Consider the following 57,671-nt stretch of genomic DNA (forward strand, 5'->3'; position numbering starts at 1 on the left):
GATTAATCTATCGGAATTAACTGGTTTTACCTTTTTCTCTGTTTAATTTTCAAAGACCATTTGGTTTATCGCTTACTATTAACGACTTTTTTAGTTTACTATATAAACTTCATCTTGTCAACAACTTTTTAAAAACTTTTAATTTTAATTTGATGTTTAACTGTCATTGCATCTCTCAGCGACAAAACATATGTTATCATGATTATTTAGTTAAATAGTTATATTTAAATCTAATTAATTAAAATTATAACTATATTACTTTAAAATTCATTACCTTTCTTCATTATTCATAGATTGATACACTTGGATATGTGTTTGTATTACTTTAATTAATAATAGTATACATAGCATATTTTAGTTATATTTAAATTAATAATATATCAATTTACGCATTACAAAGGAAAAGGATTTTCTCAAAATAGATAATTCCATTTTAAGAAAATCCTTTTCTTTTTGATAATAAATTAATTAATTTACTCTAAAGCCTTATCATTACTTTCTTCAAGTTCATTACGCTCTTCTAAATCATCACTTTCACCTAAGTCTTCTGATAAGTTATTTTCATTGTCTACAATTTCATCTATAGACACTTGTTTATCTTCATTCTTTTCTTCTTCACTATTATAGTTAATTTTTGCGACAGCTACTATATTTACATCCTCTCCAGTTTTCATAAGTGTAACACCCATGGCGTTTCTACTAGTTGTAGATATATCGCTTACATTAATTCTTATTATTATGCCATTATTATTTATTAGCATAATCTCATCTATATCTCTAACTACCCTAGCACTAATAACGTTACCTGTTTTTTCTGAGATTTTATAGGTCTTTATACCTTTTCCACCTCTTCTTTGAAGTGTGTAGTTTTCTATAGCAGTTCTCTTTCCAAAACCTTTTTCACTGATTACAAGAAGTTCTTCGTCTGGTTTTGCTATTATCATAGATACAGCAATATCGCCTTCTCTTAGGGTTATAGCTCTAACCCCTGTAGTAGTCCTTCCCATATTTCTGACTTCTTTTTCACTAAATCTTATAGAGTATCCATCCTTAGTGACGAATAATACTTCATCATCACCTTTAGTTATTCTAACTCCGACAATCTCATCATCTTCTTTTAGATTTATAGCATTAAGTCCATTCTTTCTAATATTCTCAAACTTATCTAAAGATGTCTTTTTGACCATTCCTGATTTAGTTCCCATTAATAGATAATTATCACTGTCAAAAGTTCTTATAGACATAACTGCTTGTATATTCTCATCTGAGTCTAATGGTAGCATGTTAATTATGTTAGTTCCTTTAGCAGTTCTACCGCCTTCTGGTATTTCATAAGCCTTTAATTTATATACTTTACCCTTGTTAGTGAAAAATAGTATATTATTTAAAGTTGGAGTTATTAAGAAATGTTCTACAAAGTCATCTTCTTTTGTAGTAATACCTTGTATACCTCTTCCACCTCTCTTTTGAGCATTGTAGGTATCTGCTGGTAAACGCTTAATATATCCTCCATGAGTTAGAGTTATTACTATATCCTCATCATCTATTAAATCTTCATCTTCAAAGCTATAAGGGTTCTTTTCTATAGCAGTTCTTCTATCATCCCCATACTTTGTTTTTATCTCAATTAATTCATCTTTTATTATATTAAGTAATATCTCTTCACTATTAAGTATTGATTGTAAATAAGCTATTGTTTTCATTAACTCATTATACTCATCTTCAATTTTATCTCTTTCTAGACCTGTTAATCTCTGTAATCTTAGGTCTAAAATAGCTTGAGCTTGCTTTTCCGAAAGATTAAACTTTTCAATCAATCCATCTTTAGCTTCTTGAGTTGTCTTAGATGCTCTAATTAAAGATATAACTGCATCAATGTGATCAAGGGCAATTCTTAAACCTTCAAGTATATGAGCTCTTGCATTAGCTTTATCTAAATCAAAAATAGTTCTTCTTGTAACTACATCTCTTTGATGGTTTAAGTAATGAACTAAAATTTGTTTTAAATTGAGCACCTTAGGTTCATTATCAACTAATGCAAGCATGATTACTCCAAAGGTATCTTGCATTTTTGTATGTTTATAAAGTCTATTTAAAACAACATTTGCATTTGCATCTCTTTTTAATTCTATAACAATTCTCATACCGTCTCTATCTGATTCATCTCTTAAATCAGATATACCATCTATTTTCTTTTCCTTAACTAGATTTGCTATAGATTCTATAAGATTTGCTTTGTTAACCATATATGGTATCTCTGAAACTATTATTCTATTTCTACCATTATGTTCTTCTATTTCAGCTTTTGATCTAACTAGAATCCTTCCTCTACCTGTTTCATAAGCACTTCTAATACCACTTCTACCTAGTATTATTCCGCCTGTAGGGAAGTCCGGACCCTTAATCTCAGACATTAAGTCATCAACCGTAGCTTCTTGATTATCAATAAGCATTATTACAGCATTTATAACTTCAGTAAGATTATGTGGTGGTACATTAGTGGCCATACCAACTGCTATACCTGAAGATCCATTTACAAGTAACGTTGGAAATCTTGCTGGTAAGACTTCTGGTTCTTTTTCTTCACCATCAAAGTTTGGTATAAAGTCTACAGTTTCTTTATTGATATCACGAAGCATTTGACTAGCAATTTTACTCATCTTAGCTTCTGTATATCTCATTGCAGCTGCACCGTCACCATCTACAGATCCAAAGTTTCCGTGACCATCTACTAGCATATATCTTATCGAGAAATCTTGTGCCATCCTAACTAACGCATCATATACTGAGCTATCACCATGTGGGTGATATTTACCAAGTACATCTCCGACTATTCTCGCACATTTTCTATAACCTTTTTCATAAGTTATTCCTAATTCATGCATAGAGTATAAAATTCTTCTATGAACAGGTTTTAATCCATCCCTAACATCCGGTAGTGCCCTTCCAACAATAACACTCATAGCGTAATCTATATAGGACTTTTTCATTTCATATTTTATATCTATTGGTATTATCTTATCCATAGTATCCATATTTACACCTACCTTTACTATAGTCTAATACTATATATCTAAGTTGCTAACTTTTTTAGCATTCTCTTGTATAAACTCTCTACGTGGCTCTACCTTATCTCCCATTAGAATGGTAAATATCTCATCTGCCGCCATAGCATCTTCAACATTTACTTGCAATAGAGTTCTTGTTGATGGATCCATTGTAGTACTCCACAATTGATCTGGATTCATCTCTCCAAGACCTTTATATCTTTGAATGTCTGTACTATTGTCTTTTCCACCTAATTCTTCAATTACTATATCTAATTCATAATCACTATATGTGTATTTCTCAAATTTACCCTTTTTAATTTTATAAAGAGGAGGTTGCGCAATAAATACATGCCCATTATCTATTAGCTCTCTCATGTATCTATAGAAGAATGTAAGTAAAAGCGTCCTTATATGTGCTCCATCTACATCAGCATCTGTCATTATAATTATTTTATTATACCTAATCTTAGATACATCAAAATCCTTACCAACACCTGCACCAAAGGCTGTTATCATAGATCTTATAGAGTCAGATGCCAATATCTTATCAAGTCTCTGTTTCTCTATATTCATTATTTTTCCTCTAAGCGGAAGTATGGCTTGGAATCTTCTATCTCTTCCTTGCTTAGCAGAACCACCCGCAGAATCTCCCTCAACTATATAAATTTCACATTCTGATGGATCTTTAGAAGAACAATCAGCAAGCTTACCTGGCAAACTTGTACTCTCAAGCACTGATTTTCTTCTAGTAAGTTCACGTGCTTTTTTAGCTGCTTCCCTAGCTCTAGCTGCATTTAAACCCTTCTCTATAATACTTTTACCTACAGCAGGATTTTCTTCTAAGAATGAACCTACAACCTCTCCTACTATTGATTCTACTATTCCTCTTACTTCACTATTACCAAGTTTAGTTTTAGTTTGCCCTTCAAATTGAGGATCTGTAAGCTTAACAGATATAACTGCAGTTAATCCTTCTCTAACATCTTCTCCACTTAGATTTTTATCATTTTCTTTTAAAAATCCAAATTTTTTAGCATAATCATTAAGAACTCTAGTTAATGCTGTCTTAAAACCAACTAAGTGAGTTCCACCTTCCACTGTATCTATATTATTTGCAAAGGAAAATAAATTCTCATTATATGTGTCATTGTACTGAAATGCTAATTCTACTGAAGTTGTATTTTTTATTCCTTCTATATAGACTGGTTCATTATGAATTTTTCCTTTATTTCTATTTAAATATTCAACAAAGGATTTTATCCCACCTTCATAATGGAACTGATTTACTTTCTCATATCTCTCATCTGTAATTTTAATATTTATACCTTTATTAAGAAATGCTAACTCTCTTAATCTTTGAGACAATGTATCATATTCAAATTCAATAGTTTCAAATATTTCTTCATCTGGCATAAAGTGAATTATTGTTCCATGCTCATCAGTATTTCCAATTTTATCAAAAGATGTAACAGTCTTACCTCTTGAAAAACTTTGATACCATATGTGCCCTTCTCTTTTTACTGTAACTTCACAAAGCTCTGACAGTGCATTAACAACAGAAGCTCCAACCCCGTGAAGTCCTCCTGATACCTTGTATCCTCCACCACCAAACTTTCCACCAGCATGAAGTACTGTCATTATAACTTCAATTGTAGGTATATGCATTTTGGGATGTATGCCTACTGGCATTCCTCTTCCATCATCTATTACTGTAACTGAGTTATCTTTATGAATAATAACTTGTATACTTTCACAGAAACCCGCTAATGCTTCATCTATACTATTATCAACAATCTCATAAACCAAGTGGTGTAGGCCTCTGATGCTAGTACTTCCAATATACATTCCTGGTCTTTTTCTAACCGCCTCAAGTCCTTCAAGGACTTGTATCTGATTTTCATCATATTTTTCATTATTAACCATAGCTATCCTCCTAACTTAACCTAAAGTTCACAGTATGACACATTAGTCCTTTTACACAAAGTAGATGATGATATAGGTGACAAATAAATCTTACTCTTTTTGTTTACTTCAGCTATAATAAATGATTTAGGTTTGTCACTAGTTATACGTTCTACAAACCCATCTTCTTCTGCTAGCCTTATGAATTGGCTAGTGTCTGGACTATACATAGTAGATTCTATGTCAAAAATACCTATTATATCTTTAATTGGTACAACTATACTTTCGCCTAAGTGTAAAAACATAGTATTTCCCCCTAACTCCATCACATTATTTCTTGTACGCTTCCTTTTTCAACATTGAATATTTTCATGTTATTACCTTTTAAATATTTTTTTATTCCTGTAATTCCTGTACATGTTATTAAGGTTTGAATTCCATTTATGGATCTTAATATATATTCTTGCCTTTTTGTATCTAATTCAGACAATACATCATCAAGTAATAACAATGGGTATTCTCCTATTAATTCTTTTATTATGCGTAATGATGCAAATTTTATTGTCAAAACAGAAGTTCTCTGCTGACCTTGTGATCCAAATACCTTCACATCTATATCATTTATAAATATAGAAAAATCATCTCTATGTGGTCCTACAGATGTAATTTTTTTCTCTAAGTCTTTTTTTCTATTACTTTTAAGTAGGTTATATAACTCTTCTTTCAGACTATCAATATCCTTAAGCTGCATTATATAATTAAATCTAATAGACTCATTTCCCTGAGTTATATCACTGTGAATTTTTTTAGAGAATTCATTTAATTTTTCTATATACCTAATTCTTTGAGCTATTATGTAACTCCCAAATTCAGCTAATCTAATATCATATATATCTATCATATCTATGTCAGCACTAAATTTCTTTAATATAACGTTTCTTTCATTTAAAATTTTTTTATAAGAAGATAGACAATGGTAGTATTTTTTGTCCAGTTTACAAAGTTCAATATCTAAAAATCGCCTTCTAAATGATGGCGAATTCTTAACAATATCTAAATCTTCCGGTGAAAATATAACTACATTAACAACACCTACCATATCTTGTAGCTTAGATATCTTTATTGAGTTTATATTTATGGCTTTTTTCCCATCTTTAAAAATTTTAATATTAATTTTTTTATCTAAACGTTCTTTTACTACATAAGCACTAATATATGCCTCGTTACTATCCCAATATATAAGCTCTTTATCTTTATTAGTTCTATGTGATTTTCCAACACTCGAATAGTATAAAGATTCAAGTATATTAGTTTTTCCTTGAGCATTATCACCTTGAAAAACATTAGTTCCATCACATAATTCTAAGGTAACATTTTTATAATTTCTAAAATTTATTAAATTCAAATATCTAACATACATAAAAACACCCACCTAAAATTATATCATAATATATATTCTAAGTGTGAAAATTACTGTAAAAATATAAATATAGCTAAATCTCCTAATTATAATAACTATAAAACTCAAAAGGCTGAAATATTTATCAGCCTTATGTTTTACACAATACTATACTCTTCTTCTTGAAATTCTATTTTATCACCTATATATAGCTTTCTTCCTCTTCTTACTTCTACTTCACCATTAACCTTAACATCTTCGTTTTGTATATAAAATTTAGCTTCTGACCCTAAGGTAGTAGCTCCAGTAAACTTCAAAAATGAGTCTAGCTTTATAAATTCTGTATCTATTTTTATTTCTACCATATATTTCTCACATCCTAATTATTATTAGCAACTCTTACTGGAAGTAATAAATAAACACTGTTATCACTATCTTGATTTCTTATTACACAAGGAGAAACAGTAGACGTAAATTCCATGGTTACATTTTCCTCTTCCATTATTTTAAACACATCAATTAGATATTTAGAATTAAATGCAATTTTAATTCCTCCACCTTGCAATATTATTTGAACCTCTTCCCTCGCCTTTCCCAATTGAGAATTTGATGTTACAACTAAGGTTTCATCTGAAATATCAAATTTTACAAGATTAGTGTTTCCATCCTTCGCCATAAGAGAGGCTCTTTCTATACATCCTAAAATTTCATTTCTATTAACAGTAACTTTTAGATTATGTTCCTTAGGAATAATAGATTCATATTTAATAAAATCTCCTTCTAATAATCTAGAGATAACCTTAGTATTTCCAAAATTAAATAATATGTGGTTCTTTGTAAATGTAATTTGAACAACATCATCAGTATCTTTAAGAATTTTAGAAACCTCATTAAGAGTCTTTCCTGGTATAACTGATTCCTTATTAGATTTACAAGCCATAGATTCACTCTTTAATGCTACTCTAAATCCATCTAGTGCAACCATATTTAGTTTATTTTCTTTAACTTGAAGTAATACCCCAGTTAATATAGGTCTTGTATCATCTTGAGCAATAGCAAAAATGGTTGATTTTATCATATTTTTTAAAGTTTTTTGAGATACAGATAGTACCACATCTTCTTCTATACTTGGTAACGTTGGATATTCTTTTGGATTTAGGTATACTAATTGAACGTTAGATTTTTGGCACTTTAATTCTACTTCATTACTATTAATTTCAGTTACTTCAACTATATCGTTAGGTAGCTTTCTTATAATTTCTCCAAATATTCTAGAGTCAAGAACTACTTCGCCCTCCTCTATAATATTCGCTGGTATCTTTGTTTCTATGCTAACTTCTATATCAGATCCAATTAAAGTTAATAACCCATCTTTTGCATATATATATATACCTTGAAGTATAGGTAATGTTGATTTACCTGTAATAGCTTTTTGAACATCTGAAATTGCTTCTTGTAATAAGCTTTTTTCTATTAAGAATTTCATATAAAAATCCTCCTCCTTATACACATAAAAAATTACTATAAATAGCTTAGATAATTAAATAATATTTAGTAGTAGTAGTAGTAGGGGCTGTTGATTTGTTGATAAGTACCTATAGGCTAATGATATCAACAATTTTTGTGTAAAATAAATTGTGGATAAACTAATTTTGAATTTCAGTAGTTATCCACAGTATTAAGAATATATTTTTTTTGAGAAATAATCCACAATAAATCTTTCAAATATTAATAACAAGTGTTATTAATTACTTTTGATTTATTCTTTTAGTTAATTCTGCTATAGCTGATTGCAGGCTTTCGTCTTTCTTTAGGTTCTGAGATATTTTTTCATATGCATGAATTACTGTAGTATGATCTCTACCGCCAAATTCTTCACCTATCTTTGGAAGAGAAGTATCTGTAAGCTTTCTTGAAAGGTACATAGCAATTTGTCTTGGAAAAGCAACATTTCTAGTTCTTCTTGCTGATTTAAAGTCATCTACCTTTAAGTTATAGTAGCTAGAAACGATATCTTGAATTAATTCAATAGTAACTTGTCTTGAATTTCTATTTGATATTATATCTTTTAAAGCTTCAGATGCTAAATCTACACTTATATCTTTATTTGTTAAAGAAGAATAGGCAACTATTCTTATAAGAGCACCTTCTAGCTCTCTTATGTTAGATTTAATTTGCGTAGCTATATATACCATAACTTCATTAGGAATATTTAAATTTTCTACATCCGCCTTCTTTTTTAAAATAGCAATTCTAGTTTCAAAGTCAGGTGGTTGGATATCAGCTATAAGTCCCCATTCGAATCTAGACCTTAACCTATCTTCTAATGTAGGAATTTCTTTTGGCGGTCTATCGCTTGATAAAATTATTTGTTTATTAGCATCATGTAGAGCATTAAAGGTATGGAAGAATTCTTCTTGAGTAGATTCCTTACCTGCAATAAATTGAATATCGTCAATAAGAAGTACATCTACATTTCTGTATTTGTTCCTAAATTCAACATTTTTATCATCTTTAATAGAATTAATAAGCTCATTTGTAAATTTTTCTGATGAAACATAAACTACCTTAGACTTTGAATTAACTGTTTGTATGTAACTCCCAATAGCATGCATTAAGTGTGTTTTTCCAAGTCCAACTCCTCCATAAATAAATAGCGGGTTGTAGGCTTTAGCTGGTGACTCTGCTACAGCTAAAGAAGCTGCATGAGCAAACCTGTTGCTATTTCCTATGACAAAAGAATCAAAGGTATACTTAGGATTTAGTATTGCTGACATTTCATCATTTACAACTAAATTTTGTTTATTATTTGTACGCTTAGAAGTTGATGTATCTAAATCAGAAGCTTCCTCAGAGCTTATAACAAAATTTATAGAGTATGATTTATTGCATGCTGCTTGAATAGAATTTTTTATTAAGTCTTTATATCTATTCACTAGGATATCCTTAGTGAAGTCATTACGAACACCAAGAGTTATAGTTGAATCAGTCATTTTTAGTGGGTCAATACTTTTAATCCAAGTATTAAAACTTACTTCGGTGAGTTCAGCTTTAAGTATTTCTAAGGCTTTTTCCCAAATTTCATTTACATAGGTGTTCATGTTATATCCTCCTCTTAAAATATTTATATCTATAATTAACAATAGAAAAGAGATAAAAATCCACAAGAGTATCAACAGAATAATAGATACATATAAAGTTGTTTACCATTGTTAAAATTTTTATTCACATGTTTATAATTTGTGTTCTAATAAATAATAAATTATACTTACTAACAATATATAATTATAAGTTATACACAGGTAAAAGTGGTGAAAAACGTTAAAAATTCATGTAAAAACACAAAAAAAAGAGAAAAAATAAGAGTTATTCACAGAATAATCAACAGATTGTGTATAACTTGTTCGAAAAATAACTTATCAACATCCATACATAATGATATCAAAAGATTGCAAGCTATTCAATAAGTTATCCACAAAAAATATAGTTTTGTGGAATTTTTATTAACAAGAGTGTTTAAAAACATAAAAAAATGACATATTAATAATGTTAGAAAATGTTCTAAATAGTTATCTTGACATAAGGGTTACTTACATTTATAATCTAATAGTGAAACTTAAAAAGTAGTGATAATTTAATTGCTATAAATGACATATAAGATGAAGGGGGTGCAAGCGCATGTTCATGACTTACCAACCTAAAAAAAGACACAGAAAGAAAGAGCATGGATTCAGAAAGAGAATGAGTACTGCTTCTGGAAGAACTGTTCTTAAGAGAAGAAGACAAAAAGGAAGAAAAAAATTGACAGCATAAGGGCCGCTAATGTGGCCTTTTTCTGTAATTAAGAAAGAGAGCAACATAGAAATATGAAAGAAGAAAGGCTAAGAAAAAACCCTGAGTTTAGATTAGTATATAGAAGAGGAAAATCTTTATCTACATCTTTATTAGTGTTATACGTATTCAAGAACAATAAAGGAATTAATCGGGTAGGAATATCTGTAAGTAAAAAAGTAGGAAAGAGTGTAGTTCGTAGTAGAGTAAAGAGGCTTATAAGTGAAAGTGTTAGATTAAATAAACAAGGATTAAAGCAGGGGTATGATCTAGTCTTTGTTGCAAGAAGTGCTTCAAAGGACAAGAGTTATAAAGAAGTTGAAAACTCAGTTAAATATTTATTTAAGAAATCAGGGCTTAATAATGTTGAAAAAAATATTACTAATAGTAATTAAATGTTATAGAAAATATATATCTCCCATGAAAGCACCATGTTGCATATACGAGCCAAGCTGTTCCTTATATGCAATTCAGGCTATCGAAAAATATGGTGCAATCAAAGGCGGTTTTATGGCTATTAAGAGAATTTTACGGTGTCATCCTTACCACAAGGGAGGATATGATCCGGTTAAATAGAAAGTATTAGGAGGGGTTAATTTGAATTACTTATCTGGTATCTTTGAACAAGTATTTTATTCGGTTCATAATTTTGTTCAATTAATTACAACAAATCCAGACATATCATTCGGTGTTGCAATAATAATATTTACATTTCTTGCAAGAATATGTTTGTTGCCATTATCTCTAAAACAAACTAAATCTACAGCAAAAATGAGTGCAATTCAGCCTGAAATTAAAAAGGTTCAAGAAAAATATAAAAACGATCCTCAAAGACAACAGACTGAAATAATGAAAGTATATAAAGAAAATAATGTATCCATGTTTGGTGGATGTTTACCAATGCTTATTCAGTTTCCTATTATGATAGCATTGTTTTATGTATTTAAAGCAATAGATTATCAAGGAGCTGGATTTTTATGGGTGCCAGATTTAGCACAAAAGGATCCAACAATGATATTACCAATAGTTTCTGGACTAACAACATATTTTTCAAGTAAGGCTATGCAACCAGCAACTGGAGATGCAGCTAAGCAAACTAATATGATGAATATTGGTATGTCAATTTTCTTTGGATTTATGTCATTACAATTTCCAGGAGCATTAGTACTTTACTGGACAGTAGGTAACTTAATCCAAATGGCACAATCTTTAATATTAAATAAAATTTATAAAAAGCCTAATACTAAATCGGCATAATAAAATCATTTTATTATTGGAAGGGCGGTATCTAAAGCATGAAGAGTATTGAAATAATTGGTAGAACTGCTGAAGAAGCTATACAAAATGCCTTAAAAGAATTAAATGTTACAGAAGAAAAAGTTACTATAGAAGTATTAGAAGAAGGTAGTAAAGGATTTTTAAATATAATAGGGGTTAAGCCGGCAAAGGTTAAGGTGACATTAAAGAGAGATCAGCTAGGTGATGCTAAAAAGTTCTTAAGAGAGATTCTTAATGCTATGAATGTAAAAGCTGAGATTCATATAAAAGAAGAGAATAATGAAATAAATATTAATTTAGTAGGTCCTAATATGGGTGTATTAATAGGGTATAGAGGAGAAACTTTAGACTCTCTTCAATACTTAGTGAGCTTAGTAGTAAATAAGAATCATGATGAAGCATACAAGAGAGTAATTCTCGATACTGTTAATTACAGACAAAACAGACAGGAAACACTTAAAAAATTGGCATTTAAAATGGGAGAAAAGGTAAGAATTAATGGAAAAACTTTAAAATTAGAACCTATGAACCCATATGAAAGAAGAGTTATTCATTCAACTCTGCAAAACAATGCATATGTAACTACCCATAGTGAGGGTGATGAGCCTTATAGAAGAGTAGTTATTGAATTAAAGAAAGCCTAGCGGCTTTCTTTTTATATTTTCAAATAGTGTGATACAATAGTGATTTGTGGATACAATTTATATTAAGTTATGTTGTAATATTAAAAAGGAGGGACTAACATGAAGGATTTTGATACAATAGGTGCTATATCAACAAGTATAGGGGAAGGTGGAATTGCCATTGTAAGAATTTCCGGTGATAAGGCTAAAGATGTTGTTGAGAAAATATTTCAAGCTAAGAATGGTAGGTTAATTAAAGATATGAAAAGTTATACCATGAAATATGGTTACATAATAGATGAAAATAATAATCACATAGATGAAGTTATAGTCTCATTTATGAAGGGACCTAGAAGTTTCACAGCTGAAGATACTATAGAAATAAACTGCCATGGTGGAGTAGTTGCTACAAATAAGGTTTTAGAGCAAGTTATAAAGCAAGGGGTTAGGCTTGCTGAACCAGGAGAATTTACTAAAAGAGCATTTTTAAATGGAAGAATAGATTTATCACAAGCTGAAGCTGTAATAGATATGATTAATGCTAAAACCGATTTAAGTATGAAATCAGCATTAATGCAAAGTGAAGGAGCAATTTCCAAGGAAATACAAGGATTAAGAGGGAAATTATTATCAACTATTGCACATATAGAGGCTACGGTAGATTATCCAGAGGATGATTTAGAAGAAGTTACAGCTGAAATGGCTATAAAAGATTTAGAAGCAATAAAAAAAGAAATAAAAGAATTTATAGAAACAGCAGAGGAAGGCAAGATACTAAGAGAAGGGTTAAGTACAGTAATTGTAGGGAAGCCTAATGTAGGAAAATCATCTCTTTTAAATGCTTTAACTAGAGAAAATAGAGCTATAGTTACAGATATTCCTGGTACTACAAGAGATGTTATAGAAGAATATATAAATATATCAGGAATTCCTATAAAAATAATTGATACTGCAGGAATAAGGAAAACAGATGATGTAGTAGAAAAGATAGGAGTAGAAAGATCAAGAGCTAAAATTAACGATGCTGATTTAATTATTCTTATATTAGATTCCAGCAATGACTTAAGTGAGGAAGATAAGGAAATTATTAATCATATAAGTAATAAAAAATATATGATATTATTAAACAAGAGTGATTTAAATAGTAAAATTACTCAAGTCAATTTAGAAAATATTAATTGCAAAAATATATATAGTATATCAGCTAAAACTGGTGAAGGTATAGATAAAGTTAGATCAGCTATTAAAGATATGTTCTTTAAAGGTGAGATTAGTACTAATAATATTATAATAACTAATACAAGGCATAAAGAAGCTCTTTTAAGAGCGTATGAATGTGTTGAGAGTGCTATAAATACTTTAAATCATACTTTTGCCATTGACCTTGCATCTATTGATGTAAGAAATGCATGGACCTTTTTAGGTGAGATAACAGGAGACTCTTTAGAAGAGAATATTATAGACAAAATATTTAAGGATTTTTGTCTAGGTAAATAGAGGTGAAACAATGAAATACTTAGCAGGAGATTATGATGTAGTTGTAGTAGGAGCTGGCCATGCTGGGTGTGAGGCAGCTTTAGCCACGGCGAGAATGGGATTAAAAACTTTAATGTGTACACTTAATCTTGATAGTATAGCTCTTATGCCATGTAATCCCAATATTGGGGGTACTGCAAAGGGACATTTAGTTAGAGAAGTGGATGCACTAGGTGGAGAGATGGGAAGAAATATAGATGATACTTACATTCAGTCTAGAATGCTTAATATATCTAAAGGCCCAGCAGTGCATTCACTTAGAGCTCAAGCAGATAAAAAGAGATATTCTGAAAGAATGAAACATGTAATAGAGACAGAACATAATTTAGATTTAAAACAACTTGAGGTTGTAAGTATTGATGCACCAAACAATGTGGTTAAAGGTATACTTACTAAGTATGGAGCTTACTTTAATTGTAAAGCAGTTATCTTAACAAGTGGTACTTATTTGAAATCACAGGTAATAATAGGTGAAGTAGTAGTAAATGAAGGACCAAGTGGATTATTTCCAGCTAATGAATTATCTAAATCATTAATAGATTTGGGCATTTCATTAAGAAGATTTAAGACAGGAACACCAGCAAGAATTAATGCTAGATCGGTAGATTTTTCAAAAATGGAAGAGCAAAAGGGCGATAGAGATGTGGTTCCATTTTCATTTATGAGTGGAGATATACAAAGATCACAGGTATCTTGTTATCTAACTTATACAAATAGTAAAACTCATAATGTAATATTAAAAAATATAGATAGATCACCACTTTATAATGGATCTATAAAAAGTACAGGGCCTAGATATTGTCCATCCATTGAAGATAAAGTGATGAGATTTAGAGATAAAGAAAGACATCAATTGTTTATAGAACCAGAAGGAGAAAGTACTGAAGAAATGTATGTTCAAGGAATGAGTAGTTCGCTTCCAGAGGATGTACAATTAGAGTTTTTAAAGACAATAGAAGGACTTGAAAATGTGGAGGTAATGAGAACTGGATATGCAATAGAATATGATTGTATAGATCCTACACAATTAAAATTATCACTAGAGTTTAAGAATATAGATGGATTATTCTCAGCAGGTCAGGTAAATGGAAGTTCTGGTTATGAAGAAGCAGCAGGTCAAGGAATTCTTGCAGGAATAAATGCGTCTCTTAAAATTAAAGGAAAGGAACCTTTAATTTTAAAAAGGTCAGATGCTTATATAGGTGTTTTAGTAGATGATTTAGTTACAAAAGGAACTAATGAGCCTTATAGAATGATGACCTCAAGGTCTGAATACAGACTTTTACTAAGGCAAGATAACGCTGATCTAAGATTAACAGAAGTGGGTTATAAAGTTGGACTAGTTAAAGAGGAAAGATATAATGCATTTATTAAGAAAAAAGAAGAGATAAATGCTGAAATAGAAAGACTAAAGAATCTTCAAATAACAGGTAAAAAAGAAGTAAATGAATTTTTAATAAATATGGGCTCTGCTGAACTTAAAAAACCGACTTCATTATATGAATTAATTAAACGTTCAGAACTAGATTATTACAACATTAAGGATCTAGATCCGGACAGAAAAGAACTTAGTAGACAAGTTACAGAGCAAGTTAATATAGTATCTAAGTATGAAGGTTATATAACAAAGCAATTAGAACAAATTAGTCAATTTAAAAAATATGAAAATAAATTTATACCAGAAGATTTAAATTATAATGAAGTTAAAGGGTTAAGAACAGAGGCTATTCAAAAATTAGATTCTATAAGACCAGTGAATATAGGTCAAGCATCTAGAATATCTGGAGTATCTCCAGCAGATATAAATGTTCTATTAATATTCCTTGAGCAAAGAAGAAGAGGCTTAAACATAGATAATTAATAAATATAGTATTTAAAACTATAAAGAAATATATAATTATTAATACCTACTAATTATTTATGTTTATAATTAGTAGGTATTAGTTTAAAATAGAAATATATACTTAAAATTATATTAACACATATAAAACTTAATTATGCGGAGGATTAAAATGGAGTATTTTGATATGTTGAAAGAAGCTTGTGAAAATGAAGGATTAATCTTTGATGCCACAATGTATGATAATTTTATTCAATATAAGGCTTTAATTAAAGAGTGGAATGAAAAAATTAATTTAACAGCGATAATAGAAGATGAGGAAATTATAAAAAAGCACTTTATTGATTCTATTAAAGTATTTGAATTTCCATATGTAAGAGAAGCTAAGAAAATTATAGATATAGGAACTGGGGGAGGGTTTCCAGGAATTCCTATGAAAATAGTAAAGCCTGATTCTTATATCGTGCTTTTAGATTCTTTAAATAAAAGAATAAATTTTTTAAATGAAGTTATTGATAAATTAGAGTTAAAAGATATTAAAACGATTCATGGTAGAGCTGAAGATTTTGCACAAAAGACAGAATACAGAGAAGAATTTGATTTGGCTGTATCTAGAGCTGTTGCTAATTTAACTGTTTTATTAGAGTTATGTTTACCATACGTAAAGGTTGGAGGATATTTTATAGCATTAAAGGGACCAGCTATAGAAGATGAAATAAAGGATTCTAAAGTTGCGCTTAAAGTATTAGGAGGAGCTATTGAAGAAATATTAGAGGTTAATATAGCAGGTAGTGATCTTAAACATAACTTATTAGTTATAAAAAAGGTTAAAGATACACCTAAAAAATATCCAAGAAAAGCTGGAATAGTAAATAAAAGTCCTATAAAATAAATTTCTAGAAATATTTATATTAATTGTTAAATATAAAGAGGAATTTTGAGATTAATATAGAATTTTAATTAAAGATAAGGAATTTCATAAAAGGATGGTATAAAATGGAAAATACTATTAATTATATAGAGGTTGATTCAATATGTCCTAACCTTTATCAGCCAAGAAAAGTATTTGATGAAGAATCAATACAAGAGCTTGCACAATCAATAAAGGTTTATGGAATAATTCAACCATTATCGGTTAGAAAAATAGATGAAAATAATTATGAGCTAATTGCAGGTGAAAGAAGATTAAGAGCAGCTAAAGAAGCTGGATTATCAAAAGTACCAGTTATAATATCTAATATTAATGATAAGGATTCTGCGGCAATTGCATTATTAGAAAATTTGCAAAGAGAGGATTTAAACTTCTATGAAGAATCATTAGCATATCATAATTTAATTAAAGTACATTCTTACACTCAAGAGCAATTATCAGAGGTTATAGGTAAGAAGCAATCTACAATAGCAAATAAACTTAGAATTTTAAAGTTAGATGAAAAAATAATTAGTACAATAATCGACAACAAGTTGACAGAGAGACATGCTAGAGCATTATTAAAAGTTCCCAATGATGAATTACGTAATGAGGTATTAGAAACTGTAATAAAAAATGGATTAAATGTAAAAAAAACTGAAGAACTTATAGATAGAGAATTACTTAAATTAGCGCATACTGAAGTTGCATCAGATGGTAAAAAGAGAATAAAAGGAGCATTTAGTCCAGCTATATATATTAACACTGTAAAGCAAGTTTTTGATAAATATGGCGTAGAAGCTAAATATAGATCCAAAGAATTAGATGACAGTATACAAGTTACTATAACAATAAAAAAGAAATAATATTTATATATTACTTTTTTTAAAGACTACAAAATGTTTCACGTGAAACATTTTGTAGTCTTTTATCGAATAATCAATTTTATATAAAGGGTAAAGTATAACTTAGATAAATAAAGATTAAGTAAATATATTATCAGAAATATAAAATTAATGTATACAATTGTATTATTAAAGAGTATGAAAATAATTATTTTTATCTAAATATATTGATAAAAAAATAAATACTTATTAATTTGTGTAATAATTACTTTAAATAAAATCTATATCAATATATAATATAAATACATAGAAAAAATAAACTTATACTGATTAAAATTATTATGGAGATAAAATTATTATGGAGATAAAATTTTTAATATATAGTAATTTTAAATAAAGTCTACTATAGATAAGGGGGGGGAGAATATGAAGGTAATATGTATTTTCAATCAAAAAGGAGGAGTTGGAAAAACAACTACTAATATAAATTTATGCTCGTATTTAGCGATGAATGGATACAAAGTTCTGTCTATAGACATAGATCCTCAAGGAAATACAACTAGTGGTATAGGATTAGATAAAAGAAAAATACATTGTTCTATGTATGATGTCTTAACAAGTAATGTTTCATTGAAAGAAATTATCAAAAAAAGTGAAATAGTAGATAACTTTTATATTGCGCCTTCAACTATGACTCTAGCAGCAGCAGAAGTTGAAGTTATAAGTCAAGATCAGAGGGAGAAAGTTTTAAAAAATAAAATTGATGAAATAAGAGATGATTATGATTATATATTTATAGATTGTCCACCATCGTTAGGTGTATTAACTATTAATGCTTTAACAGCATCTGACTCAGTTTTAATACCAATACAATGTGAGTTTTATGCTCTTGAAGGTGTTGGTCAATTGATGAGTACCATACAGTTAATTAAGAGATATTTAAATACTGGTCTTGAAATTGAAGGTGTAATCATGAGTATGTATGATAGTAGAACTAGATTATGTAATGAAGTAGTTGAAGAAATTAAAAAGTACTTTAATAATAAGGTATATGATACTTTCATACCAAGAAATGTTAAATTAGCAGAATCACCTAGTTTTGGACTTCCTATCATGCTATATGATGATAAATGTAAGGGGTCAGAAGCATTTGAAGCTTTAACGGAGGAGTTTATTAGTAGACAAGGAGGAAAATAGCATGAAGAAAACAGGAGTTTTAGGAAAAGGATTATCTTCATTAATTCCAGAGAATGACTTTCAAGACAGTAATAATGAACAGGTTATAAGTATAGATATAAATTTAATTAAGCCTAACAAAGATCAGCCGAGAAAACATTTTGATAATGAAAAGTTAATAGAATTAGCGAACTCTATTAAAGAACATGGAATAATACAACCCGTTATAGTGAGAAAAGAAAACCAAGTTTATGTAATAATTGCAGGTGAACGTAGATGGAGAGCAGCAAAACTATTAAATTTAAAAGAATTACCAGTAATAATTAAGGATTTATCTGATGTAGAGGTTGTACAAATTTCTTTAATAGAAAATATAATAAGAGAAGATTTAAATCCTATAGAGGAAGCTACAGCATATAAGAAATTATTAAATGATTTTAATTTGACTCAAGAAGAAATAAGTAAACAAGTTTCAAAATCTAGAAGTGCTATAGCCAATTCATTGAGATTATTAAATCTTGATGAAAGAATACAAGGATATTTAATTGAAGGTGTTTTATCAGAAGGACATGGTAGAACAGTATTAGCTCTGGAAAATAAAGATGATCAATATATAGTTGCTCAGAAGGTTATTGATGAAAACTTAAATGTTAGACAAACTGAATTATTAGTAAGAAATTATTATATAAGTGATGATAATAATAAGTATAAGAGAGTAAATAATAAATCGGAAAATGATATATATTATAAAGATATAAAATCAAAATTAGAAAATCATTTTAACACAAAAGTAAGTATAAGTAATAACTCTAAAAATAAAGGTAAGATAGAAATAGAGTATTACTCTCCAGAAGATTTACAAAGGATAATAGAAATTTTAAATATATAATGTTTCACGTGAAACACTTTTAGAAAGGATGAATGCTTTTGGAACAAATTATAGAATTTCTCAATCAATATAATGTATTTATAACTATAGGGTTAATAATATTAGTATTTGTATTAATCATTATTGTGATAACATCACTAATATCAACAAGCAAGATGAAAGATAAATATAGAAAAATGATGAAGGGAACTAATAATAAAAATTTAGAAGAATTAATAATAAATTCATTAGATAAAATCGAGAATGTAGAAGAAATAACAGATGAAGTTAAAGATATGTGTAATAAAACATCAAATATAGTTGCATCTTGTGTCCAAAGGGTTGCAATGCAAAGATATAAAGCTTTTGAGGATATTGGAAGTGATTTAAGCTATTCTATTGCTCTTTTAGATGGAAGAAATAATGGTGTAATAATAACTAGTATTTATTCAAGAAATGAAAGCATTACATATGCAAAACCTATTGATAATGGAATATCCAGATATGATTTATCACAAGAAGAAAATAATGTTCTTCATCAAGCTGTAAATACTAATAAAGAATAAATTTAATAAAGTAGAGGAACTAGAATATTCTAGTTCCTCTATTTTATTAAATTTATGTTCAAAATTTAGTTTTAGAAATATGAGATAGTATATTGTAGTAATTACGCATATAGTGGTAAACATGAAATAACTAAATTACTATTAAATGTATAGAGACTTGAGATGAAGGTATTATATATAAAAAAATATATAGTTATTCTATTTATGCTGGCTTAAAGTATTTATAGCTTAGACAATTGAATTGCAGGTATTTTAAAATATAAATAATTCTCATTATTATAATAAGTTGATTTTATTTAAAAGGGATTTTTAGAAAATTTTACAGAATATAAAAGTGTTTTCATTTAATATAAAACGAAGTATTGATATGGATTATACAAGTAAAAAAGAAATAATAGGTGTTTCACGTGAAACACCTATTATTTCTTTTTTGCTTATACTACTAGTCTGCATCTAAAACTTTAGGAACATCTTTATTGTTAACCTTAGAGTAAGATTTTCGCCCACCTATAGTTTTTATTATAGAATGGTATATTCCTGAAGAGATTACTTCAGCTAATTTCATTACAATATACAATCGAGTATTTTGAAGCACCATAAATTCTAAAGAGCCAGATATATTAACAATGCCAACAATACTTAAATCACCAACTGAAGGCAAATTTTTATTCAGAGCAGCTCCAGGATAAAGGGGCTTGGATTCTATTATAACTTTACCTACATTTTGAAGAACTCCTAGAGAAGCATCTACAGCTATTATATATGGATTATCATGATCCTTAAGTATTAAATCATTGGTTTCAGAAATATTTTTTGCATGTACAGGGTTTTCTAAATTTCCATATATAAATACCTTATCTCTAACTAAAAATTTAAGTTTATCACCTACAAGTGGACCTAAACTATCACCTGTAGATCTATCTGTACCTATACATAAAATAACAATATCTCTATTATCTTTAATTACTTTAGTTAGTTCTTCTGAAAGAATTTCTCTTATGTCATATATAGAATTATCAGACAAAGCATCGAAAATAACTTTTTCCACCATGAGTAACACCCTCCTATATTAGAAAGTATTACCATAAAGTTAAATTTAATACATATATTCTTAAATCATTACAATCTTTTAATCAATGAATTTATACTGCTTAAGATATAATTTATATCTTTTTCATCATTGAAATATCCAAAGCTGAAACGTAAACTTCCATTGGGGTATGTTCCTATAGTTTGATGGGCTAATGGAGCACAATGAAGACCGGTTCTAGTTATAATATTATATTCAGAGTCAAGAATAAATCCAAGTTCACTATTATCAATTTTAGTTGAATTTACAGATATAGTTGAAGTTCTATTTTCAGTATTTAGATGGCCATAAACTTTCATGCTAGAAATATTTAATATGCCATCAATGAATTTTTGCGTTAGATAGTCCTCATGATCTTTAATTGTAGATAATCCTTCATTTTGAATAAATGTTATTCCAGAAAGAAGCCCTGCAACACCAGGTGCATTAATAGTACCACTTTCAAATTTATCAGGTAAGAAATTAGGTTGAATTATATCAGAAGAAACACTTCCTGTACCTCCAACAATTAAAGAAGAACAAACATCACTCATTACATCATCTATGATAAAGCCACCTATACCTTGAGGTCCTAATAAGCTTTTGTGTCCAGTAAAGGCTAGAGCATTGCAGTTTAAATTTTGAAAATTCAAATCAAGTACACCAGCAGTTTGAGCAGTATCTATAATGAAAAATATATTATTTTTCTTGCAGATTTGTCCGATTTTTTCAAGAGGTTGAATAGTACCAATTATGTTAGAACCATGAGAAAGAGTCACAAGTCTAGTGTTATGTTTGATTTTACTTTTAAAATCCTCTACATTAATTTCGCCTAATTCATTACATGGAATTATATCTAATTCTATTATACCTTTAGATTTTAATTCGTTTAATGTTCGAAGAGTACTGTTGTGGTCCATAGAAGATGTTATAACATGCCATCCTGGTTTAACTACACCTTTAATTAAAATATTTAAAGACATAGTAATATTAGATGTAAAAACTACATTTTTAGTATCTGGAAAATTAAAAAAATCGCATAAAGCATTTCGACATTGAAATACAACCTTATTACCTTTTAGAGATGAAGTAGATGCTCCTCTTCCGGGGTTACCACCTATATTTCTCATATAATTTAGTATATCATTATAAACACAATCGGGTTTGGGAAAAGATGTAGCTGCATTATCTACATAAATTTGCATAGTATTACCTCCTAGTTTAAATTTATCATATTTAGATATTTAATAAGTAAAGTTTATATATTCTAAATTTAGATATGATATATCCTATAGATTTGATATAATTAATATGTTAATTAAAACTTTTATTTAATAAGTCATTACAACACAATAATACAACATTATAATTAATATATACAACACCATAGTAATATATTAAATTGAGCATATTAATTAATAGGCATTAACTATACATTATCATCTAATATTATTTAATAGGGAGAGAAGGATTATGGAAAATATTGATAACAAAATTGACTGTAGAGGGTTAAATTGCCCAATTCCTGTGGTAAATACAAAAAAATATTTTGATACTTTAGAAAATGGTATAGGAGTAACTATTGTAGATAACGAAGTTGCAAAAAATAATATAGTTAAATTTGCCCAAGGAAGTGGATTTAAATATGAAGTAAAAGAAGAAGGAAGCAATATATTTTATATAACAATTACAAAGGGAAAAGCTATACCAGAAGAATTAAATGTAGAGAGTTCTAAAGAAAAAGAAGAGACTTTTACTATTGTTATAGGATCAGATAAGTTGGGAAATGGAAATGATGAATTAGGGGTAGCTCTTATAAAGAGTTATTTATTTGCACTTTCAGAGGCTGAAGTTATTCCAAACAATATAGTATTTTTAAATGCAGGAGTAAAGTTAGTGGTTGAAGGAGCCCTTACGCTTGATAGTGTAAAAAGGCTAGTAGAAAGAGGCGTAAATGTACAAAGCTGTGGCCTCTGTTTAGATTTTTATGGATTAAAGGATAATCTTGCTATTGGAGAAATTAGTAATATGTATGCAATAATTGAAATGATGAATAAAGGAAAAACTATAAAGCTATAAGAAATAGTGCTGGGAGATTAAGAAATGAAAGAATTTTTAATTGTAACTTTTAATAATACTCATGAAGCTATGAAAGCAGAATCAGTATGTATTAATGAAAAAATTAAGGTTACTATGATGCCAACACCAACATATATAACAAAAAGTTGTGGAATAAGTTTAAAGGCTGATATTGGTATTGTAAATAACCTAAAAGGAATAATAAAAGATAAAAAGATGGAATTTAAAACAATTTACCAATTTACTGATAACAAGTTGGTAGAGTTAAATATTGACTAGTATAATACAAAATAGTTAAAAGTAATTATAAAGCAATATAGTTTACAGATGTTGACATTTGGAAACACTGATATATAGGAGAAGAATATGAAAGAATTTGATTTAAATGATATTGTAGAAACTAAAAAAACACATCCGTGTGGTAGTAATAAGTGGGAAATAATTAGGATGGGTGCAGATATAAAAATTAGATGCACCGGATGTGATAGAATTGTTATGATTCCTAGAAGTAAATTTGAAAAAAGTGTAAAGAAAGTTATTAAGGATGATGAAAGTTAAGATAACAATATTGACTTGATAGTTATACTATGATATAATTTGATGATGTAATCCCTGCTGTGAAAATCACAGCCGTTAGTCCGGGGGGAGGAGGTGAAACTAATGAGAACATATGAAACTATATTCATATTACACCCATCATTAGACGAGGAGGCTGTTAAAGCTAACGTTGAAAAGTTTAAAGGTGTAATAGAGAACAATGGTGGAGAAGTTGAAAGCGTTGACGCTTGGGGTAGAAGAAAGCTAGCTTACGAAATCGCTAAAGTTAACGAAGGTGTATACACATTAATCAACTTCAAAGCTGACGCTGAATTACCTAAAGAATTAGATAGAGTATTCAGAATTACAGATGGTGTTATAAGACATATTATAATCAATCCAGAAAGCAAGTAGGTGGTATTAATGAATAAGGTTGTTTTAATCGGAAGATTAACCAAAGACCCAGAGTTAAAGTTTACTCCAGGTACAGGTACAGCTGTAGCCACATTTACAATTGCAGTCAATAGAAGATTTAAGAAAGAAGGGCAACCGGATGCAGACTTTATACCTGTAGTAGTATGGGGTAAACAAGCTGAAAGTACTGCTAACTACATGAGTAAAGGTAAACTTTTAAGTGTAGCTGGTAGAATTGAAACTCGTTCTTATGAAGCTAAAGACGGTGGAAGAAGATATGTTACTGAAGTAGTAGCTGATGAAGTAAGTTTCCTTGAATGGGGTGGCAATAAAACATCAGGAATGAATACTGGAGCTGCTTCTCACAATGATTCATCAATACCAACAGATTACTTTGGTGGAGGAGATATGACTCCGATTGATGATGGTGAGGATATGCCATTTTAATAATTAGGTAAGGAGGTAAGAGCAATGGCTTATGATAGAAATGATAAGAATGATAGAAGAAAAGGCGGAAACAGAAAAAGAGCTAAGAGAAAAGTTTGTGCTTTCTGTATGGATAAAGCAACTTCTATAGATTATAAAGATATCAATAAATTAAGAAAGTACGTTACAGAGAAAGGTAAAATATTACCAAGAAGAATTTCTGGAAACTGTGCTAAACACCAAAGAATGCTAACTGTAGCTATTAAGAGAGCTAGAAACATAGCATTATTACCATTCACAACTGAGTAGTAATAATTTATTTGGTAAAATAAACATATAGTTGATAAAACTAGTGAATCGTTGTTATTCACTAGTTTTTTGTTTTAATTGCATAATTACTGTGAAATAAAGGTAAATATACCTATAATCATGTTGCATAAATATTAAAAAAAATTTACAATAGACTTATAGCCTAAAGAAAGGATGATTCTTATGAGACGAGAAGAGTTTAATATTATGTCCAATATTAAGGTAATAGAAGGACTGAAGGCAGAATTAGTTTGTATTGTAGGTGATTTTTTTAAGTTATTAAGTAAAGGTAGCAATATAGCACAAGATGCAATTTTAGATTGTATATCAGGAGCAATAATAATATTATATATTTTAGCAGAGAAATTAGGATATTCTCATTTAGCTATTGATGAAACTATGAAGAAAAAATTAAAAGTTGGTATAGTGGAAGGTGATCCTCTTGAGAAAAATGGAAAAGAGCTTAGTAAGCTTTATGACCATATAAGAGAAAGAAATTAGAAGGAGGATGTTATGACACAAAAGATTAGTAAAAAAGATTTAACAGAGGCTTCATTGATGACGGGTATTATAATTATAATAAATATTATTACATTATATACTCCATTTTTAAATGTAATAAGTTTAGTAGTATTACCAGTAATAATAGCTCTTATTTATTGTAGAAGTGGAATTAAATACTCAATTTTATCTGTATTAGCAAGTGTAATAATTAGTATGGTATTAAACCCGGTTTTAGCTATAATCTCAGGTATGTCTTATGGAATAGTAGGTATGGTTTTAGGTTATTGCTTAAAAAATGAAAAGAAAACATATAATACATTAATAGCCTTAATAATAGCCTGTATTATATCCATGATAGTTGAAGTTTGTTTAATTAGTATACTTGTTAGTAATGTAAGTATATTTCAATTTATAAATAATGAATTGAATACATATATACATGAATTGAAGGAGTATATGGCTCAAACTAAAGAAATTTATAGTAACATGGGTATGAGTGCTACACAATTACAAGTATTTGATAAAATGGGAGATATATTTACGGTTGAGTTTTTAGCTATGTTAATACCAACTGTAGTATTTATAGCTTGTTTTATACAAGCATATTCAATTATATTATTTACACAAGTTATATTTAGAAAATTAAAATATACAGAAATTAAAGCATTAAGATTTTCAGAGTTTTATATATCAAATTTAGTTGGGGCAGGATTAATTGGTATTATTAGTATATGTGCAATACTAGGAAGTAAGGGAGTCACAATAGGTTTGTTTTTATATAATACTATATTGATGCTAACAATTATGATATTGGCTATTAATGGAGCAGCTGCAACTGATTATTTCTTTAGAAAAAAACTAGAAATGCCTAAAGTAATGAGAATACTTCTAGTAGTTCTTTTGTTTATAATAGGATCATCTAAAATTTTAGGGATAGTAGGTTTCGTAGAAATGATGTTAGATTTTAGAAAGCTAGATCCATATAGAATCAGAAAGGCGTAATATATGAATAAAGAGAATTTTAATGAAATACTATTTAACTTTATAAAGAATAAAATATGTATAACTATATTAGTTATATTATTAGTAGTGTTTTTTATAACAGGTAAGTTAATTATTTCCAATATGCTTCTTATAATATATGTAGCCCTTCTTTTGTATACTATTTTCTACAATAGTAAAAAAGATAATTTTTCTAATAAGATTGAAAATATAACATACAAGGTTGACACTATTAAGTCTACAGCCTTTTCTAATGTGCCTTTTCCAACTCTGTTTTTATTAGAAAATGGAGAAGTAATATGGTACAACAAAAGCTTAGCTTTGAGATTAGAAAATAATGATATAGTGGGTAAAAATATAAAAGAAATAATTAAAGAGTTAAATATAAAATTAGCGTTAGAAGGAAAAAAATCAGAGTATAAAAATGTAATTTTTAGGGATAGAATTTATGATATTTATATAAGTATTATTCAAGATTATGAAATTAATGAAGGTAATAATCTTATGATAATTTCTTTTGATGATATTACAGATAATATTAATTTGATAAATCAAATTAATGAAACTAAAGAAAGTGTAATGCTTATAGAGGTAGATAATCTTGATGATGTTATTAAGACTACAGAAGAGGGGTTAAGACCACAGCTTATAGCAGACATAGACAGAACTATAAATAACTATGCTAATAGTCTAAAAGCATTAATAAGAAAATATTCATCAAATAAATATGTATTAACAACTAAAGATGCTAATATAGAAGCTGAGATGAATAAGAAATTTGATATATTAGATACAATTAGGGAAGTAAGCAGTGGAAATAAACTTACAGTTACTTTAAGCATTGGAGTGGGTAGAGGTGGAGAAAATCCAGCTGAAAATCATGAATTTGCTACTATAGCAAAGGATTTGGCCCTTGGAAGAGGTGGAGATCAATGTGTAGTCAAGAGCTTTGAAAAAGTATCTTTTTATGGTGGAAAAACTAAAGAAGTTGAAAAAAGGACTAAGGTTAGAGCTAGGGTAATTGGTCATGCACTTTTAGAACTGATAAATGAAAGTAGCAATGTAGTTATAATGGGACATCACAATCCAGATATGGATTGTTTAGGAGCAGCAATAGGAATGTATAGTACCATACGTTCTTTAAATAAGGAATGTTATATAGTTATGGATGAACCTCACGATGCTGTGCAGTATATGCTGGATAGATTAGATGAGGATGAAAACTATAAAGACACATTTATAAATATAAATGCAGTTAAAAATATAAAAAATGATAAAAGTTTATTAATATTAGTTGATGTTCATAATGAAAGTTATGTGCTTTCTATGGAGGTAGTAAATTACTTCAGTAGAATAGTGATTATAGATCATCACAGGAAAACGAAAGACTTTATACAAGGTACAATGTTAAGTTATGTGGAAACATATGCATCATCAACATCTGAATTAATAACAGAATTAATTCAATATATGGTTGAAAAACCAAAATTAAGAGAAGTAGAAGCAGTAGCTTTATTAGCAGGTATTTGTCTAGATACTAAGAATTTCTGTTTTAAAACTGGAGTTAGAACATTTGAAGCAGCAGCATTTTTACGAAGATTAGGTGCTGATACTGTAGATGTAAAAAGAATTTTTAGTGAAGCTTTAGATATTTATATAACAAGAGCAGATATAATAAAAACTGCAAAAGTTAAAAGAGGAATAGCTGTAGCTAAATGTCCACCAGAAATATCGAATTCTGTATTACCAGCACAAGCTGCGGATGAATTGCTAAATATTACAGGTATTCAAGCATCATTTGTTATTGCTAAAATAGAAGAGGGCACTTATATAAGTGGAAGGTCCTTAGGTGAAATAAATGTTCAGGTAATATTAGAATATTTAGGTGGAGGAGGACATTTAACAATGGCTGCTGCTAGAATTAAAAATACTAATCAAGATGAGGCAGAAGAATTATTAAATGATGCTATAGAAAAATACTTAAGGAAGGGTGAATAATAATGAAAGTTATTTTATTACAAGATGTAAAATCAGTTGGAAAAAAAGGTGAGGTTGTTAATGCGTCTGATGGATATGCAAGAAATTTCTTGTTTCCGAAGAAGTTAGCTCAAGAAGCAAATGATGTTAATATGCATATTTTAAATAAAAAAAATGAGGCTGATAGAAAGAAGAAATTAGCTGAAATAGAGGAAGCTCAAAAAGTTGCTAATGAACTTAAGGATAAAGAAGTAATTATTTATGCCAAGTCAGGGGATAATGGTAGATTATTTGGAGCTATAACTACAAAAGATATTTCTCAGGAAATGGAAAATCAGTTAAATATAACAATAGATAAGAAAAAGATAGTGGTTAATACTATTAAAACTATGGGATTATATGATGTAGAAGTAAAACTATATCCTGAGATATCAACTAAAATAAAGGTTATTATAAAAGAACAGCAATAGATTCTAAAAACCGAGGGGAGGAAAGCATAGAAGGGATAAAAATCCTTCTATGCTAATAATTTTGAATATAAATTCAGTTGATAAATTAAATAATTTTAGCTTAGAAGAAGAATTAACTATGGAAGTAGAAATAGAAGTTTTACACGAAGTTATGTATAAGCTTTTAGATGAAGGTACTATTAGAGGTAGAGCAGTAAAGTTTAAGGTTCAAAAACACTTAAATAGTAAAGATATGTATAGAAAACTTTATGCTATAAATAAAATAGTTACTAATGGTGAAGGAATTAGTGTCCCACCAAGTGAGAATAATATAGAGGAAGTTTTAAAAGAAACTAGCTTGGAAATAAGTGAGCTTTTAGCGAAGAGATATGTACAAAATAAACTAGATGCAGAAGTAGAAAAGCAAATTATAGAAAAGCAGGACAAGTATATAGATGAAGTAAGACTAGGAATTATAAAGAAACAAAGGGGACCAGAAAATAGTAAGACATTAAAAAAATATGCAGAGCTTGAATGTTTAGATTCAAAGCATTTAACTCAAAATATTATGAGCATGCTTAGACCTGAAAGTTTTTCAGAAATAATTGGACAGGAAAGAGCTATTAAATCATTAATATCTAAGATGGCATCTCCATATCCACAACATATTATTTTATATGGACCACCAGGAGTAGGTAAGACTACAGCAGCTAGAATTGCGCTTGAAGAAGTTAAGAAATTAAAGCATACACCATATGAGAAGGATGCAAAGTTTGTAGAGGTAGATGGAACCACATTAAGATGGGATCCAAGGGAAATATCAAATCCCTTATTAGGTTCGGTACATGATCCTATATATCAAGGTTCAAAGAGAGATTTAGCTGAAAGTGGTACTCCAGAACCAAAGACAGGATTAGTTACAGAAGCACATGGTGGAGTTTTATTTATAGATGAAATAGGTGAATTAGATTATACTCTTCAAAATAAATTATTAAAAGTTTTAGAGGATAAAAGGGTTGAGTTTTCATCATCATATTATGATCCAGATGATGAAAGTACACCTAAATATATTAAGTACTTATTTGAAAATGGTGCTCCAGCTGATTTCGTGCTAATTGGAGCTACTACTAGAGAGCCAGGTGACATTAATCCAGCATTAAGATCAAGGTGCACAGAAGTTTATTTTGAGCCACTATCTTCTGTAGATATAGAAAAGGTTGTATTAAATGCAGCTAAAAAGTTAAGTATTAAATTAGAGAATGGTTTAGCAAAAGAGATAAGTAGATATACTATAGAAGGCAGAAAAGCTGTAAATATACTTGCAGATGTATATGGATATGTACTGTTAAACAATGAAGATAGAAATAATGTGGTTATAACTATTTCTGATTTTAATGAAGTAGCATCTAATAATAGATTAAGACCATATGAAGACATTAGTGATTTAGATTCTAAAGAAGTCGGACAGATTTTTGGCCTTGGAGTATCTGGATTCTTGGGATCAACTATAGAAATAGAATGTTCAGGTTTTGAGGCGAAAGAAAGAGGTAAAGGAACTATTAGATTTAATGATACTGCTGGTTCTATGGCAAAGGATTCTGTATTTAATGCAGCCTCTGTTATAAGAAAGGTTACTGATAAGGAAATCAGAGACTATGATATTCATGTAAATGTCATTGGTGGTGGAAAAATTGATGGGCCATCAGCAGGTGCGGCTATAACAACATGTATTATAAGTGCCCTTTTATATAAACCATTAAGACAGGATATTGCGATAACTGGTGAAATATCAATTAGAGGTAAGATAAAACCAGTAGGAGGAGTATTTGAAAAAATATATGGAGCAAAGAGAAAGGGTATAAAGCAAGTAATAATACCAAAAGATAACTTAAGGGATGTTCCAACTAATATTGAAAATATAGAGGTTACAGCTGTATCAACAATAGAAGAACTACTAGAATTAGTATTTTAGATACTTTAATTATTAAAACCCTGTAATATGATTATACAGGGTTTTAATTTAATTTTGTAAATAAATAGTTGGATTTTTTAATAACTACATTATAATTAAAAAGAAGGGTTTTATATTAAACAATGTAGAAAACATTACTTATTCATTGAGAGTATATATAGGAGTTTTCTTTTAATATATCGTAGGAGGTAATAATATGAGTGACTCACTTAGAACAATGCCACAAAATGTAGAAGCTGAGCAGTCGGTAGTAGGATCTATGTTAATAGATAAGAATGCTATTGCACAAGCTGCAGAGGTTCTTTCAGCTGAAGATTTCTATAAAGATGCTCATAAGACTATTTTTAAGGCTATTAGAGATTTATATAACAAAGATATACCTGTAGATATGATAACCTTGGTAGACTATCTAAAATCAAACGATATGCTTGAGCAAGCTGGAGGGGTAACATATATTATGGAAATAAGCACCTCTGTACCTTCTACAGCTAATCTATCTTCATATATAAAAATTGTTGAGGATAAATCGACACTTAGAAGGCTAATTCGAAGCTCAACAGAAATAATTGAAAATAGCTATAATAAACAAGATGATGTAGAATCAGTAATAGACTTGGCAGAAAAAAATATATTTAATATATCTGAAAAAAGAAGTACTAGTGATTTTGAACCTATGAGTACTGTATTGGAAAGAGGATTTTTAGAGATAGAAAAGATTTTTAATAATAAAGGCCAAGTAAATGGAGTAGCTAGTGGATTTAAAGATTTAGATACAAAAACCTCAGGGTTTCAGAGTGGAGATATGGTTCTGATAGCTGCTAGACCATCTATGGGAAAAACTACATTTTGTCTTAATATAGCTCAAAATGCAGCTATTAGGGATGGTAGGAAAGTTGCTATATTTTCATTAGAAATGAGCAAGGAGCAATTAGCATATAAACTCCTTTGTGCAGAGGCTAATGTAGACATGGTGAAGCTTAGAAATGGTGATTTAGATGATAGGGATTGGGAGAATATAGCAAGGGCCTCAGGACCACTTGCATCTGCTGGGATATATATAGATGATACAGCAGGTATTTCGGTCATGGAGATGAGGTCTAAGTGTAGAAGACTTAAAATAGAGCATGGAATAGATTTAATTATCATAGACTATCTTCAATTAATGTCAGGAAGCAATTCTGATAATAGACAGCAGGAAGTATCTGAAATATCGAGAAGTATAAAAGCTTTAGCTAAAGAAATGAAATGTCCAGTAATTGCACTATCTCAATTATCTCGTGCACCAGAACAAAGAGCAGACCATCGTCCTATGTTATCAGATTTAAGAGAATCAGGTTCTATAGAGCAGGATGCAGATATAGTTATGTTCTTATATAGGGAATTTTATTATAGTAAAGAGAAAGAAGATGAGAATATAGCTGAATGTATATTAGCTAAACATAGAAATGGTGAAGTTGGAACCGTAAATTTAGCATGGATAGGTAAATATAGTAAGTTTGGCAACTTAGACTTAGTTCATCCAGAATAATTTCAAGAAGATTTGGTGGAAAATAGTAATAGGTATAGTTATATATCATTTATATTTATTGCATATACTAAAGCCATATTACATAAAGATATATTAGCTATACTTTATGTGAGGTGAGATTACTCGTGGTAAATGAGATAAAGAACAATAAATTAATAGATGGTAAGTTTAACAATGAAAAAGATACAAATTTTCAAAAGCATTCAGAATTAGATGATATTACTATAACAGAAGAATATGAAGATGATGTTGTAAGCCTATATAATAATGGAATTATGGAAAATACAAGTGATATTAATAATACAAATGAAGAAATAAAAATAATTAAGCCTAAAGAACTTTTAGGGGGAAAAAGTAAAGATTCTACATTAAAATCCAAAGATAAAGAGTTTAGTGAAAAAAGTTGGGGAGCAACGTTAGTGTTTTGTATACTTTTAGGTTTTATAGGTTTCCATAGGTTTTATGTTGGAAAGGCTGGGACTGCAATATTAATGTTACTTACACTAGGTGGTTTTGGCATATGGATTATAGTAGATTTAGTATCTATAATAATAAATAGTTTTACAGATGAAGATGGTAAAGTTGTTAAAAGAAAAAATGCCATAGAACAGCATTAAAAAGATGTGGTAAAACATATCTTTTTTAAGTATTATTGAATAATTTTAATAGATTTGATAATATTCATCTTATAGTACATGAAGTAAAGATTAAGGAGAACAGTTATGGAAAATAAGAAAATTGGTGAGTTTAACAAAGGGGATAGAATTGAAAATTTTTTCTTAGTAAAAAATGCAGAATGTAAAATTACTAATAATAGTACTACAAATAAATATTTAGATCTTATGTTAATAGATTCGACTGGAGAAATAAATGCAAAGCTTTGGGAATGTAATGAAAATATAGAAGCTTCAATAAAGGATAATATACTTGTAAAAATAAGAGCTGTAGTTAATGAATATAGAGGGAAATTACAGTTAAAGATAGAGAAAATTAGACCTTCTACAGAAGAAGATAATGTTAATATAGATGAATTTATACTAGTTGCTCCTTATAAGTCTGAAGATATGTTTGAAACCCTATTAGATTATATAGAAAAAATAGAAAATAAAGATATAAAAAGAATTACAGAAAATATTATCAGTAAATTAAGTTATAAGTTAATGCATTATCCAGCTGCTAAATCCAATCATCATGCAATTAAAGGTGGTCTTTTATATCATATAACTACTATGTTAAATGCAGCAGAAAAATTATTAGATATATATAGTTATCTTAATAAAGATTTATTGTATTCCGGAATAATTCTTCATGATATAGCTAAAATAATGGAGATGGAATCTAGTGAACTAGGAATAGTATCTAAATATAGTACGGAAGGTCAGTTACTGGGACACATAATACAAGGAATTGGTTTAATTGAAGATGCAGCAATGGAAATTAATGCAGATAAAGAAATAGTTATGTTATTACAACATATGATATTAACACATCACTATGAGCCAGAGTATGGAAGTCCGAAGAAACCTATGATACCTGAAGCAGAAATGTTACATCATTTGGATGTATTAGATGCTAGAATGTATGATATGCGTAAAGCTACTAAGGATTTAAATCCAGGTGAATTCTCTGAAAAAGTATATAGCTTAGACGGAATAAGTATATATAAGTCATTCATATAAGGACGAACAATATAATTATAAAAAGTGTAGTATATTCTATAAGAATATACTACACTTTTTATGGTTTAAGGTAATATTATAATAAAAAGCTAATAATGCATATTAGACTAATAAAATACAGTATATAAAGCCATTTATATACTGTAAGTAAGTTTAAAGTTTATTATTACGAAATAATGAAAATATTCTATATGGGAATAGGGTAAATAAATATTGGGAAAAATAAATTTCTAAAGGAATATAGTTACGAAGAATTTTATGGGTACTATAAAAAATATTCGTATTTTTATTGAAAATACTACATCTCTTTGTTAATATATTTATGGGGTGATTAACATGTATAAAAATTATGATATTATAATTGTTGGTGCAGGAGCTAGTGGTGTTTTCGCTGCTTATGAGTTAACTGCTTTAGGTTCAAAGACTAAAGTATTAATGATAGAGAAGGGAAATAGATTAGAAAAAAGAAAGTGTCCTATAGATGGGAAAAAAATAAAATCTTGTATCCATTGTAAATCTTGCGATATTATGAATGGTTATGGTGGTGCTGGAAGTCTTTCAGATGGTAAGTATAATATAACTAATAACTTTGGTGGAGATTTATACAAATATGTTGGTAGACAAGAAGCCTTGGATCTTATGTATTATGTAGATAAGGTATTATGTAATCATGGTGGAAGTGATGCGAAGTTATATTCAACTGCTGATAGTACGCTAAAGACTGAAGCGCTAAAGCATGATTTACATCTTTTAGATGCTAAAGTTAGACATCTTGGTACCGATAGAAATGTAAAAATACTAGGCAATTTATATAATAAAATAAAAGATAATATAGAGATGAAGTTTAATACTGAAGTTATCGATATAGAAAAGCAAGGTAAGGAATTTATAGTAAAAACTGATGACGATGAATTTAGATGTAAGGATATAATAGTTGCAACAGGAAGATCGGGGTCTAAATGGATATCTAAGGTTTGTACTAAGCTTGGAATAGAGAGCAGAAGTAACAGAGTGGATATAGGTGTTAGAGTGGAGCTACCTGCAGCTGTATTTGAAGATATAACAGAAAAAGTATATGAGAGTAAAGTTGTATACAGAACCAAGAAGTATGGAGATTTAGTTAGAACATTTTGTATGAACCCACATGGTGAGGTAGTTAGTGAAAATACAAATGGAATAGTTACAGTAAATGGACATAGCTATTCAAATCCAGAACTTCATACAGAAAACACAAACTTTGCATTATTAGTTACAAATAATTTTACAGAGCCATTTAAAAATAGTAATGAGTATGGGGAATCTATAGCGAGACTTAGCAATATGTTAGGTGGTGGCGTATTAGTTCAAAGATTTGGAGATTTAGTACAGGGTAGGAGAACTAATGATCATAGAATGAATAAAAGTTTTACTATTCCAACTTTAAAAGCTACACCGGGAGATTTAAGCTTAGTTATACCAAAGCGCCAATTAGATGCTATAATAGAGATGATATATGCTCTAGATAATATAGCACCAGGAACAGCTAATGAAGACACATTGTTATATGGTGTAGAAGTTAAATTCTATAATTCAAATATAGAAGTGGATAATAACTTAGAAACAAAAGTTAAAAACCTTTATGTATTAGGTGATGGATCTGGAGTTACACATTCACTGTCACAAGCATCTGCTAGCGGTGTTTATGTTGCTAGAATATTAAATGAGAAATATAGTAAGCTAGTTTAATTTATGGTAAGTTTTACTAATGATTAAAAGAAGGAGATGTGAAATATGTCATCATTTGTGGTATTAGGAGCTCAATGGGGAGACGAAGGAAAGGGTAAAATGACTGATTATCTTGCAGAAAGTGCAGATGTAGTTGTTAGATTCCAAGGAGGAAATAATGCAGGTCATACTGTAGTAGTAGGAGATAAGGAATATAAGCTACATTTAATTCCATCAGGAATACTTTATAAGGATAAACTTAATGTAATAGGTAATGGAGTAGTTGTAGATCCAGAGGCTTTATTTACGGAAATGGATTATTTAAAAGGATTAGGAGAAAATATAACTCCAGAGAGATTAATCATAAGTGATAGAGCTCAGGTTATAATGCCTTATCATAAGGTATTAGATGCTCTTAAAGAAGAAGCTAGAGGAAAGAACGATATAGGTACTACTAAAAAAGGAATAGGACCTTGTTATACTGATAAAGTTGAGAGATGTGGAATAAGAGTATGTGATCTTATTAAACCAGAAGTTTTAAAGGAAAAATTACAAGAATATCTTCCAGCTAAAAATGATTTAATAGTTAAGATTTATGGTGGAGAAGCATTAAGCTTTGATGAGGTTTACGAGGCTTATTTAGAATATGGTAAGAGAATGAAGCCATATGTAGATGATGCATCAGTTAGAGTTTTTGATAGCATAAAAGCCAATAAAGATGTGCTATTTGAAGGAGCTCAAGGAACACTTCTTGATATAGATTTTGGTTCATATCCATATGTGACATCTTCTAATACAGTAGCAGGTGGTATATGCACAGGTGCGGGTATAGGACCAACTATGATAGATAGTGCTGTAGGAATTGTAAAAGGATATACAACTAGAGTTGGAAAGGGACCTTTCCCAACAGAACAAGAAAATGAAGTTGGAGATTGGATAAGAGAAAAAGGATTTGAGTATGGAGTTACTACAGGAAGAAGCAGAAGATGTGGTTGGCTTGATCTTGTTATACTAAAAAGTGCTGCTAGAGTTTCTGGATTAACTAGCTTTGGTGTAACAAAAATTGATACACTAGCTGGACTTGATAAAATACAAGTTTGCATAGGATATAAGTTAGGTGGAAAAGTAATAGACTACTTCCCAGCTAGTCTTGAAGATTTAGCAAAATGTGAACCTGTATATGAAGAATTTGATGGATGGGACGAAAGCATAAAAGAGGTTAGAAAATACGAAGACCTTCCAGAGAATGCAAAGATATACTTAAGGAGAATAGAAGAATTCACTGGTGTTAAGATATCGATAATATCAGTAGGGCCAAAGAGAGATCAAACTATGAGAATCGCAGACCTTTAAAAGTGTGTCATTGCGAGTTATATGAGAAAAAATTAACTCAAGTTTTAAAACTGATAAGAAATGCTTATATTTCTTATCAGTTTTATTTTTTATAAATATTAATTTAAGTGGCATATAAAATTACACTAATTACACTGAATAATAGCGCTTATGTTAAATGTAATGTTAATCCCTTAGTGCGTTATAAATGGCATTCACAGCAGCACTAGAGGAGCTCCAGCACCATTGTAAATTGAAACCACCACAATCACCATCAACATCTAAAATTTCGCCACCAAAGTATAGACCAGGAGTCAATTTAGATTCTAAAGTTATATGGTTTACCTCTGTAGTATCTATTCCACCTATAGTAACTTGAGCATTTTCAAAAGAGTTTGTATCAATAACTTGAAATTTCCAATCACATAAAAGCCTATAAAGTTTAAACCTATCTACATATTCTAGGGAATATGTAGGCATATGAATGTCAGTAATTCCACATTCCTTTAAGATAATAGGAATAAGCTTTTTATTTATAATTCCTACTAGATTATCTGAAATACTTCTATAGGAAAATACTGCAAAGTGTGTTTCAAGGAAATCTAGTATATGGTCATAATCTGAATTAAGTAAATTCACATGTATATAAACTGATGACTTATTTAGAATTCCTTTAGAAGCAATTCTACTAAGCTGCATAATTGGAGGACCTGATATACCATAGTCTGTGAATAAGATTTCACCAAATTCTTGGTTTTGAGTTTTACCATTTACCTCTATATTACAAGAACTTTCAAATTTTACTCCAGAAATGGCCTTAAGTCTATCATAGTTTAGTTTTAATTGAACTATACCAGGTGTTAAATTTATTAAACTATGGCCAAAGTTTTTAGCTAGTTTATGACCAGAGCCATCAGAACCCGTTTTAGTATAACTTTTGCCTCCAGTACATAAGAGAACTTTTTTACATGTATATGTAGTGGAAGAAGTAATAATTTCAAAGTAACCTTTCTTTGTGTTAATAATATTTAAAACTTTTTCACTCATGTAAGTAGGTATATTTCTTTCAGATAAATTCATTCTAAGAATGTCTAGCACGGAGGATGCTTGGAGAGATAAAGGATATATCTTTCCAGACTCCAAGGTACATGTATATATTCCTATAGATTTAAAAAAATTAAGTGTATATTCTAAATCATAGGTATTAATAATATCTTTAAAAAAGTCATTATTATCACTATGAAATCTTGATAAGGATAAATTTTCGTTAGTTAAATTACATCGTCCATTACCAGTAGTTAATAATTTCTTACCTACTCTATCGCTACCGTCTATTATAGCGACGTCTATACTTAAATCTTTTGCTTTAATTGCAGATACTATGCCACAGGATCCACCGCCAACAATAATTAAGTCATGATACAAAATAAAATCACCTCAAGCCTTTAAATATATTTGATAACATATTAACTAATATATTAACTATAGTATATAGAATTATACTATATATTAAAACTATAATATAAGTTTATGATTAAATTAAAATATATTTAATAAATAATATATTTTATGTATAAAATTTTGAAGAAAAAAATAAAAAAAATTATTTTTAAAATTTTGTTGACAAAAGTTTAAAATTTTTGTATTATAATAAATGTCGGATGGCCCGGCAAACACAAAAGCAAAATGACATATGGCTCCTTGGTCAAGCGGTCAAGACACCACCCTTTCACGGTGGTAACAGGGGTTCGATTCCCCTAGGAGTCACCATACTAGGTCGCATAGCTCAGCTGGGAGAGCACCTGCCTTACAAGCAGGGGGTCACAGGTTCGATCCCTGTTGCGACCACCACATAATCTTAATATGGCCCAGTGGCTCAGTTGGTTAGAGTGCCGGCCTGTCACGCCGGAGGTCGAGGGTTCGAGTCCCTTCTGGGTCGCCAAAATACTTTTTAAAAAGTATTGACATTAGATGAAAAATCTGATAAAATATAAAACATATGGCTCCTTGGTCAAGCGGTCAAGACACCACCCTTTCACGGTGGTAACAGGGGTTCGATTCCCCTAGGAGTCACCATATTAGGTCGCATAGCTCAGCTGGGAGAGCACCTGCCTTACAAGCAGGGGGTCACAGGTTCGATCCCTGTTGCGACCACCACATAATTTAATGTGGCCCAGTGGCTCAGTTGGTTAGAGTGCCGGCCTGTCACGCCGGAGGTCGAGGGTTCGAGTCCCTTCTGGGTCGCCACTTATGCTGGCATGGCTCAACGGTAGAGCAGCTGATTTGTAATCAGCAGGTTGTAGGTTCGATTCCTATTGCCAGCTCCAAAGATTCTGAATTAATTCAGGATCTTTTTTATTTTTTGAAATAATACATAAGTAACAAATAAATATGTCTTTACAAACGAATATTTGTTCGTTAAAATGAGAATGTAAGTTAATTTTGAGGATGTGATATTTGTGGAGAATAAGTCCAAAAGAATAATATTTCATATAGATGTTAACTCTGCATTTCTATCATGGACAGCTATAAATTTATTAAGATGTGGAGAAAGTGAAGTAGATATAAGAAAAATTCCTTCTATAATAGGTGGAAGTGTAGAAGATAGAAGAGGAGTAGTTTTAGCAAAATCAATTCCAGCTAAGAAATTTAATATAATAACCGGAGAACCTATTGTAGCTGCGTTGAAAAAGTGCCCTCAATTAAAAGTTTATCCACCAGAACATAAACTATATACAAAGTTTAGTAATGATATGTATAAACTATTAAAGCCATATTCTGATTTCATCGAAAGATATTCCATAGACGAAGTTTTTATGGAGGCAAGTCATTTTAAATATGACTATATGGAAAAGGCTAAAGAAATTAAAAGAAAAATAGAAAAAGATTTAGGTTTTACAGTAAATATAGGAATAGGAAATAATAAATTGTTAGCTAAGATGGCCAGTGACTTTTCAAAGAAGAATTCCATTCATACATTATTTAAAGAAGAAATAAGAGTAAAGATGTGGCCACTTAAAGTAGGTGATTTATTTATGGTTGGAAAAGCAGCAGAAAAAAAGCTTATAGATTTAAATATATTTACTATTGGAGATTTAGCAAATTATAATTTAAGTATCTTAAGAAATATATTTAAAAGCTATGCAAATATAATTTATGAATATGCCAATGGAATAGATGATTCACCTATTAACTGTGATAATTATGTAGATGTAAAAGGTATAGGAAATTCAACTACTACAAGCAAGGACATTTTAAGTGTAGATGAAGCATTAAAGGTATTATTGTCACTTACAGAAAGTGTAGCTAAGAGACTTAGAGCTAATAAATCTTTATGTGGTATTGTGGCTGTATCAATAAAGTCAAATGTATTTACAACTTATTCTCATCAAAAAAAGCTATTAACACCAACAGATTCTACTGAAGAAATTTTTAATTTAGTAAAAGCAATTTTTAAGGAAATGTGGCGTGGAGAACCTATAAGATTATTAGGAGTCAGAGTAACTAAGTTAAGTGATAATAGCATATATCAGAAATCTTTATTTGATGATGAAAAAATAGATAAACAAAGAAGCCTAGATAGTACTATAGATAAAATAAGAGAAAAATATGGAGATTCATCCATAATAAGATCTACTTTTATAAGCTCAAATAATAAAAAAGGCTTTGAAGAAGAAAAGCCGGAAGACTATTTAATGATGGGAGGCCTTTATGATTCTTTTAAATGACAAAGACATCCTAACTTAATGTAAATATAAGTCACGATGTCTTTGTTTAAATGAAATTATCTAGAGGATGCTTTACTATTTAAGTTTTTTTGAAGTCTTATATCATCACCATAAAACTTAAACAAAGTAAAGTTACCAAAAAGTCTAGATGTAATACGTTCTGAATATATAGATAATAATTCATCTAAAGAAAAATTGCTAGAAATTAACATCTTCTTGTTTCTTAGTAGCTTTGTATTGAGAAGGTTAAATAATTCAGATATAGCAAACTCTGATGATACCTCTGTACCTAAGTCATCTATTATAAGTAAATCACAATTAATTAGGTGATCTTCTAGAGTTGAGTTGTTATTAAATCTTATATCTTTTAGATTTTTAATCAACTCTTCAGAAGTCTTATATACTATAAAATATCCGTTATCTGTTAATTCTTTTGCTATACAGTGAGATAGAAAAGTTTTTCCAGTACCTGGATTACCATAAAAAAGAAGATTTTCTGATGTAGACTCAAAGTTTGCTATATATCTAAAGCACTGATTTACTATGCTTTTCATATTTTCTTTTGGACTATATTTTTCACGACCATTTCTTTTATCACTATAGAAGTCCATTTTAAAATTAGCAAAATTATGATCATCTGAAACTATGAATAAATCACTATTTCTATAATAAATACTATTAAGTTTTTGTTTATAGCAACTACATTTTTGTAATCCTATAAATCCAGTATCTTTACACCTATTACAATTATATTTAATATCTAAGTAATCTAAAGGATAACCGTTAGATACCAATAGTTCAGTCTTTTTAACTCTTAAATTAGTTATATTTTCTCTCAATTCTTTTAGATGTTGTTCTCTATTAGGTGCATCCTGAAAGGCTGCTAAGGAGACTTTAATGCATAGATTCCCAATATGATTTTCAATGTCATCTATTTCAGGAACACGTTTTTTTACTTCTGACTTTCTCAATGCTAAAGCGTTTTTCTGATTTTCCTTTATCTCATCATAAAGTTTCATAATTTCTAAATGATATTTATTAGTCATTATTATCCCATCCTAAAAGTTTTCTTTCTAAGTCTTCGAAATCATAGGTCCTTTGATCATAACTGTGAAATTTACCTTTACCTTTTTTTGAATTGGCATTAGAAACTTCATTAATAATAGGTTTAAAATTTATTTTTTTCTTATCTTTTAACTCAATATCTTGAAGAGTTTTAATATTGTCTTTAAACCAACTATTAAGAATACCATCAATATATTTGAAGTCAGCCCTACTTAGTCTTTCAAAGCATATGTCACAAGCTTTATATATAATTTCTAAAGAAAAATTATATACATTTAGCCATTTTTCCAAGAGCTCTTCTTGAGGTTTCATTACATCTCCATTTTTCAGACCTAAATAAGTTAATATTTTTCTTATATTAATCCATTTATCCTCATGTTTTTTTATATAGTCTTGTGCTTCATCTATATTGGTTATATTGTTATCATTCCAAGATATAGCTATTTTCTCAATATATCTATAGTCAGATTTTCCTTTAGAAACACAATATTCTATAAGTAAAAGTATAATTTCAGGAGAAAAATTAAAGTCATTTTGCCATCCAAGATAAGTAGTCATTTCTTTTGGCGAAAGTGGACGTGCTAATAATCTTTCTATATCTTGCAACATATCTTTAACCATAGAATTATCTAGCTCTTTTAATAAATTTACAGACTTTCGGTTATCGGGAGCCTTAGTCAGTTCTAAGAATTCTATATTATAATTTCCCATGTTATCTATGGGAACTAATCTTATAACACCTTCGTCATTCCAATAATTCCAAGCATTTATTACGTCAGTTTCTAATAAGGATAGAGCTGAAGCTATAAGAGTTGAGTTTACACCTATTTCTCCACTAACACAATATTTAAGACCAAGTAAATAAACTTTTATATACTCACCTCTAGCCTTTGCCATGAAGTTATCTATAAACACATTACTTACGGGAGTATAATCTAAATTTTTGGTTTTAAACATAAAAGTACTCATAGAATCTCAACCTTTCCATGTTATCGTAATGTAATATTATTACATTACCCTCTCGTTGAAAACTAAGGTTATAATTATATATGTATATAATAAGTAAAGAAATTATTTTTTACTATGTAAATTATATCTTATTACTCATTTTTATAACCTTTTAGAATAAGTTTCAATTAAGAATTATATTATAACCTTAGTATAACATATAGTAAACTTATTAGAAGTAAAATTTAATAATTAATAAATGTATAAATTTTAGCATATAAATTAATACTTTATTAATAATAAATTTGATTATTGATTTAGTAGTTATGTTTAAAATATTTGCAATGGGGTATATTATCATTGTAGTAGGGAGGTAATACAATGATGAAAAATATACTACGAGAATTAGTCATAGTATGTGTATCGATCTTATGTATTTTAACTATGATTACCATCAATCCGGTAGAAGCAAAAGAAAATGTAAAAGCAGATGAAAAAATAAAGGCAGTAGTTATGAAATCAGATGGTGTAGAAATCGGCATAGTTGCTGATGAATCTGCAGGTAATAATGCTCTTAATAAAATAAGAGATATCTATATATATACTTGTAATATAGATAATATTAAAGATATTACTGTAAATAATAAAATAGTATATGAAAAAATAACTTGTAATAAAGAAGATGTTTTAAGTGAAAGTGAAATTTCCAATAAAATAATAGGATACAATAATACAAATGATAACAATTTAATTAGCTTTACAGTTATAAAAGAAAATCAGGTTAGATATATACAAAAGACTAATAGCTCGCAAGTTGCTTTTACGCCTCTTAGTAGGGGAAGTGCCCAAATAAATAGAGAGGTTTTTTTACACAATTCAGTAACAACGCCGATAAAAGGTATATTAACTTCTACTTTTGGTGAGAATAGAGAAGGATATTATCATAAGGGAATTGATTTAGCTGCAAATACAGGCACTAAAATACAAGCTGCATTAGATGGGAAAGTGAGTTTTTCTGGAATAGCAGACGGGTATGGTAAAGTAGTAATAATCGACCATAGTGATAACTTGCAGACCGTATATGCACATTGTAGCAAATTAAATGTGTCTAAAGGAGATCAAGTTCTAAGGGGGCAGGTTATAGCCGAGGTTGGTAATACAGGAGATAGCACAGGCCCACATCTACATTTTGAGATAAGAGTAGATGGAGTTCCAATAGATCCTTTAGGATACACAGGGATAACCGAATATTAAATCTTTAATAAAGTCTAGATAAATCTAGGCTTTATTTTTGATAAAATGAATAAACTGTAACAAGTTAAATTATTTGTAAGAATAAAAGTAAAAAATATATATTGACTTTATTTTTCTTTAGTAATATACTTTGATTATCAAACTATTTGAAAGTCAAACAAAAGGAGAATAAAATAAAATGAAATCCTTAAATTCAAATAAACATGTGTTAAATGAATTATTAGTAACTATATTTAACGATATTTTGGAGATTGAACAAACAGCACTACAAGAAGGAGTACTTAAAGATTTATCAGTTACTGAAATACATACTATTGAAGCTATAGGAATGTATCATACAAGAACTATGACAGAAGTAGCAAATGATTTAAATATTACAGTAGGTACTTTAACCACAGCGATAACAAAACTTGTAAAAAAGGGATATGTGGAACGCACAAGAGGAGAAGAAGATAGAAGGTCTGTAATGATAGCCCTTACTAGAAAAGGAAAACTAGCATATAGGGTTCATGGAAAATTTCATCAGGACATGATTAATGAAACTATAAAGGGTTTAACAGATGAAGAGGAAGAAGTACTAATAAGATCTCTAGAGAAAGTAAATAGTTTCTTTAAATCAAAATACAATCTTAAAAAATAAGTAAAGGAGAATAAATGTGATTGGTTCAAGAATACTAGGAACAGGTTCTTATACACCATCTAATATAGTTTACAACAAAGATATAGAAAATATTGTAGATACTTCAGATAGCTGGATTAGAGAGAGAACTGGAATTGCAGAAAGAAGAATTTCGCTTGGAGAAGATACTTCAGAATTAGCAATAAAGTCAGCTTTAAAGGCTTTAGAAGATAGCGATGTAGATGGTAAAGAAATTGATTTAATTTTAGTAGCTACAGTTTCACCAGATAGTTTAATCCCATCAGTTGCATGTAATGTACAAAAGGAAATAGGTGCTGTAAATGCCATGGCTTTTGATATAAATGCTGCATGTAGTGGGTTTATATTTGCTCTAGACATAGCTAAGGGATACATAGAAACAGGTAGGGCTACAAAAGCTTTAATAATTGGAGCAGAGGTACTATCTAAAATTGTAAATTGGGAAGATAGAAATACTTGTGTATTATTTGGTGATGGAGCAGGAGCTGTAGTTATAGGAAAAGATTCCAAAGAGTATATAAGTTATATCAACTGTAAAAGTGTAGGATCTAAAGGTGAATCCCTTACTTGTGACATACTTCCTATGGAGAATCCATATGCTAAGAAAGTTATAAATAATAATAAGATTCAGATGAATGGAAAAGATATTTATAAGTTTGCTGTTAAGATTATGGAAGAAGAATTTAATAGAATTATTAAAGAAAGTAATATAAAAAAGGAAGAAATAGATTTTATACTTCCACATCAAGCTAATATAAGAATGATAGAAAGCTTTAGTAAGAAAGTTGGTATACCTTTATCTAAATTTATCATAAATTTAGATAAAAAAGGAAATACATCTGGTGCAAGTATTCCAATAGCTTTAGATGAGGCAAATATAAATGGTCAAATTCAACAAGGGAATAACATAGTAGTTATAGGATTTGGTGGTGGACTAACCTATGGTAGTGCACTGTTAAAATGGAATAAATAATTTTAAATTTATAGGAGGAATAAAAATGGTATTAGAAAGAGTAAAAAAAGTTATAGCAAAAGAATTAGGTGTAGAGGTTGAGGAATTAAATATACAAGCAAGTTTCACAGATGATTTAGGGATAGATTCTCTAGAAATATTTGAAATTGTAATGAGTTTAGAAGAAGAGTTTGACATTGAAATTCCAAATGAGGATATAGAAAACATTAAAAATGTTCAAGATATTTCAAGCTACATAGAAAGCAAAGTTAACTAAAACAAAGGGTCAGGTAGCTATCTATCTGACCTTAACCATAGGAGGTATATATGTTCAAATCAGATATATGTGAAGCTTTAGGAATACAATATCCCATAATTCAAGGGGCTATGGCTTGGATTGCAGATAGCACATTAGCAAGTAGTGTATCAAATGCGGGAGGGCTTGGAATTATAGCTGCAGGAAATAACTCTCCAGAAAATGTTAGATTAGAAATAAGAAGAGCTAAAGAATTAACAGATAAACCTTTTGGAGTAAACATAATGCTCCTTAGTGATAATGCAGATGAGGTTGCTAAGATTGTTTGTGAAGAAGGAGTAAAGGTTGTTACTACAGGTGCGGGAAACCCAGGAAAATATATGGATATGTGGAAAAAGCATAATATTACGGTTATTCCAGTAGTAGCATCAACAGGTCTTGCAAAACGAATGGAAAGAAGTGGAGCAGATATGGTAATTGCTGAAGGTTGTGAAGCTGGTGGACACATAGGCGAACTTACAACTATGGCACTTCTTCCTCAAGTGGTAGATGCAGTAAAAATACCTGTTATAGCAGCTGGTGGTATAGGTGACTCTAGAGGAATGTTAGCTGCATTAGCATTAGGTGCTAATGGATTCCAAGTAGGAACTAGGTTTCTTACAGCTAATGAATGTAATATCCATGAAAATTATAAAAATAAGGTAATAGAATCAAAGGATATAGATTCTATAGTTACGGGTAGAAGTACTGGGCATCCTGTAAGAGTTCTTAGAAATAGATTGTCTAGAGAATATTCAAAGCTTGAAAAGGCAGGTACATCACCTGAAGAATTAGAAAAATTAGGTGTTGGAGGACTTAGAAAAGCTGTTATAGAAGGGGATATAGATAATGGTTCTGTAATGGCAGGTCAAATTGCAGGATTAATAAAAAAACAAGAAAGTTGCGAAGATATAATTAAAGATTTTATAGAAGGTACTGAAAAATTACTTAAGTCTATGATAAATACATTTTAATTTTGAGAGGTAACTATGAAAAATATAGCATTTATTTTCCCAGGGCAAGGTAGCCAATATGTAGGGATGGGAAAGGAAATATATGAAGAATTTTTAGTGGCTAAGGAAGTATTCAATAAAGCTAACAAAATCTTAAATAAAGATATAGCAAGCCTTTGCTTTAATGGTCCAATAGAAGAATTAACTTCTACTGAAAACAATCAGGTTGCTATAGTAACACTTTCAATAGCATTATTTGAAATTTTAAAATCTTATGGAATAAATCCTAAGGTTGTTGCAGGATTAAGCCTTGGAGAATATTCTGCTCTAATCTCAAGTGAAATTATGAATTTTGAAGAAGGATTAAGAGTAGTAAGAGAAAGAGGAATATTCATGAAGCAAGATAGTGATGAAACTAACGGCTCCATGGCAGCTATCATTGGTGGGAAAATAGAAACTATAGAAAAAGTCTGTAATGAACTTAGTGATAAAGGAATAATAGGTATAGCAAATTATAATTGTAGTTCTCAAATTGTAATTTCAGGAGAGGATTTCTTAGTGGAAGAAGCTATGACAATTTTAAAGGATAAAGGTGCTAAGAAAATTGTTAAGTTACCAGTGAGTGGAGGTTTTCATACAGAATTAATGAAAAATGCATCTAAAAAATTAGGAGATGTATTAAGTGAGGTAACCTTTAATGAAAGTAATATAGAGGTAATACCTAATGTTACAGGAGAAGTTTTACAAAGTGTAATGGAACTTAGACAGTTGTTAGAATCTCAGGTTAAGTCTTCTGTTAAATGGCAAAATACCATAGAAAATATGATAGATATGGGAATTGATACTTTTATAGAAGTTGGACCAGGAAAAGCCCTTAGTGGTTTTATAAAGAAAATAAGTAAAGATGTAAAAATATTAAATGTTGAGGATAAAGAATCAATTTATAGTACATTGAAGTATTTACAAGAAGCTCATGTATAGGAGAGGATATAAAAATGTTTAAAGGAAAGAATGTGGTAGTTACTGGAGGCAGTAGAGGTATAGGAAGAGCTATAGCTTTAGAGTTTGGTAAAAAAGGGGCTAATGTGGTTATAAATTATGTTAGCAGTGATACAGAGGCGGAAAAAGTTGCCGAGGAAATAAAAAATCTTGGAGGAAATGCTATTTTAGTAAAAGGAGATGTAAGTAGTTTCGAAGAAGGAAAAAAACTAATAGATGAAACAGTAAAAGTTTTTGGAACTATAGACATATTAATTAATAATGCAGGAATAACAAAAGATGGATTAATTATGAGAATGAAAGAAGAGTATTTTGATAAGGTTATAGATATAAATCTTAAGGGCGTATTTAATACTTGTAAGAGTGCAGTATCTCATATGCTTAAACAGAGAAGTGGAAAGATTATAAACATTTCCTCTGTAGTAGGAGTTGTAGGGAATGCGGGGCAGGCAAACTATGCAGCATCTAAAGCCGGCGTTATAGGACTTACTAAGTCAATAGCTAAGGAAGTAGGAGCTAGAGGTATAACTGTAAATGCTGTAGCACCAGGATTTATAAAAAGTGATATGACTGATGTATTAAGTGAAAAAGTAAAGGATGGTATGTTAGGTTTAATTCCTTTAAATAGATTTGGAAATGTAGAAGATGTAGCAAGAACTGTAGCTTTTCTTGCATCAGAGGGTGGAGACTATATAACAGGTCAAGTTATAAATGTAGATGGCGGAATGGTAATGTAGTTATTTAAGGAGGACATATAAAGTGAATAGAAGAGTGGTAATCACGGGTATGGGAGCATTAACTCCTATCGGTAATGATATTAACAGCTTTTGGGATGGCGTTAAGAATGGTAAATGTGGCATAGATTTTATAAAATCTATGGATGTAGAAAAATTTAAAGTTAAAATAGCTGCAGAAGTTAAAGATTTCGATCCTACAGAAGTAATTGATAGAAAAGAAGCTAAGAGAATGGATAGATATTGTCAACTGGCTATGGCGGCAGCAGAGGAGGCAGTAAAATCTTCAAACTTAGATTTAGATAATATAGATAAATATAGATTAGGTGTTTTAATTAGTTCGGGAATTGGCGGACTTGAAACATTAGAAAATGAATATAAAAGAATGTTAGAAAGAGATACAACTAAAGTATCACCATTTTTAATTCCTATGATGATAGAGAATATGGCAGGGGGAAATGTTGCTATAAAATATGGTGCTAAGGGGCCATGCTTATCTGTAGTGACAGCTTGTGCTACAGGAACTAATAGTATAGGTGAAGCTTTTGAGATGATAAAGGCAAATAGAGCAGAGGTAATGATTACAGGAGGTACAGAGGCATCTATAACATCAATAGGTCTTGCTGGATTTACTGCATTAACGGCTTTAAGTAAGAGTGAGGATCCTAAAAAAGCATCTACTCCTTTTGATAAAAATAGAAGTGGATTCGTAATGGGTGAAGGAGCAGGAGTTTTAATTTTAGAAGAGCTTGAGCATGCAAAATCAAGGGGAGCTAAAATATATGGTGAAATTACTGGATATGGAGCTACTTGTGATGCATATCATATCACTCAGCCTAGTGCTGATGGAGAAGGGGCAGCAAGGTCTATGCAACTTGCAATTGAAGAAGGAAATGTAAGTCTAGAAGATATTTCATATATTAATGCTCACGGAACTAGTACTCCATATAATGATAAATTTGAAACTATAGCTATAAAGAATCTATTTAAAGAGCAAGCTTATAAAATCCCAGTTAGTTCTACAAAATCCATGACAGGACATTTATTGGGAGCATCAGGTGCTATAGAATCAATTGTATGTATAAAAGCTTTAGAGGAAGGATTTATTCCAGCTACTATTGGTCTTGAAGAGAAGGATGAGGATTGTGATTTAGATTATGTTCCTAATGTGGGTAGAAAGGCTGAACTTAAATATGCTTTATCTAATTCTTTAGGATTTGGTGGTCATAATGCTACACTTTTATTTAAGAAATGGGAGGAATAAATGATGAATTATGAAGCAATTGAAAGGCTTATTAAATTAATAAATGATTCCGCTCTAAAGGAATTAGAATTAGAAGAAGCTGGACTTAGAATAAGGATGAGCAAAAATGATTCTAGTAAAGTTTTTTATAATGAAGATGCTAGAGCATTAAATCAATCTACAATGATAGATAAATGTGATAGAGAGTTTGTTAATCATATTAATGTAAATGATACTACTTCAGTAGTATCTACAAAGCATGAAGAAATAATTACTGAAGAAATAGCTACTGAAGAGAGTAAATTAGAAGAATGCTTTATAGTTAAGTCACCTATGGTAGGAACATATTATTCTTCACCTACAGAAAATGGAGAACCTTATGTAAAAATAGGAGATTCAGTATCAAAGGAGTCAATTCTTTGCATAATTGAAGCTATGAAATTGATGAATGAAATTGAATGTGAAGCTGAAGGAACAGTGACTAAAATATTTGTTAATAATGGAGATGTAGTAGAATTTGGTCAGCCTATAATGGCGATAAAACTTTAAAAATATAGATTATATAGAGGAGGTAATATAAATAATGTTAGACGCAATAGAAAGCGATGTAATAAAACTTAATATAAAAGAAATACAGGAAATAATACCTCATAGATATCCATTTCTATTTGTAGATCAAATAGAAGGTTTAGAACCAATGAGAAAAGCAGTAGGATATAAGAATGTAACTATGAATGAATACTTTTTTCAAGGGCATTTTCCAGAGGAGCCTGTATTACCTGGAGTAATAATAGTTGAGGCACTAGCCCAAGTTGGTGCTATTGCATTACTTTATGATGAAAAGTTTAGAGGTAAGATAGCTTATTTTGGTGGGATAAAAAATGCTAGGTTTAGGAGAAAAGTTGTACCTGGTGATAGATTAAAACTAGAAGTTGAAATTATAAAGATAAAAGGACCAATGGGTATTGGTAAAGGAATTGCAACAGTTGATGGAGTAGTAGCTTGTGAATGCGAATTAACCTTCGCAGTAGGAGTATAAAAGTAAGAGAGGTAGCCATATGTTTAAAAAGATATTAATTGCTAATAGAGGAGAAATTGCAGTTAGAATAATTAGGGCTTGTAGAGAAATGGGAATACAAACTGTAGCTGTATATTCTGAAGGTGATAAAGAAGCTTTGCATGCTCAAATGGCAGATGAGTGTGTTTGTATTGGACCATCAGCCTCAAAGGATAGTTATCTAAATGAAAATAATATATTGAATGCTACTATTTTAAAAGGTGCAGAGGCTATTCATCCAGGGTTTGGATTTTTATCAGAAAATAGTAGATTCGCCAAGATGTGTGAAGAATGTAACATTAAATTTATAGGACCCACAGCAGAAAATATAAACAATATGGGAAACAAATCTAAAGCTAGGGAACTTATGGAAGAAGCGGATATACCAGTAGTGCCAGGTTCAAAGGGAATTATAAATAATGAAGAAGAAGCTATAGCAATAGCTAATGAAATAGGATATCCAGTAATGATAAAGGCCTCTAGCGGAGGTGGGGGAAAAGGAATTAGGATTGTAAATAATGAGAGTCAGCTTATAAGTGATTTTAATGCAGCAAAGAGAGAAGCAAAAGTTTCATTTAATGATGATTCGATGTATATAGAAAAATTTATAGAAAAACCAAGACATATAGAAATACAGCTCATAGCAGATAATTATGGAAATACAGTTTATCTGGGAGAACGTGAATGTTCTATACAAAGAAAAAATCAAAAGGTGTTAGAAGAAGCACCGTCAGTATTTATAGATGATAGTATGAGAAAAAAAATGGGAGAGACTGCAGTTAATGCAGCTAAATCCATAGGGTATGTAAATGCTGGAACTATAGAATTTCTGGTAGATAAGCATAAGAAGTTCTATTTTATGGAGATGAATACTAGAATACAGGTAGAGCATCCTGTAACAGAAATGGTAACAGGAGTTGACTTAATAAAGGAGCAAATTAGAGTAGCTTATGGAGAAAAGTTAAGTTTTTCACAAGAAGATATAAAAATTGTAGGTCACTCTATTGAATGTAGAATAAATGCAGAGGATCCTTATAAAAATTTTAGACCTTGTCCAGGTGAAATAACTAATTTATATGTACCAGGTGGAAACGGTGTTAGGTTAGATTCTGCAGTATATCAAGGATATAAAATTCCACACTGTTATGACTCAATGATTGGTAAACTTGTAGTTCATGGTAAAGATAGAGAAGAAGCTATAAGTAAAATGAAAAGAGCATTAAGTGAATTCATAATAGAAGGAGTTAGTACTAACATAGACCTTCAGCTTGATATTTTAGCTAATGAGAGTTTTGTAGAAGGAACTTTTGATACAAGTTTCTTAGAAACATATCTCAATGGGGCTAAATAGTTTAAATCTAAATGAGGTAATTATATGAAAGATTTAAGGTCATTATTTAAAAAAAATGTTTATATAGAAGTAAAACCAAGTAATAAAGATGGAGATATAGAAAAAAGACCACAAGTACCTGATGGAATGTGGATTAGATGTCCTAAATGTGGTAATACCATATATAGGGGAGATTTAATAAATAATTTAAAAGTATGTTATTCTTGCGGAGGACATTTTAGACTTACAGCAAGAGAAAGAATTAAGCAAATAATCGATGAAGGAACATTTAAAGAATTATTTGCAGATATGATTTCAGACAATCCTTTAGACTTCCCAGAATATACGGAGAAGGTAAGTAAGATACAAAGAGTTACTAACATGAAGGAAGCTGTTATATCAGGTATAGGGAAGATAGACGGTAATACTGTAGTTATATGTGTTATGGATAGTAATTTTCTTATGGGAAGTATGGGAAGTGTAGTTGGAGAAAAGATTACACGAGCTATAGAATTAGCAACAAAGGAAGAACTACCAATAGTAATATTTACTTGCTCTGGAGGAGCAAGAATGCAAGAAGGAATATTTTCTCTTATGCAAATGGCCAAAACATCAGCAGCATTATCTTATCATAATGATAAAGGGTTACTATATATATCTGTACTAACAGATCCAACCACTGGAGGAGTAACAGCAAGTTTTGCAATGATAGGAGATATAATACTTGCTGAACCTAATGCACTTATTGGATTCGCAGGACGAAGAGTTATTGAGCAAACCATAAAGCAAAAGCTACCAGATAATTTTCAGACAGCTGAATTTCTTTTGGAAAAAGGCTATGTAGATAAGGTTGTACACAGGAAGGATATGAAGAGTACTCTTGGTACTATTATAAAATTACATGTGAATTGAAGTTACAAAGAATAGAGGTGTTGGAAGTAGATGGATAACAAGTTTAACTCGTGGGAAAAGGTAAGCATAGCACGTAGTATTAAGAGACCTACAGCACTTAACTATATTAATAGTATATTTGAGGATTTTATAGAGTTAAAAGGCGATAGAGGCTATGGAGATGATAGTGCCATAGTATGTGGTATAGCTAAATTTGAAAATAGAAGTGTTACAGTTATTGGAATACAAAAGGGCAATAGTACCAAAGAAAATATAGAAAGAAATTTTGGAATGCCAAAGCCAGAGGGGTATAGAAAAGCATTAAGACTTATGCTCCAAGCAGAAAAATTTAAAAGACCTGTAATTATTTTTGTAGATACTCCAGGTGCCTTTTGTGGAATAGAATCAGAAGAGCGTGGTATAGGGGAGGCAATTGCTAAAAACCTTATGACTATGAGTAACTTAAAGGTTCCTATAGTTTCTATGATTATAGGAGAAGGTGGAAGCGGAGGGGCATTAGCTCTTGCTGTTGCTGATGAGGTATGGATGCTTGAAAATTCTATATACTCAATTTTATCGCCAGAAGGATTTGCATCTATTTTATATAAAGATGTATCTAAAGCTAAAGAGGCAGCTGAAATTATGAAAATAACATCTTCAGATTTATTAAGTTTAGGAGTTATTGATAGAATTGTTAAAGAACCTAAAGGCGGAGCTCAGGAAGATTCTAATAAAATGATTTTAAGTATAAAAGCCAATTTAAAAGAAGTATTAGGAAGATTGAGCAAAGAACCTATAGATTCCTTATTAACTAAGAGATATTATAAGTTTAGAAAGTTAGGGAAATATATAGAATAAATTAATAAAATATGGTAATATATGACTAATTATAATTTAGTATTGATGTAAATTGTTTTAACTTATAGTAAAATGATTATAATACTAATAATAATTGGTCTTATTTTATTTTGTTAATATATAATTAAATAAGTGATCAAAATCACTATTCTAATATAGAAAAGACCATAATTAAAATTAAGTAATTAAAATGAATGTAGTAAAAGCTATAAATTTATAAATGAGAGGAATATGATATATGGATAACAAAGTAGTTTTAGTAGTTGATTCTGGTAGTGACTTATCTATTGAATTTATAAATCAACCTAACATAGTAGGTCTACCTATTGGGTGTAACTTTAAAGGTAGAAATATAGAGGATTATTTTGGTCAAACTTTAGATATTAAAGAGTTTTATAATGGTTTAAGAGCTGGAGAGATGTATACTACATCTCAAATTAATGTATATAAATTTGAAGAGGCTTTTAAAAACATTATAAAAGAAGGAAAATCAATTATTTATATTGGATTATCTTCAGGATTATCAGGGACTGTAGATAATGCAAGGAATGCATTTTTAAGTGTGAAAGAAGAATATCCGGATAGTGATATAACTATAATAGATACATTATCTGCTAGTATGGGAATAGGATTATTAGCATATAAGGTTTATGATATGATGAAAGAAAATAAATCAAAGGAAGAGATAGTAGAGTTTGTGGAAGGAATAAAGCTTAAAGTAAATCATTACTTTACAGTAGATGATTTAAATCATTTAAAAAGAGGTGGAAGAGTGTCAAGTTCTGCTGCAACAGTAGGAACTTTACTTAATGTAAAGCCGGTACTTCATATGGATAATGCAGGGAAGCTAATACCCCTCAATAAAGTTAGGGGCAGAAAGAAGGCTATGCTAGAGCTTGTTAAAAAATTTGAAGAAAGAAGCAGAGGAGAAGATCAGCTAATAACGATATCTCATGGAGATTGTTTAGAAGATGCAAAGGCATTAGAAGCGTTATGTAGAAGAAGTGGAAGAGTCAAGGAGTGTATAATTAATAATTTAGGACCAACTATAGGAAGTCATACTGGAGCAGGATTATTAGCACTATTTTTTATTGGTAATGGCAGAGAAGAGTAAACAAATCAGTAGATTGTGAGTATATAGGTATTATAGATGTTAAATTATGACCTAATTAAATTTAATATTTAAGATGGGAGGCTGATTATGAAGAGTACAAGATTACTTAAAATAATCAAAAATATCAAAAGAAAATCCCAACTTAAAGATGAGATAATCAATAGAAAAAACTATGTATATAATAGAGCAAGAGCTAAAGCTTATGCTGAAGCTTACGCCGAGACTCCTAATACAAAAGAATATCCTGTATTTAAGGATAATGATTGTACTAATTTTATAAGTCAAGTTTTAGTAGCTGGTGGAATGAAAATGAAGGGGTCAGATTATAGAAAGTTTACAGATTGGTTTTGCTATACTAAAGATCCAATGGCTTTAAAGAGAATTTCTCTAACATGGAGAAGTGCTGAATACTTTAGAAAGTATTGGGGAAATAAAGATGGTGAAGGAAATAATATGGCAAATGAATTCAAAGAGTTAACAGTAGAGGAAGCAATAGCTAGGTTTGATGAACTATATACTTATATAATGATAGGTGATGTTATACAATATGCAGATAGCAATAAAAAAATATATCATTCTCAAGTAGTACATGCTAAAGAGTTTAATATAGCATTAAATAGAAATGATTTATTTATAGCTCAGCATACATTAAATAGAAAGCATGTATCTTTATATGAATATCTAAAGTTATTAAAGAATAAAAAGGGAAGATATATTTATATTTATCATTTTTAATTTCTTTGAAAGTTTTGTAGATGTATTTCTACAAAACTTTTTTACTAATACTCACTATTAAAATATGGTAAGAAGGAATAAGTGATATAATAGAAGTAAAGCATATAGTATATAAAATACAATAATTTTATACTAGGTTTATACATAAATGTATGAGGCGAATTACGATGGAGGTTAATATGGATAAATTAAATAGAAATGATAGTTGTTGGTGTGGTAGCGGATTAAAATATAAAAAGTGTCATATGGAGCAAGATAAGTATTTAGAAAAATTAAGTGAGCAATATGGATATAAAATACCAAGAGATATTATAAAATCACAAAAAGACATAGAGGGAATAAGAAAAAGTTGTGCTCTAACTAAAGAGATACTAGATATGGTAGAAGAAAGAATAACAGTAGGAATATCTACAGAAGAAGTAAATAAATGGGTTCATGAATATACAGTATCCCATGGAGCATATCCTGCCCCTTTGGGATATCATGGTTTTCCTAAGAGCACGTGTGTATCTATAAATAGTGTGGTTTGTCATGGTATACCAGACGAAGAAACTATAATAAAAGATGGTGATATAGTTAATGTTGATGTAACTTGTATTTTAGATGGTTATTATGGTGATTCAAATAGAACATTTCTTATGGGTAATGTTAGTGATAAGGCAAGAGACTTGGTACAAACTGCTAAAGAGTGCTTAAAGGTGGGAATAGAACAAATAAAACCTTTCAATACTTTAGGAGATATAGGATTTGCTATAAGTCAGCTTGCAACTAGCAAAGGATATTCTGTAGTTTATGATTATGGTGGTCATGGTGTAGGTAATGAATTTCATGAAGAACCTTTTGTACCTCATATAGGACAAAGAGGCGAAGGAATGATTCTTATACCAGGAATGACATTTACAGTAGAACCAATGATAAATGAAGGTGTGCCTGAAACTGTTGTATTAGATGATAACTGGACTGCTGTTACAGAAGATAATAAATTATCTGCACAGTGGGAACACACCATACTAGTTACTAAGGATGGTTATGAAATATTAACCTAACTTATATTTGCATACAATAATTTAAAAATTTAATGTTAAATTGAATATTTTTGTCTAAAAATAAAAGAAATTATTTTGTCATTAAGAATAGGTGTAAGTACATTGTTATGACATCGTATGGTATAATATGTAATAAAGATGGATTGTTAAGAGTCATTTAGCAATAATCTACATTAAACTTTTAATTATTTTAGGTAGGTAGGTACTAAGTATGAAGATAATTAATGAAAGATATAGAATAGTTGAATTATTAAATCAAAATAGAATTTATTCTGTATATGAAGCCATAGACATAGATAATAACATGTCTATGGTAAACATTTATGTCGTAAATAATTCTAATATAGAAAAGAAATTAATTAGTTTTTGTATATCTGAATATGAAAAAATACCTACTATAAAAAGTGATGTTATTAAAATTTTAGATTTTGGTGTAGTAAACAGTGTATATAACAAAGATAAGAAGGAGAATTACTATTATACTACAGAGGTATATAATGATTATCAATTATTACTAGATGCTGTAGAAGGAATTTCTGAAGAAACCTTAATTAAAGTATTTTTAGAAATATGTATAGTAGCATATAATCAAAATTACAATTATATGAAAGTGGTTCCATTTAGTGACGACAATATATATGTAAGTTTAGATTTTAAAGTTAAATTAAAAGATAAATTAACTGCGCTTTTACAATCAAGAGAAATAGGTATAGCTAGTCATTCAGAAGATATAGAAGATATTGTAGAGGGTGCTTCTAATAAATTTAATGAAGAAAGATATTATATAAATAGATTATGTGAAATATTAATTAATATTTCATTAAAAAACAAAGGAAGATATAGGGATTCCAAAATTTTCAAAATGATTATAAAATGCATGGAAAATAATGAAGGACAAGAATATAAAGAGTTATTTGGAGTAAAACTATATAATTTAATAGATAAACTCTGCAATAGTAAAAATAATTCTATAAGCAGCATTTTTGATATCATTAAACAAGTTAAT

The 57,671-nt window shown here is 29.6% G+C and carries 58 protein-coding genes and 7 tRNA genes (1 of these 65 running past the window's edge); 53 read left to right on the plus strand and 12 right to left on the minus strand.

The genetic code is table 11. The annotated features are described in order from the left end of the window. Nucleotides 1-473: 473 nt before the first annotated feature. The 7 genes from gyrA to dnaA all read right to left on the minus strand — a co-directional run bounded on the left by gyrA (nt 474) and on the right by dnaA (nt 9,452). Complete coding sequence (gene gyrA / locus ABDZ93_RS07540; protein WP_343825164.1) at nt 474-3,035, minus strand: DNA gyrase subunit A; 2,562 nt, start codon at nt 3,033-3,035, stop codon at nt 474-476. A 30-nt stretch (nt 3,036-3,065) separates the two neighbouring features. Then, nucleotides 3,066-4,973, minus strand: a complete 1,908-nt coding sequence (gene gyrB, locus ABDZ93_RS07545) for a DNA topoisomerase (ATP-hydrolyzing) subunit B (protein WP_343825166.1) — start codon at nt 4,971-4,973, stop codon at nt 3,066-3,068. A gap of 20 nt (nt 4,974-4,993) precedes the next feature. Next, nucleotides 4,994-5,257, minus strand: coding sequence for an extracellular matrix regulator RemB (gene remB / locus ABDZ93_RS07550; protein WP_343825168.1), 264 nt, complete (start codon nt 5,255-5,257; stop codon nt 4,994-4,996). 20 nt (nt 5,258-5,277) lie between these two features. Continuing rightward, nucleotides 5,278-6,372, minus strand: coding sequence for a DNA replication/repair protein RecF (recF, locus tag ABDZ93_RS07555; RefSeq protein ID WP_343825170.1), 1,095 nt, complete (start codon nt 6,370-6,372; stop codon nt 5,278-5,280). Nucleotides 6,373-6,509: 137 nt separating this feature from the next. Next, nucleotides 6,510-6,716, minus strand: a complete 207-nt coding sequence (gene yaaA, locus ABDZ93_RS07560; protein WP_343825172.1) for a S4 domain-containing protein YaaA — start codon at nt 6,714-6,716, stop codon at nt 6,510-6,512. Between the two features lie 14 nt (nt 6,717-6,730). Further along, nucleotides 6,731-7,837, minus strand: a complete 1,107-nt coding sequence (dnaN, locus tag ABDZ93_RS07565; RefSeq protein ID WP_343825173.1) for a DNA polymerase III subunit beta — start codon at nt 7,835-7,837, stop codon at nt 6,731-6,733. Nucleotides 7,838-8,099: 262 nt separating this feature from the next. Then, on the minus strand, nt 8,100-9,452 hold the full coding sequence (gene dnaA, locus ABDZ93_RS07570) for a chromosomal replication initiator protein DnaA (RefSeq protein WP_343825174.1): 1,353 nt from the start codon (nt 9,450-9,452) through the stop codon (nt 8,100-8,102). 577 nt (nt 9,453-10,029) lie between these two features. On the opposite strand from dnaA, the gene rpmH reads away from it, so the two are divergent. From rpmH to ABDZ93_RS07630, 12 genes are all read left to right on the plus strand, one after another. Beyond that, on the plus strand, nt 10,030-10,164 hold the full coding sequence (gene rpmH / locus ABDZ93_RS07575; RefSeq protein ID WP_035135513.1) for a 50S ribosomal protein L34: 135 nt from the start codon (nt 10,030-10,032) through the stop codon (nt 10,162-10,164). A 53-nt stretch (nt 10,165-10,217) separates the two neighbouring features. Further along, nucleotides 10,218-10,577: a ribonuclease P protein component gene (gene rnpA / locus ABDZ93_RS07580; protein WP_343825176.1), complete on the plus strand. Its 360-nt coding sequence runs from the start codon at nt 10,218-10,220 to the stop codon at nt 10,575-10,577. Next, complete coding sequence (gene yidD / locus ABDZ93_RS07585) at nt 10,546-10,758, plus strand: membrane protein insertion efficiency factor YidD (protein WP_425544762.1); 213 nt, start codon at nt 10,546-10,548, stop codon at nt 10,756-10,758. Before rnpA ends, yidD begins: the two co-directional genes overlap by 32 nt. Nucleotides 10,759-10,779: 21 nt before the next feature. After that, entirely contained in the window at nt 10,780-11,439 is a 660-nt protein-coding gene (yidC, locus tag ABDZ93_RS07590; RefSeq protein ID WP_343825179.1) for a membrane protein insertase YidC, read from the plus strand. Between the two features lie 38 nt (nt 11,440-11,477). Further along, a complete protein-coding gene (jag, locus tag ABDZ93_RS07595) occupies nt 11,478-12,104 on the plus strand; it encodes an RNA-binding cell elongation regulator Jag/EloR (RefSeq protein ID WP_343825180.1) in 627 nt (208 codons plus the stop codon). A gap of 99 nt (nt 12,105-12,203) precedes the next feature. Continuing rightward, nucleotides 12,204-13,580: a tRNA uridine-5-carboxymethylaminomethyl(34) synthesis GTPase MnmE gene (gene mnmE, locus ABDZ93_RS07600; RefSeq protein ID WP_343825182.1), complete on the plus strand. Its 1,377-nt coding sequence runs from the start codon at nt 12,204-12,206 to the stop codon at nt 13,578-13,580. Nucleotides 13,581-13,590: 10 nt separating this feature from the next. Next, nucleotides 13,591-15,480, plus strand: a complete 1,890-nt coding sequence (gene mnmG, locus ABDZ93_RS07605) for a tRNA uridine-5-carboxymethylaminomethyl(34) synthesis enzyme MnmG (RefSeq protein ID WP_343825184.1) — start codon at nt 13,591-13,593, stop codon at nt 15,478-15,480. A gap of 151 nt (nt 15,481-15,631) precedes the next feature. Continuing rightward, complete coding sequence (gene rsmG, locus ABDZ93_RS07610; protein ID WP_343825186.1) at nt 15,632-16,351, plus strand: 16S rRNA (guanine(527)-N(7))-methyltransferase RsmG; 720 nt, start codon at nt 15,632-15,634, stop codon at nt 16,349-16,351. 104 nt (nt 16,352-16,455) lie between these two features. After that, the gene (locus ABDZ93_RS07615; protein WP_343825188.1) at nt 16,456-17,235 is read left to right on the plus strand and encodes a ParB/RepB/Spo0J family partition protein; all 780 of its coding nucleotides are present in this window, start codon (nt 16,456-16,458) and stop codon (nt 17,233-17,235) included. Nucleotides 17,236-17,640: 405 nt separating this feature from the next. Then, a complete protein-coding gene (locus ABDZ93_RS07620; protein WP_343825190.1) occupies nt 17,641-18,411 on the plus strand; it encodes a ParA family protein in 771 nt (256 codons plus the stop codon). Between the two features lies 1 nt (nt 18,412). After that, the gene (locus tag ABDZ93_RS07625) at nt 18,413-19,279 is read left to right on the plus strand and encodes a ParB/RepB/Spo0J family partition protein (protein WP_343825192.1); all 867 of its coding nucleotides are present in this window, start codon (nt 18,413-18,415) and stop codon (nt 19,277-19,279) included. A 38-nt stretch (nt 19,280-19,317) separates the two neighbouring features. Then, nucleotides 19,318-19,824 (plus strand): DUF4446 family protein, encoded by a 507-nt coding sequence (locus tag ABDZ93_RS07630; protein ID WP_343825194.1) that lies wholly within the window; start codon nt 19,318-19,320, stop codon nt 19,822-19,824. Between the two features lie 442 nt (nt 19,825-20,266). Here ABDZ93_RS07630 and yyaC read toward each other — a convergent pair whose 3' ends face one another. Continuing rightward, nucleotides 20,267-20,875, minus strand: a complete 609-nt coding sequence (gene yyaC, locus ABDZ93_RS07635; RefSeq protein ID WP_343825196.1) for a spore protease YyaC — start codon at nt 20,873-20,875, stop codon at nt 20,267-20,269. 68 nt (nt 20,876-20,943) lie between these two features. Further along, complete coding sequence (locus tag ABDZ93_RS07640) at nt 20,944-22,098, minus strand: aminotransferase class V-fold PLP-dependent enzyme (RefSeq protein WP_343825197.1); 1,155 nt, start codon at nt 22,096-22,098, stop codon at nt 20,944-20,946. A 277-nt stretch (nt 22,099-22,375) separates the two neighbouring features. Between ABDZ93_RS07640 and yedF the strand changes: the two genes are divergently transcribed. The 16 genes from yedF to ABDZ93_RS07720 all read left to right on the plus strand — a co-directional run bounded on the left by yedF (nt 22,376) and on the right by ABDZ93_RS07720 (nt 36,826). Beyond that, nucleotides 22,376-22,972 carry a sulfurtransferase-like selenium metabolism protein YedF gene (gene yedF, locus ABDZ93_RS07645; protein ID WP_425544765.1) on the plus strand — a complete coding sequence of 199 codons (597 nt, stop codon included), beginning with the start codon at nt 22,376-22,378 and terminating at the stop codon, nt 22,970-22,972. Nucleotides 22,973-22,996: 24 nt separating this feature from the next. Next, nucleotides 22,997-23,251, plus strand: coding sequence for a putative Se/S carrier protein (locus ABDZ93_RS07650; protein ID WP_343825201.1), 255 nt, complete (start codon nt 22,997-22,999; stop codon nt 23,249-23,251). 87 nt (nt 23,252-23,338) lie between these two features. After that, nucleotides 23,339-23,530 carry a DUF951 domain-containing protein gene (locus ABDZ93_RS07655; protein WP_343825203.1) on the plus strand — a complete coding sequence of 64 codons (192 nt, stop codon included), beginning with the start codon at nt 23,339-23,341 and terminating at the stop codon, nt 23,528-23,530. A 102-nt stretch (nt 23,531-23,632) separates the two neighbouring features. Beyond that, nucleotides 23,633-23,923 carry a 30S ribosomal protein S6 gene (gene rpsF / locus ABDZ93_RS07660; RefSeq protein ID WP_343825205.1) on the plus strand — a complete coding sequence of 97 codons (291 nt, stop codon included), beginning with the start codon at nt 23,633-23,635 and terminating at the stop codon, nt 23,921-23,923. A gap of 9 nt (nt 23,924-23,932) precedes the next feature. Continuing rightward, nucleotides 23,933-24,370 (plus strand): single-stranded DNA-binding protein, encoded by a 438-nt coding sequence (locus ABDZ93_RS07665; RefSeq protein ID WP_343825207.1) that lies wholly within the window; start codon nt 23,933-23,935, stop codon nt 24,368-24,370. 24 nt (nt 24,371-24,394) lie between these two features. Next, nucleotides 24,395-24,658: a 30S ribosomal protein S18 gene (gene rpsR, locus ABDZ93_RS07670; RefSeq protein ID WP_035132005.1), complete on the plus strand. Its 264-nt coding sequence runs from the start codon at nt 24,395-24,397 to the stop codon at nt 24,656-24,658. A 183-nt stretch (nt 24,659-24,841) separates the two neighbouring features. Next, the gene (locus ABDZ93_RS07675; protein ID WP_343825211.1) at nt 24,842-25,159 is read left to right on the plus strand and encodes a MazG-like family protein; all 318 of its coding nucleotides are present in this window, start codon (nt 24,842-24,844) and stop codon (nt 25,157-25,159) included. A 12-nt stretch (nt 25,160-25,171) separates the two neighbouring features. Beyond that, complete coding sequence (locus ABDZ93_RS07680) at nt 25,172-26,164, plus strand: DUF2232 domain-containing protein (RefSeq protein WP_343825213.1); 993 nt, start codon at nt 25,172-25,174, stop codon at nt 26,162-26,164. 3 nt (nt 26,165-26,167) lie between these two features. Next, nucleotides 26,168-28,162, plus strand: coding sequence for a DHH family phosphoesterase (locus ABDZ93_RS07685; RefSeq protein ID WP_343825215.1), 1,995 nt, complete (start codon nt 26,168-26,170; stop codon nt 28,160-28,162). 2 nt (nt 28,163-28,164) lie between these two features. Further along, complete coding sequence (gene rplI / locus ABDZ93_RS07690) at nt 28,165-28,611, plus strand: 50S ribosomal protein L9 (RefSeq protein ID WP_343825217.1); 447 nt, start codon at nt 28,165-28,167, stop codon at nt 28,609-28,611. A 49-nt stretch (nt 28,612-28,660) separates the two neighbouring features. After that, the gene (gene lonC, locus ABDZ93_RS07695) at nt 28,661-30,562 is read left to right on the plus strand and encodes a Lon family ATP-dependent protease (RefSeq protein WP_343825218.1); all 1,902 of its coding nucleotides are present in this window, start codon (nt 28,661-28,663) and stop codon (nt 30,560-30,562) included. A 196-nt stretch (nt 30,563-30,758) separates the two neighbouring features. Then, nucleotides 30,759-32,090, plus strand: coding sequence for a replicative DNA helicase (locus ABDZ93_RS07700; RefSeq protein WP_343825220.1), 1,332 nt, complete (start codon nt 30,759-30,761; stop codon nt 32,088-32,090). A 125-nt stretch (nt 32,091-32,215) separates the two neighbouring features. Beyond that, nucleotides 32,216-32,707 (plus strand): TM2 domain-containing protein, encoded by a 492-nt coding sequence (locus ABDZ93_RS07705; RefSeq protein ID WP_343825221.1) that lies wholly within the window; start codon nt 32,216-32,218, stop codon nt 32,705-32,707. A 105-nt stretch (nt 32,708-32,812) separates the two neighbouring features. After that, nucleotides 32,813-33,769: a 3'-5' exoribonuclease YhaM family protein gene (locus ABDZ93_RS07710; RefSeq protein WP_343825223.1), complete on the plus strand. Its 957-nt coding sequence runs from the start codon at nt 32,813-32,815 to the stop codon at nt 33,767-33,769. Between the two features lie 336 nt (nt 33,770-34,105). Beyond that, entirely contained in the window at nt 34,106-35,494 is a 1,389-nt protein-coding gene (locus ABDZ93_RS07715; RefSeq protein ID WP_343825224.1) for an NAD(P)/FAD-dependent oxidoreductase, read from the plus strand. Between the two features lie 45 nt (nt 35,495-35,539). Then, nucleotides 35,540-36,826 (plus strand): adenylosuccinate synthase, encoded by a 1,287-nt coding sequence (locus ABDZ93_RS07720; protein WP_343825226.1) that lies wholly within the window; start codon nt 35,540-35,542, stop codon nt 36,824-36,826. 165 nt (nt 36,827-36,991) lie between these two features. Here the strand turns inward: ABDZ93_RS07720 and ABDZ93_RS07725 are convergent, their stop codons facing one another. Further along, nucleotides 36,992-38,230: a BaiN/RdsA family NAD(P)/FAD-dependent oxidoreductase gene (locus tag ABDZ93_RS07725; RefSeq protein WP_343825228.1), complete on the minus strand. Its 1,239-nt coding sequence runs from the start codon at nt 38,228-38,230 to the stop codon at nt 36,992-36,994. A gap of 270 nt (nt 38,231-38,500) precedes the next feature. Between ABDZ93_RS07725 and ABDZ93_RS07730 the strand changes: the two genes are divergently transcribed. The 8 genes from ABDZ93_RS07730 (at nt 38,501) to ABDZ93_RS07765 (ending at nt 40,533) form a co-directional block, all read left to right on the plus strand. Beyond that, nucleotides 38,501-38,575: transfer RNA gene (locus tag ABDZ93_RS07730), tRNA-Glu, on the plus strand. 5 nt (nt 38,576-38,580) lie between these two features. Next, a tRNA-Val gene (locus ABDZ93_RS07735) sits at nt 38,581-38,656 on the plus strand. Nucleotides 38,657-38,670: 14 nt separating this feature from the next. Next, nucleotides 38,671-38,747, plus strand: a tRNA-Asp gene (locus tag ABDZ93_RS07740). Between the two features lie 59 nt (nt 38,748-38,806). Then, nucleotides 38,807-38,881, plus strand: a tRNA-Glu gene (locus ABDZ93_RS07745). Nucleotides 38,882-38,886: 5 nt separating this feature from the next. Continuing rightward, nucleotides 38,887-38,962 (plus strand) — tRNA-Val (locus ABDZ93_RS07750). 13 nt (nt 38,963-38,975) lie between these two features. Then, a tRNA-Asp gene (locus ABDZ93_RS07755) sits at nt 38,976-39,052 on the plus strand. A gap of 5 nt (nt 39,053-39,057) precedes the next feature. Next, nucleotides 39,058-39,132: transfer RNA gene (locus ABDZ93_RS07760), tRNA-Thr, on the plus strand. Between the two features lie 132 nt (nt 39,133-39,264). Then, nucleotides 39,265-40,533 carry a Y-family DNA polymerase gene (locus ABDZ93_RS07765; RefSeq protein ID WP_343825230.1) on the plus strand — a complete coding sequence of 423 codons (1,269 nt, stop codon included), beginning with the start codon at nt 39,265-39,267 and terminating at the stop codon, nt 40,531-40,533. A 56-nt stretch (nt 40,534-40,589) separates the two neighbouring features. On the opposite strand, the gene ABDZ93_RS07770 is transcribed toward ABDZ93_RS07765, so the two are convergent. Continuing rightward, a complete protein-coding gene (locus ABDZ93_RS07770; protein ID WP_343825232.1) occupies nt 40,590-41,579 on the minus strand; it encodes an ATP-binding protein in 990 nt (329 codons plus the stop codon). Then, the gene (locus ABDZ93_RS07775) at nt 41,572-42,567 is read right to left on the minus strand and encodes a DnaD domain protein (protein ID WP_343825234.1); all 996 of its coding nucleotides are present in this window, start codon (nt 42,565-42,567) and stop codon (nt 41,572-41,574) included. The genes ABDZ93_RS07770 and ABDZ93_RS07775 overlap by 8 nt, the downstream gene beginning before the upstream one ends. A 360-nt stretch (nt 42,568-42,927) precedes the next feature. Between ABDZ93_RS07775 and ABDZ93_RS07780 the strand changes: the two genes are divergently transcribed. From ABDZ93_RS07780 to ABDZ93_RS07860, 17 genes are all read left to right on the plus strand, one after another. Further along, nucleotides 42,928-43,800: a M23 family metallopeptidase gene (locus ABDZ93_RS07780; RefSeq protein ID WP_343825236.1), complete on the plus strand. Its 873-nt coding sequence runs from the start codon at nt 42,928-42,930 to the stop codon at nt 43,798-43,800. Nucleotides 43,801-43,978: 178 nt separating this feature from the next. Further along, nucleotides 43,979-44,440, plus strand: coding sequence for a MarR family winged helix-turn-helix transcriptional regulator (locus ABDZ93_RS07785; RefSeq protein WP_343825238.1), 462 nt, complete (start codon nt 43,979-43,981; stop codon nt 44,438-44,440). Between the two features lie 16 nt (nt 44,441-44,456). After that, nucleotides 44,457-45,431: a beta-ketoacyl-ACP synthase III gene (locus ABDZ93_RS07790; RefSeq protein WP_343825240.1), complete on the plus strand. Its 975-nt coding sequence runs from the start codon at nt 44,457-44,459 to the stop codon at nt 45,429-45,431. A gap of 25 nt (nt 45,432-45,456) precedes the next feature. Further along, nucleotides 45,457-45,687: an acyl carrier protein gene (acpP, locus tag ABDZ93_RS07795; protein ID WP_035134562.1), complete on the plus strand. Its 231-nt coding sequence runs from the start codon at nt 45,457-45,459 to the stop codon at nt 45,685-45,687. Nucleotides 45,688-45,737: 50 nt separating this feature from the next. Next, a complete protein-coding gene (fabK, locus tag ABDZ93_RS07800) occupies nt 45,738-46,679 on the plus strand; it encodes an enoyl-[acyl-carrier-protein] reductase FabK (RefSeq protein WP_343825242.1) in 942 nt (313 codons plus the stop codon). A gap of 15 nt (nt 46,680-46,694) precedes the next feature. Further along, nucleotides 46,695-47,639, plus strand: a complete 945-nt coding sequence (fabD, locus tag ABDZ93_RS07805) for an ACP S-malonyltransferase (RefSeq protein WP_343825244.1) — start codon at nt 46,695-46,697, stop codon at nt 47,637-47,639. A gap of 14 nt (nt 47,640-47,653) precedes the next feature. Continuing rightward, the gene (gene fabG / locus ABDZ93_RS07810) at nt 47,654-48,394 is read left to right on the plus strand and encodes a 3-oxoacyl-[acyl-carrier-protein] reductase (RefSeq protein ID WP_343825246.1); all 741 of its coding nucleotides are present in this window, start codon (nt 47,654-47,656) and stop codon (nt 48,392-48,394) included. 22 nt (nt 48,395-48,416) lie between these two features. Beyond that, a complete protein-coding gene (fabF, locus tag ABDZ93_RS07815) occupies nt 48,417-49,655 on the plus strand; it encodes a beta-ketoacyl-ACP synthase II (protein ID WP_343825248.1) in 1,239 nt (412 codons plus the stop codon). Then, nucleotides 49,656-50,183: an acetyl-CoA carboxylase biotin carboxyl carrier protein gene (gene accB, locus ABDZ93_RS07820; RefSeq protein ID WP_343825249.1), complete on the plus strand. Its 528-nt coding sequence runs from the start codon at nt 49,656-49,658 to the stop codon at nt 50,181-50,183. Nucleotides 50,184-50,217: 34 nt separating this feature from the next. Further along, nucleotides 50,218-50,673, plus strand: coding sequence for a 3-hydroxyacyl-ACP dehydratase FabZ (gene fabZ / locus ABDZ93_RS07825; RefSeq protein WP_343825251.1), 456 nt, complete (start codon nt 50,218-50,220; stop codon nt 50,671-50,673). 19 nt (nt 50,674-50,692) lie between these two features. After that, nucleotides 50,693-52,042 carry an acetyl-CoA carboxylase biotin carboxylase subunit gene (locus tag ABDZ93_RS07830; RefSeq protein ID WP_343825253.1) on the plus strand — a complete coding sequence of 450 codons (1,350 nt, stop codon included), beginning with the start codon at nt 50,693-50,695 and terminating at the stop codon, nt 52,040-52,042. Nucleotides 52,043-52,066: 24 nt separating this feature from the next. After that, nucleotides 52,067-52,933 carry an acetyl-CoA carboxylase, carboxyltransferase subunit beta gene (accD, locus tag ABDZ93_RS07835; RefSeq protein WP_343825255.1) on the plus strand — a complete coding sequence of 289 codons (867 nt, stop codon included), beginning with the start codon at nt 52,067-52,069 and terminating at the stop codon, nt 52,931-52,933. Nucleotides 52,934-52,963: 30 nt separating this feature from the next. Next, nucleotides 52,964-53,770: an acetyl-CoA carboxylase carboxyltransferase subunit alpha gene (locus ABDZ93_RS07840; protein WP_343825256.1), complete on the plus strand. Its 807-nt coding sequence runs from the start codon at nt 52,964-52,966 to the stop codon at nt 53,768-53,770. Nucleotides 53,771-54,008: 238 nt separating this feature from the next. Continuing rightward, nucleotides 54,009-54,884, plus strand: coding sequence for a DegV family protein (locus ABDZ93_RS07845; RefSeq protein WP_343825257.1), 876 nt, complete (start codon nt 54,009-54,011; stop codon nt 54,882-54,884). An 87-nt stretch (nt 54,885-54,971) separates the two neighbouring features. Further along, on the plus strand, nt 54,972-55,619 hold the full coding sequence (locus tag ABDZ93_RS07850; protein WP_343825259.1) for an amidase domain-containing protein: 648 nt from the start codon (nt 54,972-54,974) through the stop codon (nt 55,617-55,619). Nucleotides 55,620-55,798: 179 nt separating this feature from the next. After that, nucleotides 55,799-56,665: a type I methionyl aminopeptidase gene (gene map / locus ABDZ93_RS07855; RefSeq protein WP_343825260.1), complete on the plus strand. Its 867-nt coding sequence runs from the start codon at nt 55,799-55,801 to the stop codon at nt 56,663-56,665. Nucleotides 56,666-56,876: 211 nt separating this feature from the next. Further along, nucleotides 56,877-57,671, plus strand: partial view of a diguanylate cyclase gene (locus ABDZ93_RS07860; protein ID WP_343825262.1) — the 5' portion only. The gene runs 4,602 nt beyond the window's last position; 795 of the gene's 5,397 nt are visible here — the first part of the coding sequence; its start codon is at nt 56,877-56,879; its stop codon lies beyond the right edge, outside the window.

It is taken from the genome of Clostridium subterminale, assembly GCF_039521425.1.
Classification (GTDB): domain Bacteria; phylum Bacillota; class Clostridia; order Clostridiales; family Clostridiaceae; genus Clostridium_J; species Clostridium_J subterminale.

Bases quoted from the DNA above. Each gene is read 5' to 3' on its own strand.
- gyrA (WP_343825164.1), bottom strand. From the start codon at position 3,035: ATGGATACTATGGATAAGATAATACCAATAGATATAAAATATGAAATG.
- gyrB (WP_343825166.1), bottom strand. From the start codon at position 4,973: ATGGTTAATAATGAAAAATATGATGAAAATCAGATACAAGTCCTTGAA.
- remB (WP_343825168.1), bottom strand. From the start codon at position 5,257: ATGTTTTTACACTTAGGCGAAAGTATAGTTGTACCAATTAAAGATATA.
- recF (WP_343825170.1), bottom strand. From the start codon at position 6,372: ATGTATGTTAGATATTTGAATTTAATAAATTTTAGAAATTATAAAAAT.
- yaaA (WP_343825172.1), bottom strand. From the start codon at position 6,716: ATGGTAGAAATAAAAATAGATACAGAATTTATAAAGCTAGACTCATTT.
- dnaN (WP_343825173.1), bottom strand. From the start codon at position 7,837: ATGAAATTCTTAATAGAAAAAAGCTTATTACAAGAAGCAATTTCAGAT.
- dnaA (WP_343825174.1), bottom strand. From the start codon at position 9,452: ATGAACACCTATGTAAATGAAATTTGGGAAAAAGCCTTAGAAATACTT.
- rpmH (WP_035135513.1), top strand. From the start codon at position 10,030: ATGTTCATGACTTACCAACCTAAAAAAAGACACAGAAAGAAAGAGCAT.
- rnpA (WP_343825176.1), top strand. From the start codon at position 10,218: ATGAAAGAAGAAAGGCTAAGAAAAAACCCTGAGTTTAGATTAGTATAT.
- yidD (WP_425544762.1), top strand. From the start codon at position 10,546: ATGTTGAAAAAAATATTACTAATAGTAATTAAATGTTATAGAAAATAT.
- jag (WP_343825180.1), top strand. From the start codon at position 11,478: ATGAAGAGTATTGAAATAATTGGTAGAACTGCTGAAGAAGCTATACAA.
- mnmE (WP_343825182.1), top strand. From the start codon at position 12,204: ATGAAGGATTTTGATACAATAGGTGCTATATCAACAAGTATAGGGGAA.
- mnmG (WP_343825184.1), top strand. From the start codon at position 13,591: ATGAAATACTTAGCAGGAGATTATGATGTAGTTGTAGTAGGAGCTGGC.
- rsmG (WP_343825186.1), top strand. From the start codon at position 15,632: ATGGAGTATTTTGATATGTTGAAAGAAGCTTGTGAAAATGAAGGATTA.
- ABDZ93_RS07615 (WP_343825188.1), top strand. From the start codon at position 16,456: ATGGAAAATACTATTAATTATATAGAGGTTGATTCAATATGTCCTAAC.
- ABDZ93_RS07620 (WP_343825190.1), top strand. From the start codon at position 17,641: ATGAAGGTAATATGTATTTTCAATCAAAAAGGAGGAGTTGGAAAAACA.
- ABDZ93_RS07625 (WP_343825192.1), top strand. From the start codon at position 18,413: ATGAAGAAAACAGGAGTTTTAGGAAAAGGATTATCTTCATTAATTCCA.
- yyaC (WP_343825196.1), bottom strand. From the start codon at position 20,875: ATGGTGGAAAAAGTTATTTTCGATGCTTTGTCTGATAATTCTATATAT.
- ABDZ93_RS07640 (WP_343825197.1), bottom strand. From the start codon at position 22,098: ATGCAAATTTATGTAGATAATGCAGCTACATCTTTTCCCAAACCCGAT.
- ABDZ93_RS07650 (WP_343825201.1), top strand. From the start codon at position 22,997: ATGAAAGAATTTTTAATTGTAACTTTTAATAATACTCATGAAGCTATG.
- ABDZ93_RS07655 (WP_343825203.1), top strand. From the start codon at position 23,339: ATGAAAGAATTTGATTTAAATGATATTGTAGAAACTAAAAAAACACAT.
- rpsF (WP_343825205.1), top strand. From the start codon at position 23,633: ATGAGAACATATGAAACTATATTCATATTACACCCATCATTAGACGAG.
- ABDZ93_RS07665 (WP_343825207.1), top strand. From the start codon at position 23,933: ATGAATAAGGTTGTTTTAATCGGAAGATTAACCAAAGACCCAGAGTTA.
- rpsR (WP_035132005.1), top strand. From the start codon at position 24,395: ATGGCTTATGATAGAAATGATAAGAATGATAGAAGAAAAGGCGGAAAC.
- ABDZ93_RS07675 (WP_343825211.1), top strand. From the start codon at position 24,842: ATGAGACGAGAAGAGTTTAATATTATGTCCAATATTAAGGTAATAGAA.
- ABDZ93_RS07680 (WP_343825213.1), top strand. From the start codon at position 25,172: ATGACACAAAAGATTAGTAAAAAAGATTTAACAGAGGCTTCATTGATG.
- ABDZ93_RS07685 (WP_343825215.1), top strand. From the start codon at position 26,168: ATGAATAAAGAGAATTTTAATGAAATACTATTTAACTTTATAAAGAAT.
- rplI (WP_343825217.1), top strand. From the start codon at position 28,165: ATGAAAGTTATTTTATTACAAGATGTAAAATCAGTTGGAAAAAAAGGT.
- lonC (WP_343825218.1), top strand. From the start codon at position 28,661: ATGCTAATAATTTTGAATATAAATTCAGTTGATAAATTAAATAATTTT.
- ABDZ93_RS07700 (WP_343825220.1), top strand. From the start codon at position 30,759: ATGAGTGACTCACTTAGAACAATGCCACAAAATGTAGAAGCTGAGCAG.
- ABDZ93_RS07710 (WP_343825223.1), top strand. From the start codon at position 32,813: ATGGAAAATAAGAAAATTGGTGAGTTTAACAAAGGGGATAGAATTGAA.
- ABDZ93_RS07715 (WP_343825224.1), top strand. From the start codon at position 34,106: ATGTATAAAAATTATGATATTATAATTGTTGGTGCAGGAGCTAGTGGT.
- ABDZ93_RS07720 (WP_343825226.1), top strand. From the start codon at position 35,540: ATGTCATCATTTGTGGTATTAGGAGCTCAATGGGGAGACGAAGGAAAG.
- ABDZ93_RS07770 (WP_343825232.1), bottom strand. From the start codon at position 41,579: ATGACTAATAAATATCATTTAGAAATTATGAAACTTTATGATGAGATA.
- ABDZ93_RS07775 (WP_343825234.1), bottom strand. From the start codon at position 42,567: ATGAGTACTTTTATGTTTAAAACCAAAAATTTAGATTATACTCCCGTA.
- ABDZ93_RS07780 (WP_343825236.1), top strand. From the start codon at position 42,928: ATGATGAAAAATATACTACGAGAATTAGTCATAGTATGTGTATCGATC.
- ABDZ93_RS07785 (WP_343825238.1), top strand. From the start codon at position 43,979: ATGAAATCCTTAAATTCAAATAAACATGTGTTAAATGAATTATTAGTA.
- acpP (WP_035134562.1), top strand. From the start codon at position 45,457: ATGGTATTAGAAAGAGTAAAAAAAGTTATAGCAAAAGAATTAGGTGTA.
- fabK (WP_343825242.1), top strand. From the start codon at position 45,738: ATGTTCAAATCAGATATATGTGAAGCTTTAGGAATACAATATCCCATA.
- fabD (WP_343825244.1), top strand. From the start codon at position 46,695: ATGAAAAATATAGCATTTATTTTCCCAGGGCAAGGTAGCCAATATGTA.
- fabG (WP_343825246.1), top strand. From the start codon at position 47,654: ATGTTTAAAGGAAAGAATGTGGTAGTTACTGGAGGCAGTAGAGGTATA.
- accB (WP_343825249.1), top strand. From the start codon at position 49,656: ATGATGAATTATGAAGCAATTGAAAGGCTTATTAAATTAATAAATGAT.
- fabZ (WP_343825251.1), top strand. From the start codon at position 50,218: ATGTTAGACGCAATAGAAAGCGATGTAATAAAACTTAATATAAAAGAA.
- ABDZ93_RS07830 (WP_343825253.1), top strand. From the start codon at position 50,693: ATGTTTAAAAAGATATTAATTGCTAATAGAGGAGAAATTGCAGTTAGA.
- accD (WP_343825255.1), top strand. From the start codon at position 52,067: ATGAAAGATTTAAGGTCATTATTTAAAAAAAATGTTTATATAGAAGTA.
- ABDZ93_RS07840 (WP_343825256.1), top strand. From the start codon at position 52,964: ATGGATAACAAGTTTAACTCGTGGGAAAAGGTAAGCATAGCACGTAGT.
- ABDZ93_RS07845 (WP_343825257.1), top strand. From the start codon at position 54,009: ATGGATAACAAAGTAGTTTTAGTAGTTGATTCTGGTAGTGACTTATCT.
- ABDZ93_RS07850 (WP_343825259.1), top strand. From the start codon at position 54,972: ATGAAGAGTACAAGATTACTTAAAATAATCAAAAATATCAAAAGAAAA.
- map (WP_343825260.1), top strand. From the start codon at position 55,799: ATGGATAAATTAAATAGAAATGATAGTTGTTGGTGTGGTAGCGGATTA.